Source organism: Rothia sp. HMSC068F09, from assembly GCF_001812775.1.
Classification (GTDB): Bacteria; Actinomycetota; Actinomycetes; order Actinomycetales; family Micrococcaceae; genus Rothia; species Rothia mucilaginosa_A.
Genome location: NZ_KV810426.1, coordinates 1 through 57671 on the forward strand (window position 1 = coordinate 1; position 57671 = coordinate 57671).

General features: G+C 60.9%; 45 protein-coding genes and 1 other RNA gene (1 of these 46 running past the window's edge). 36 read left to right on the plus strand and 10 right to left on the minus strand.

Annotated features, from left to right (window positions below; translation table 11 throughout):
- Positions 1-78: 78 nt before the first annotated feature.
- The 3 genes from HMPREF2874_RS04995 to HMPREF2874_RS05010 all read left to right on the plus strand — a co-directional run bounded on the left by HMPREF2874_RS04995 (position 79) and on the right by HMPREF2874_RS05010 (position 5604).
- Positions 79-672, plus strand: coding sequence for a protoglobin domain-containing protein (locus tag HMPREF2874_RS04995; RefSeq protein ID WP_005505324.1), 594 nt, complete (start codon positions 79-81; stop codon positions 670-672).
- 456 nt (positions 673-1128) lie between these two features.
- Positions 1129-1629: a site-specific integrase gene (locus HMPREF2874_RS05000; protein WP_256370628.1), complete on the plus strand. Its 501-nt coding sequence runs from the start codon at positions 1129-1131 to the stop codon at positions 1627-1629.
- Between the two features lie 1470 nt (positions 1630-3099).
- A complete protein-coding gene (locus HMPREF2874_RS05010) occupies positions 3100-5604 on the plus strand; it encodes an S-layer homology domain-containing protein (protein ID WP_070649157.1) in 2505 nt (834 codons plus the stop codon).
- A gap of 121 nt (positions 5605-5725) precedes the next feature.
- Here the strand turns inward: HMPREF2874_RS05010 and HMPREF2874_RS05015 are convergent, their stop codons facing one another.
- The 3 genes from HMPREF2874_RS05015 to HMPREF2874_RS05025 all read right to left on the minus strand — a co-directional run bounded on the left by HMPREF2874_RS05015 (position 5726) and on the right by HMPREF2874_RS05025 (position 11476).
- Positions 5726-6490, minus strand: coding sequence for a PspA/IM30 family protein (locus HMPREF2874_RS05015; protein WP_070649158.1), 765 nt, complete (start codon positions 6488-6490; stop codon positions 5726-5728).
- A gap of 265 nt (positions 6491-6755) precedes the next feature.
- Positions 6756-8822 carry a TPM domain-containing protein gene (locus HMPREF2874_RS05020; protein WP_070649159.1) on the minus strand — a complete coding sequence of 689 codons (2067 nt, stop codon included), beginning with the start codon at positions 8820-8822 and terminating at the stop codon, positions 6756-6758.
- A gap of 269 nt (positions 8823-9091) precedes the next feature.
- Positions 9092-11476 carry an atrophin-1 family protein gene (locus tag HMPREF2874_RS05025; RefSeq protein WP_070649308.1) on the minus strand — a complete coding sequence of 795 codons (2385 nt, stop codon included), beginning with the start codon at positions 11474-11476 and terminating at the stop codon, positions 9092-9094.
- Between the two features lie 767 nt (positions 11477-12243).
- Here HMPREF2874_RS05025 and HMPREF2874_RS05030 point away from each other — a divergent pair.
- Positions 12244-13551: a S1C family serine protease gene (locus tag HMPREF2874_RS05030; protein ID WP_070649160.1), complete on the plus strand. Its 1308-nt coding sequence runs from the start codon at positions 12244-12246 to the stop codon at positions 13549-13551.
- 155 nt (positions 13552-13706) lie between these two features.
- On the opposite strand, the gene HMPREF2874_RS05035 is transcribed toward HMPREF2874_RS05030, so the two are convergent.
- Both HMPREF2874_RS05035 and HMPREF2874_RS05040 read right to left on the minus strand, forming a co-directional pair.
- A complete protein-coding gene (locus HMPREF2874_RS05035; protein ID WP_070649161.1) occupies positions 13707-14354 on the minus strand; it encodes a uracil-DNA glycosylase family protein in 648 nt (215 codons plus the stop codon).
- Between the two features lies 1 nt (position 14355).
- On the minus strand, positions 14356-14823 hold the full coding sequence (locus tag HMPREF2874_RS05040) for a tRNA (cytidine(34)-2'-O)-methyltransferase (protein ID WP_049333350.1): 468 nt from the start codon (positions 14821-14823) through the stop codon (positions 14356-14358).
- A 227-nt stretch (positions 14824-15050) separates the two neighbouring features.
- Here HMPREF2874_RS05040 and HMPREF2874_RS05045 point away from each other — a divergent pair, with 227 nt between their 5' ends.
- From HMPREF2874_RS05045 to secA, 10 genes are all read left to right on the plus strand, one after another.
- Positions 15051-16298, plus strand: a complete 1248-nt coding sequence (locus HMPREF2874_RS05045; RefSeq protein WP_070649162.1) for a cysteine desulfurase family protein — start codon at positions 15051-15053, stop codon at positions 16296-16298.
- A 278-nt stretch (positions 16299-16576) separates the two neighbouring features.
- On the plus strand, positions 16577-17779 hold the full coding sequence (gene mnmA / locus HMPREF2874_RS05050; protein ID WP_070649163.1) for a tRNA 2-thiouridine(34) synthase MnmA: 1203 nt from the start codon (positions 16577-16579) through the stop codon (positions 17777-17779).
- An 88-nt stretch (positions 17780-17867) separates the two neighbouring features.
- Positions 17868-18269, plus strand: coding sequence for a chorismate mutase (locus HMPREF2874_RS05055; protein WP_070649164.1), 402 nt, complete (start codon positions 17868-17870; stop codon positions 18267-18269).
- Complete coding sequence (locus HMPREF2874_RS05060; protein WP_070649165.1) at positions 18259-19575, plus strand: methionine synthase; 1317 nt, start codon at positions 18259-18261, stop codon at positions 19573-19575. The genes HMPREF2874_RS05055 and HMPREF2874_RS05060 overlap by 11 nt, the downstream gene beginning before the upstream one ends.
- Before the next feature lie 55 nt (positions 19576-19630).
- Positions 19631-20332, plus strand: coding sequence for an MtrAB system response regulator MtrA (gene mtrA / locus HMPREF2874_RS05065; RefSeq protein ID WP_080974956.1), 702 nt, complete (start codon positions 19631-19633; stop codon positions 20330-20332).
- A gap of 48 nt (positions 20333-20380) precedes the next feature.
- Positions 20381-22144: an MtrAB system histidine kinase MtrB gene (gene mtrB, locus HMPREF2874_RS05070; RefSeq protein ID WP_070649166.1), complete on the plus strand. Its 1764-nt coding sequence runs from the start codon at positions 20381-20383 to the stop codon at positions 22142-22144.
- Between the two features lie 252 nt (positions 22145-22396).
- Complete coding sequence (locus HMPREF2874_RS05075; protein ID WP_070649167.1) at positions 22397-24115, plus strand: LpqB family beta-propeller domain-containing protein; 1719 nt, start codon at positions 22397-22399, stop codon at positions 24113-24115.
- A gap of 249 nt (positions 24116-24364) precedes the next feature.
- Positions 24365-25027: a ComF family protein gene (locus HMPREF2874_RS05080; protein WP_168165155.1), complete on the plus strand. Its 663-nt coding sequence runs from the start codon at positions 24365-24367 to the stop codon at positions 25025-25027.
- 210 nt (positions 25028-25237) lie between these two features.
- On the plus strand, positions 25238-25879 hold the full coding sequence (gene hpf, locus HMPREF2874_RS05085) for a ribosome hibernation-promoting factor, HPF/YfiA family (RefSeq protein WP_012903212.1): 642 nt from the start codon (positions 25238-25240) through the stop codon (positions 25877-25879).
- A gap of 352 nt (positions 25880-26231) precedes the next feature.
- Positions 26232-28847, plus strand: a complete 2616-nt coding sequence (gene secA / locus HMPREF2874_RS05090; protein WP_070649169.1) for a preprotein translocase subunit SecA — start codon at positions 26232-26234, stop codon at positions 28845-28847.
- Between the two features lie 133 nt (positions 28848-28980).
- Here the strand turns inward: secA and HMPREF2874_RS05095 are convergent, their stop codons facing one another.
- Positions 28981-29604, minus strand: coding sequence for an Rv3235 family protein (locus HMPREF2874_RS05095; protein WP_070649170.1), 624 nt, complete (start codon positions 29602-29604; stop codon positions 28981-28983).
- A 42-nt stretch (positions 29605-29646) separates the two neighbouring features.
- Positions 29647-30513: a LysM peptidoglycan-binding domain-containing protein gene (locus HMPREF2874_RS05100; protein ID WP_246823779.1), complete on the minus strand. Its 867-nt coding sequence runs from the start codon at positions 30511-30513 to the stop codon at positions 29647-29649.
- Positions 30514-30720: 207 nt separating this feature from the next.
- On the opposite strand from HMPREF2874_RS05100, the gene HMPREF2874_RS05105 reads away from it, so the two are divergent.
- Complete coding sequence (locus tag HMPREF2874_RS05105; protein ID WP_070649172.1) at positions 30721-31320, plus strand: histidine kinase; 600 nt, start codon at positions 30721-30723, stop codon at positions 31318-31320.
- 125 nt (positions 31321-31445) lie between these two features.
- On the opposite strand, the gene HMPREF2874_RS05110 is transcribed toward HMPREF2874_RS05105, so the two are convergent.
- Positions 31446-31679, minus strand: coding sequence for a helix-turn-helix domain-containing protein (locus HMPREF2874_RS05110; RefSeq protein WP_049333339.1), 234 nt, complete (start codon positions 31677-31679; stop codon positions 31446-31448).
- A 360-nt stretch (positions 31680-32039) separates the two neighbouring features.
- On the opposite strand from HMPREF2874_RS05110, the gene HMPREF2874_RS05115 reads away from it, so the two are divergent.
- The 3 genes from HMPREF2874_RS05115 to HMPREF2874_RS05125 all read left to right on the plus strand — a co-directional run bounded on the left by HMPREF2874_RS05115 (position 32040) and on the right by HMPREF2874_RS05125 (position 36337).
- Positions 32040-32741: an SAF domain-containing protein gene (locus HMPREF2874_RS05115; protein ID WP_070649173.1), complete on the plus strand. Its 702-nt coding sequence runs from the start codon at positions 32040-32042 to the stop codon at positions 32739-32741.
- A complete protein-coding gene (locus HMPREF2874_RS05120) occupies positions 32738-34384 on the plus strand; it encodes a CpaE/TadZ family protein (protein ID WP_070649174.1) in 1647 nt (548 codons plus the stop codon). The genes HMPREF2874_RS05115 and HMPREF2874_RS05120 overlap by 4 nt, the downstream gene beginning before the upstream one ends.
- A 378-nt stretch (positions 34385-34762) precedes the next feature.
- Entirely contained in the window at positions 34763-36337 is a 1575-nt protein-coding gene (locus HMPREF2874_RS05125; protein ID WP_070649175.1) for a sensor histidine kinase, read from the plus strand.
- Positions 36338-36483: 146 nt separating this feature from the next.
- Here the strand turns inward: HMPREF2874_RS05125 and HMPREF2874_RS05130 are convergent, their stop codons facing one another.
- The gene (locus tag HMPREF2874_RS05130) at positions 36484-36732 is read right to left on the minus strand and encodes a WhiB family transcriptional regulator (RefSeq protein WP_004005030.1); all 249 of its coding nucleotides are present in this window, start codon (positions 36730-36732) and stop codon (positions 36484-36486) included.
- Between the two features lie 496 nt (positions 36733-37228).
- On the opposite strand from HMPREF2874_RS05130, the gene HMPREF2874_RS05135 reads away from it, so the two are divergent.
- On the plus strand, positions 37229-37666 hold the full coding sequence (locus tag HMPREF2874_RS05135) for an alpha-N-acetylglucosamine transferase (protein ID WP_070649176.1): 438 nt from the start codon (positions 37229-37231) through the stop codon (positions 37664-37666).
- A gap of 18 nt (positions 37667-37684) precedes the next feature.
- On the opposite strand, the gene HMPREF2874_RS05140 is transcribed toward HMPREF2874_RS05135, so the two are convergent.
- Positions 37685-42010 carry an FtsK/SpoIIIE domain-containing protein gene (locus tag HMPREF2874_RS05140; RefSeq protein ID WP_246823780.1) on the minus strand — a complete coding sequence of 1442 codons (4326 nt, stop codon included), beginning with the start codon at positions 42008-42010 and terminating at the stop codon, positions 37685-37687.
- 608 nt (positions 42011-42618) lie between these two features.
- Between HMPREF2874_RS05140 and glf the strand changes: the two genes are divergently transcribed.
- From glf to HMPREF2874_RS05225, 17 genes are all read left to right on the plus strand, one after another.
- A complete protein-coding gene (gene glf / locus HMPREF2874_RS05145) occupies positions 42619-43806 on the plus strand; it encodes a UDP-galactopyranose mutase (protein WP_049333325.1) in 1188 nt (395 codons plus the stop codon).
- 2 nt (positions 43807-43808) lie between these two features.
- Complete coding sequence (locus tag HMPREF2874_RS05150; RefSeq protein ID WP_070649178.1) at positions 43809-45815, plus strand: glycosyltransferase; 2007 nt, start codon at positions 43809-43811, stop codon at positions 45813-45815.
- Positions 45812-46693, plus strand: coding sequence for an ABC transporter permease (locus HMPREF2874_RS05155; protein ID WP_049333323.1), 882 nt, complete (start codon positions 45812-45814; stop codon positions 46691-46693). Before HMPREF2874_RS05150 ends, HMPREF2874_RS05155 begins: the two co-directional genes overlap by 4 nt.
- 4 nt (positions 46694-46697) lie before the next feature.
- Positions 46698-47471 carry an ABC transporter ATP-binding protein gene (locus HMPREF2874_RS05160; RefSeq protein ID WP_005505398.1) on the plus strand — a complete coding sequence of 258 codons (774 nt, stop codon included), beginning with the start codon at positions 46698-46700 and terminating at the stop codon, positions 47469-47471.
- 464 nt (positions 47472-47935) lie between these two features.
- Positions 47936-49198 (plus strand): TadA family conjugal transfer-associated ATPase, encoded by a 1263-nt coding sequence (locus HMPREF2874_RS05165; RefSeq protein WP_070649179.1) that lies wholly within the window; start codon positions 47936-47938, stop codon positions 49196-49198.
- A complete protein-coding gene (locus HMPREF2874_RS05170) occupies positions 49198-50052 on the plus strand; it encodes a type II secretion system F family protein (protein WP_070649180.1) in 855 nt (284 codons plus the stop codon). The genes HMPREF2874_RS05165 and HMPREF2874_RS05170 overlap by 1 nt, the downstream gene beginning before the upstream one ends.
- On the plus strand, positions 50049-50981 hold the full coding sequence (locus tag HMPREF2874_RS05175; protein WP_070649181.1) for a type II secretion system F family protein: 933 nt from the start codon (positions 50049-50051) through the stop codon (positions 50979-50981). Before HMPREF2874_RS05170 ends, HMPREF2874_RS05175 begins: the two co-directional genes overlap by 4 nt.
- Positions 50982-51089: 108 nt before the next feature.
- Positions 51090-51317, plus strand: coding sequence for a hypothetical protein (locus HMPREF2874_RS05180; RefSeq protein ID WP_005505403.1), 228 nt, complete (start codon positions 51090-51092; stop codon positions 51315-51317).
- On the plus strand, positions 51317-51772 hold the full coding sequence (locus tag HMPREF2874_RS05185; protein ID WP_070649182.1) for a TadE family protein: 456 nt from the start codon (positions 51317-51319) through the stop codon (positions 51770-51772). The genes HMPREF2874_RS05180 and HMPREF2874_RS05185 overlap by 1 nt, the downstream gene beginning before the upstream one ends.
- Entirely contained in the window at positions 51765-52247 is a 483-nt protein-coding gene (locus HMPREF2874_RS05190) for a pilus assembly protein TadE (RefSeq protein WP_246823781.1), read from the plus strand. Before HMPREF2874_RS05185 ends, HMPREF2874_RS05190 begins: the two co-directional genes overlap by 8 nt.
- A 55-nt stretch (positions 52248-52302) precedes the next feature.
- A complete protein-coding gene (locus HMPREF2874_RS05195) occupies positions 52303-52743 on the plus strand; it encodes a pilus assembly protein TadG-related protein (protein WP_070649312.1) in 441 nt (146 codons plus the stop codon).
- A gap of 84 nt (positions 52744-52827) precedes the next feature.
- Positions 52828-53955, plus strand: a complete 1128-nt coding sequence (prfB, locus tag HMPREF2874_RS05200) for a peptide chain release factor 2 (protein WP_070649183.1) — start codon at positions 52828-52830, stop codon at positions 53953-53955.
- An 18-nt stretch (positions 53956-53973) separates the two neighbouring features.
- On the plus strand, positions 53974-54468 hold the full coding sequence (gene smpB, locus HMPREF2874_RS05205; RefSeq protein ID WP_005505423.1) for an SsrA-binding protein SmpB: 495 nt from the start codon (positions 53974-53976) through the stop codon (positions 54466-54468).
- Between the two features lie 146 nt (positions 54469-54614).
- The gene (locus HMPREF2874_RS05210; protein ID WP_070649184.1) at positions 54615-55076 is read left to right on the plus strand and encodes a DUF4190 domain-containing protein; all 462 of its coding nucleotides are present in this window, start codon (positions 54615-54617) and stop codon (positions 55074-55076) included.
- A 215-nt stretch (positions 55077-55291) separates the two neighbouring features.
- A complete protein-coding gene (locus tag HMPREF2874_RS05215; RefSeq protein ID WP_070649185.1) occupies positions 55292-56035 on the plus strand; it encodes a DUF4190 domain-containing protein in 744 nt (247 codons plus the stop codon).
- Between the two features lie 273 nt (positions 56036-56308).
- Positions 56309-56681: a transfer-messenger RNA gene (ssrA, locus tag HMPREF2874_RS05220) on the plus strand.
- A gap of 363 nt (positions 56682-57044) precedes the next feature.
- On the plus strand, positions 57045-57671 hold the 5' portion of the coding sequence (locus HMPREF2874_RS05225; RefSeq protein WP_070649186.1) for a hypothetical protein. 24 nt of this gene lie beyond the right edge of the window; only the first 627 of its 651 coding nucleotides appear in the window; the start codon lies at positions 57045-57047; its stop codon lies beyond the right edge, outside the window.

A 57671-nucleotide genomic window follows, 5' to 3' on the forward strand; every position in this document is an offset into this window, starting at 1 on the left:
ACGATTACACCACTCCACAGGACTTGACCTGAGCAAGAGCACGTTCTACAATTGACGCATAAGTTCAAGGGGGTTCGCATGACCGCTTACGACCACTCGTCGGGGTACACCTACGGCACCGATGCCGTCCCCACGTCTCCGCTCACACTCGAGGATCTACGCCAGATTGAGGCCGCCGCGCACGTCCAGCCCGGTGACGCAGAGCTGCTCGCGCGAGCAGAACCCATCCTGGCGCCGCATGCCATGGAAATGGTCGACACGTGGCGCGGGATTTTGGCTCAAAAGACCTACCTGGCAGCACATTCCGCGCATCCGGATGGACAGCCGAACCCCGAGTACGCGCAGGCGTCAAAGCCCCGATTCGCCCAGTGGATCATCGACATGTGCACGCGCGAGCGGGATCAGGCGTGGTTGGACTACCAGTACCTGATCGGAGCTCGACACATGACCGCGGCGAAGAACGCGGCGGATGGGGCGGACTCGACGCCATTCGTGCCTCTGCGCTACGTGCTCGCCTTCATCGCGCCGACTGTGGAGGTCGGGCACCGTCTCCTGGCGGAGGGCTTCGAGGGCGCAGAACTGGACGCTGTCCGTGACGCGTGGACTCGCGCTGTGACTGTCGCCGTGACAGTGTGGGCGTATGCCTACCGCGATCACCCCGAGCAATTCTGATCCGGCGCTCGCCACCTACGACTCCCCCATCGGCCGCCTCACGCTTGATAGCGGTGTATTCGTCTTTCGCACTCTCTGACTGCTCTCCCTGGAAGCCTCAGTGGCTTCCAGGGAGAGCTTTCTTTCTGGGTTATAGGACACTACGTGTTGCTGGTTGGGTGACTTTTCGGCTTTCTGGTGCGGGAAAGTCACTCTTTCAGTTGGTCGTGTTTGCCTCGTTCCTGTGAATACTGCATCGTGCTCTGTGTGTGGCTGCCCCATGATCCGTCACGGTAAGAAGTCAACAGGAGGTCCTTTGAAGATCGCGGTGGTAGAAGTCCGCTCATCATCAAGGACCTCGACCTCTACCCACAACCCCCGACCAATACCTGGTCACCCACACTAGTACCACCCAAACGAGGCAGGTACACGCTAGAGGACCGCGTTGCCGTCCACCGCTGCTGCATCGACCTAACCCTGCTCCAAATGGCCACAGGGCTGCGCGTAAGCGAAGCAAGAACTCTCATGTGGGACGACATCATCACCGACGACCAAAACCGCCCAGCGTGCATTATTCGGGCTGAAAACGCCAAGACAGGCACCACCCGCGTCGCGGCTCTCGTCGAGCCTGCGGTCTATGAGCACCTTACCCGTAGACGAGATGAAGTCGGTGGAGCCTACGTTGTGGGCGCACCGCTCAACCCAGACACCGAGTGGGACAGATACAACGCTCAGAAGGCTCTCAAGGCGTTCTACAAGGATCTGGCTCGCGACTGCGGAGTGCCTCTGCTGGAGACCCACCGCACCCACGTCTGGAGAACCACCCTCAACACCATGTACCGCACGGACGTAGACGCGCTACTGCGTGCTCGAACGCTCGGCCACTCGGTCGATGTGAACGCACAGGCATACTCAGACCTGTCAGACCTCACAACGCTGTACGAGGCAGCCCGAGCACGGCGTAGGGAGGAAAGGTAGTCCCTACCTTATTCCCTATCTTTCGTGAGGATATGCCGGTAACTTCAAGTATCTTTAGGGAAGGATAAGGGGACGGTTACCGCACAATATCAACGATTACTTGGCTGTATCTCACTGTTTCATTAAAAAGAGATGCAGACCCCGGAGGTCGCAGGTTCAAATCCTGTCCCCGCAACGGATAACTCCCGATAGCTTTTAGCTATCGGGAGTTTTTTTATTCCCCAAAACCCGTACCCCCCCCGCTGACCTATCTCCTTCTGCCGTCCTCCTGTCACTCTCCGACTCACCCTCCGACCGCCGGCCTGCCTTCTTTCGCCACCTTCCTGCACCTTTCCTATTGGCGACCTGTCTTCATTTGCCGCCTACCTTTCTTCTTCTTGTGCTACCTTTCTGCCGCCTGCTGGGCGGCTTTCTTTATATCCCCTGCCTTCTGTAATCTGCGGAGGGGGTCTTCTGAGCCTTGTTGGGGCGGTGCTTCGGGGAGACTGATAGGGGCTTGCCCGCTGCCCCTTCGGGGTGTTTGGGGTGGATCTTCCTGCCTCTTGAAACCTCCTCACGGAACCTCCTTATGGAATTTCATAGAACCGTCGTGAAAGTTACCCTGGACTGGTTTCGGAACGTCTCCCGATGTGTCTTTCGAGGTATTCCTCAGCGTGTCTATCGGGGCTTCAAGCGGATGTGCTCATGGGGGTGGCGGAGCCACTTCCGAGTGGTTATTGGGGGATGGTTATGCCTTCTTGAGACGCTGCTTTTGGGGGTTCTGAAATGGGGCTTGAAAGGGGTTCTGAAGGAGACTCTGGGGCGGGTCTCAAGGACCCAACGAGGGGTTCGAAGGGTGCCTGAGCGGGGGAGTGGCGAGGGGGATATTTTTGCCTCAAAGTGCATTCTCAAAGTGGAATATGCGAAAGATGCCTATATTCCGGGCTTGGAAATCACCCGTTCTGCCCCGGAATTCCGCGGTTTTTGGAAGAAAATGGTCTTCGAGTGCAACAATTCACTCTGAAAGTGATTGTAGTCACATATAAAACATTCAAGTTAATTGTAGGGTTTTTTGAAACTCTTTCAAAAAACGCTCAAAAACCCCGGAAAATCAAGGAAAAATAGCTCATTCAACCTCTAGTTGAGGGTGATTAAAGTTAAGCTAGAAGTTGAGAAAAAGCTCTTGTTAAGATTGAATCTTGTTCGATACCCAAAAATAGCCCCAAAAAACCGCTGGAAAAGGCTTTTTGACCTGGTAGCTTTGAGTACGTGGTCACCGCGGTCCGCCGCGTAGCTCTCCGGATCCACACCGCACCCCTCCATCACATGAGGACATCCCCGCAACACACACGGGGATGGTTGATGGAAGCGTCTCGTGCGGCGTCACATCCGCGGGCCGACCGCCTATAGGCTTCTCACCTATAGACCACCTATCACTCAACCACTCACGGGCGTTCACGCCCCAGAAACACCAACAACGAGGACAACCCCATGGCACTTCGCCCCCGCACTGTTAAGGCTGGCTCTCTCGCAGCCATCGCTGTACCCTCCGTGCTCGGTAGCACCCTGGTAGCACCCGCTTCCGCTTTTGCACCCGTCGTTCAGGACATCCCCGGCGCAGCTACCGCAACCCAGGCTCCGAAGTCTCTGTTCACCTCCACCGTGCAGCCGACCCTCTCTCAGGTTGCTGTGCAGATCCGTCTGCAGGCTGAACAGGCAAAGCAGACTCAGCAGGCTCCCGCAACGACTGCGGTTCAGCCCATCCAGAAGACCTACACTGCTCAGGCTGCTCAGCCCGCACAAGCAACCCAGCAGGCTGCTCCCTCAGCTACCTTCCAGTCTGCACAGGCGGCACAGGCTGCACAGCCTTCCGCTCAGCCGACCCTGGCGCAGGCTGCACAGCCTTCCGCTCAGCCCACCCTGGCTCAGGTCGCCCAGACTCCCGCAGCTACCCAGAACGCTGTAACCCCTGCCGCTCAGCCCGCGCAGACTGTACAGGCTACCCAGGCGGCATCCGGTGTGGCGGCAACCCGCACCAACCAGACTTTCCTGTCCTACACCTCCCCGGCTGGTACCACCTCGCAGTACCACGTCTACGCTGAGGGTGTGGACTTCTCCAAGCCCGTTGGCGTGGTCTTCTACTTCGACGGCGACTACTGGCGTAACGACCAGTCCAAGGTCTACGACCCCTCCGGTGAGCTGGCTCAGATGGCTGCATCCGCAGCGGCACAGAACATGCTGTTCGTGCCCGTCATCTCCCCGGACACCAACCGTTACGATGCTGGCGTGACCTGGTGGGAAAACATGGACCGTAACGGCGAGTTCTTCCGCTCCTTCGCTTCCTCCTTCATCGCGGCTAACGGCGTGGACTCCTCCAACGTGTGGACCATGGGCTACTCCGGTGGCGCTGAGTTCATCACCTACGAGCTGAACACTAAGCCCCAGACCTGGCGCAATGGCGGCGGCTCCATTATGGTCGCTGGCGGCGGCCTGGACGAGGGTACCCCCTCGGCTGCGCTGAAGTCCCAGCCCATGTTCTGGTACGCAAACTCGAACGACGGTACCGGTGAGACCTACCCGCAGACCTGGAGCGCACGAGGCGCCGTTGAGGGCGGCTACGACGCCTACCTGGCTGCTGGCTACACCAATGCTTCCGCGACCGTGCTGAATGGCTCGGGCCACTTCGACTACAACTTCTCGCAGATTCTGAGCAACTCGCTCACTAAGGGCAAGGTAACCGCCGCTCCCAAGGCTGAGCAGAAGACCGAACAGAAACAGCAGAACACTCAGCGTGCCCGCACCATGAGCTCCGCAACCTACCAGAGCTACACCTCCCCGGCGGGCACCACCTCCCAGTACCACGTGTACGCGAACAACCTGGACTACTCCAAGCCCGTTGGCGTGGTCTTCTACTTCGACGGTGACTACTGGCAGCGTGACGAGTCCAAGGTCTACACCCCCGACGAGGGCATGCTCGCGGCGATGGGCAAGATTGCTAACGCCCGCAACATGGTCTTCGTACCGATTATCTCCCCGGACACCAACGCATCCGGCAACGGCATCACCTGGTGGGAAGACATGGACGCTAATGGCGAGTTCTTCCGCTCCTTCGCGAAGTCCTTCGTTAGCCAGAACAACCTGGACGCTTCCCAGGTGTGGACCATGGGCTACTCCGGTGGCGCCGAGTTCATCACCTACGAGCTGACCGACCACAACACCGCATGGCGTAACGGCGGCGGCTCCATCATGGTTGCAGGCGGTGACTCGGACGGCTCCGTGGACGCTGACGCAACCACCAAGGCATCCCCGATGTACTGGTGGGTTGGCGCGAAGGACACCTCCGGTAACACCAACCCCGTCACCTGGAGCGCACGAGGCGCAGTCGAGTCCGGCTACAACGCATACCTGGGCGCTGGCTTCTCCGACGCCCGCGTGAAGCTGATTGACGGCTTCAGCCACCACGACTACGACCTGCCGCACATCCTGGCGTCCTCCCTGGACTTCGCCGGTAAGACCCCCGCGCTGGGCTACACCGACGTGTCCTCTTCAAACCCGAACTACAACGAGATCAGCTGGAACTCTGATCGCCGCATCATGCTCGGCTTCGCGGACGGCACCTTCCGCCCGAACGCATCGGTCAACCGTGCGCAGCTGGCAACCTACCTGTACCGCGTGGCTGGTCGCCCCGCCGTGAACGCACCGGCTGTTTCGCCGTTCAGCGATGTTCCGGCGAACCACCCCGCGTACAAGGAGATTTTCTGGCTGAGCCAGCAGGGCATCAACGGTAGCGACTTCCGCCCCCTGGAGGCCGTCACCGAGTCCACCATGGCTGAGTTCATGTACCGTGCAGCTGGCTCCCCGGCACAGGCTCAGGGCGGCTACGCGTCCCAGGCTCTGGCGTGGGCCGCCTCCAACGGTATCGGTACCGGCTCCACCTCTTCGGATGCGGTCACCCGCTCCGCGATGGCAGGCTACCTGTACATCTACGCGAACTAAAGCTCGCACCCCTTAACACATAAAGATCCGCCCCGTTCCTGAACTCATCAGGAACGGGGCGGATTCTTTATGGGTTTAGCTCAAGAAGCTATGCGCTAGACCAGGCATGAGAATCTCAGGCTTAGAGAGTCTGGGTGGGGAGTTCCACAGCCAGGGGAGTCGGAGCTGCCGGAGCGTTCTTTGCCTTCAGAGCGGCCAGGCGAGCGTCCAGCTCGGTCTCGCGCTCCATCTGGTCCAGGGTGTTGAACTGTGCATCCAGGGAGGAAGCTGCCAGCTCCTGCTGACCGATGACGCGTGCCTCTTCGCGGCGAACCTTCTCTTCGAAGCGGCTCATCTCGCTGGTCGGGTCCAGAACGTCGAACGCCTTCAGAGCGTCGTTCACCTGGGTCTGAGCTGCTGCAGTCTTCTGACGTGCGGTCAGCTCATCGCGCTTGTACTTGACCTCTTCAAGCTTGGAGCGCATCTTCTCCAGGCCGTCCTTGAGCTGGTTGACAACCTGAGTCTGGGAAGCCAGCTGAGGCTCAACAGCCTGTGCAGCCTTCTCAGCCAGCAGCTGCTTGTTCAGAGCAATCTTCGCGAGGTTATCGAACTTGTCAGCGTTGGCAACGTCGCCAGCTGCGCGGAACTCATCAGCCTTGTTAGAAGCTGCCAGAGCCTTGGTGCCCCACTCCTGAGCGGCCTTGACGTCCTCAGCGTGGTCCTTTTCGAGCAGTCGCAGGTTGCCGATGGTCTGTGCTACTGCAGCCTCCGCCTCGCGGATGTTGTTGGTGTAGTCACGAACCATCTGGTCCAGCATCTTCTCCGGGTCCTCAGCTGCATCAATCAGAGCGTTGATGTTTGCCTTAGTGAGCTGTGCAATACGGCCGAAGATGGTCTGCTTAGCCATAATCTCCTACTTTCTGTTCACGGGCTGCGGGGGAGCACTACGCTCCTCGTGAGCCGTGCCCGTATAACTAATTATGTGGCAGATTTCTGGGTGCATGCTGTGAAAATGATGCACGCCTGATTTCTGCAACCTAAACTTTTGGTAAATTACCTCAGGTGTTTTCCGACTGGGGAAGAAAGCGGTGAGGTAAGCTAGCCACCCCGCCGGTCAGACTGTAGAAAAACCTACAGAAACCGACCGACAGAATCGTTAGCATCGGAGGCGGTTAGAAGCTACCGCCGTCACCGCCGCCGCTACCCCAATCGCCGCCGCCGCTGAAGCCTCCGCCCCAGCTGCCGCCGCTACTACCGCCACCGCTGTGGCCGCCGCTGCTACCCCAGCTACTGGTGCCGGAGTTCATTGCGGTCATCAGAGCGCCCAGCAGCAGGCCCTTTGCCAGGTCACCGCCGAAGCTACCGCCGCCGCGGTCATTCTGGTTGTTGTAGTAGTTGCCGACCTCGCTCTGAGCGCGGTTCTGCGCGTCGGTCGCCTTCTGGATCGCCATGTTGGCTTCCTTCATGGCGTTCAGCGGATCCGAAGAAGCCAAGCGCTGAGCCTGACCCAGGTGACGCTCCGCCTCAGAAACAGCGGTCAGGGTCATCGGGCCCACCGCAGCACGGCGGTTATTAATGTAGCTACGCGCACCGTTCACCGCAGCGTAGGCAGAACGCATCGTACGATCCAGGTTCTGCGAAGCCGCACGAGAACGCTCGCGGGTAGCACGCATATTCGTCATTGCCTTATCCAGCTCGGCGGAAAGCTGACGCAGCTGGTTCGCCAGAGTCAGCGGGTCATTCGGGCGAGCCGAAGCGCTCTGGTTGACCTGGTTGAGCACCGCCTCCATACCGGCAGCGACCGCACCCAAATCATCGCGGCGCTGAGATGCAGCCAGGCTCTTCGCCTCAGCCACGTCACGCTGAATGCTCAGCAGGTCGGTGCTCAGACCCAGCTGAGCCTGCTCCAGCTCATGCGAGCGGGTATTCACTGCCGCACCCAGCGCCTGAATCTGCGAGGCGGCTTCCTCAGCGGTGCGCAGGTGAGCAACCGCCTCCGAACGAGCCATCGCAACGGTCGCCTGAGCCTTCTCAACCTCCGCAGCACACAGCACCATGTTCGATTCCAACAGGGTAGGAGTCTTCGAAATGGGCTCCAGCGCGCTGGGCAGGTAACGTTCCTTCAACGCGCGGTACTGGGCGGCAATCTCCTCCACCGAGGCACGCAGCTGCGGCAGACGCTGAGCCAGAGCCTCAATAGCCTGCGGTGCCTCCTGCTCCAGGTTGCGCAACTGAGCCAGCTTAGCGTCCTGCTCCTGAGCAATGCGGGTGACTTCCTGAGAGTTATCAATAATCTCAGTCAACCAGGCACGCTGCTCAGCCTCGGTATCCGGGATGCTATCGGTCAGGAGCTGCTGACGCTGGAAGGACTTACGCATCAGATCCTCAGCACGCGCAATCTCCTGGGCGAACTCAGCAACCTGCTGATCGCTGTACTGTGCGCGCGCAAAATCCAGTTCCTGCTTCGCGTGGCTCATCGTCGTATCAGCCTGCAGCAGGGCGCTACCGGCGCGAGTGCGCAGCTCCTCCAGCGGAACCTCCGGAATGGGGGAGTAGTTACGAGGCGCACCGTAGGAACGCTGAGGCTGCTGCTGAGCGTTCTTCTTCTTGCGGCGGCGGTACATCGCGTAACCGCCAGCACCCACGGTCGCCGCCGCACCCACACCGAGCACGCCGGATACAACACCCGAAGAGCTACCGCCCTTCTGAGCCTCGATACCCTCAACTGCGGCAAGAGCCGCACCCGAATAGTCGCTATTCTGCAGCTTCGGTTTGATGTAGTTCTGGTACACCTTCGTCTGCTGATCACTCGACAGGGTCTTCGTGCTACCCGCCAAGAAATACGCCTGGCGAGACTCGGTAGCAATCACCAGCACCACATCGGCAGAACCCCAATTGTTCTTCGTGGCAAGCGCCTTCGTCCAGCTCGAAGAAGTAGACGGGTTCTCAAACTTATCGATGACCACTACGTGCAAATCCACGTTGTGCTTCTTCGACAGAGCAGAAATCTTAGACTTCAGGGTAGCGGTATCACCCAAAGAGTTCGTGGAATCGTACACGGTGGTGCCCGTAATCTGCATCGGGTCAGCAGCCTGAGCAGACGTGCTCAAAAATGCAGAACCAGCCGGCAGAACCACCGGGGCACAAGAAAGACCTGCCGCCAGCACTGTGGCACCCAAGATAGTGCGCAGGCGAGGGCGTGCGGGACGAATCTGACGCGCAAAGGCGTGCTCGGTCATGGTCTTTCCTCCGTTGTCGTGAAGTATGAACGGACCTGCACTTCACGGCGTGCTTGTTCATCGCACACCTTAGTGCTGGTCACATTATTAGTGTAGCTGTGGCACAGCCACACAGACGCACAGATACGAGAATATTGCGCCGCTGTTTGCCGACCGTTTACCGACTTCCCAGGCTTTATACAGGAAAGCTGGTATACAGGAAAGCCGGTATATAAGAAAGCCAGGGTCTAGGCTCATGCTAGACCCCGGCTCACCGGCTATTCAGTTAGTTAGCGCCGGCGCGCAATCTTCAGATTGCTCATCAGGTGCTCCACTACCTCCGCGGCATCAACATCGTGGATACTCTGTGCTATGCCGTTCACCACCTGAACTCGTGAAGACGAGGCGAACATCCAGCCTAAGAACTGCACAGTATTCAGCAACCTAGAACTGCGATCTGCCTGTTCCCGCATCTGTGACCACAGGATGCGGGGGACCGGCACGTCACGACCCCTATACTCCCGGGAGCTAGCGTGAGCCTCCAGAAGCTCAGCGAGCGCCTCAATATTTTCGGTCAGCTCCTTCAAATCCTCATCCCCGGCAGAAGGGCCGACGTAATACCGATCAACCAGGCTCAAAGGCATGTAACCGCTACAGCTACTCACCCACGCCAGCTTCAAACGTAGATTCTGCAGGCGAAGCACCTGCCGTAGAAGCCGCGAATGAGTGCGCAATACCGACAGCGGCATGGAAGATAGCCTCTTCTCCTCCGAAAGCAGACCCTCGAAGGAGCCTTCCCCGGAAAACGCCTTATACGGATCCGAGACGCCCGCTAGAAGCACCGGTCCCTCGTAGTGAACGAACGCCAGAACCTCGGGAACACTCGAGAGGGAACGGATGCGCTCGCCAATGGTCGGAAGATCCTCCCCATCCGGGGCGTACTGTTCGCGGCTGAACATCAACGTCTGGATAGGCTGCTCGGCAAGGTCGGGCGAGTCATGAGCAAGCGCCCGCAAATCGGTCACGACCTCCGCCAGAACGCCGTCCTGCTCAACCTGCAGAAGCTCCTCCAGGAGCTCAATGACAGAGCGCGCCTGCAAGCTCAAGACCGCGGCGCAGAACTCCGCATCCTGAAGCTCAAGACGCACCTTCTCCAGGCGCTCTTCCAGCGTGGACTGCACGCCCTTGAGCTCAAACTCGCTCAGCTGTTCCGGGCGGAGCATACGGTGCGTACCGTCCTCGCCGGAACGGTAGAAAAGCTCGCTAAACTCCAACGTAGACTGAACGCCCTTCAACGCCCGCTCTCGCAACTCGGGCAGAACGTCAAAGGCAACTTCGGTCATCTCATTCCAGACCTTGACCTCATCGAGATTCGAGTCCTTACGAACAGTCTTCTTCCAGGTCTCGGCAAGCTGCATGGCGCGATCAAAATCGCTCAGCTCCACAAAAGCCGCCAGCTTCTGCGCGCTCTCACGTAGATAACGCACCGCGTAGAGACGGTCGCTCAAAGAGTCCGGGAGGGTATCCTCCAGCAGACGCCACCGGAAGGTGCGCTCAAAGCACTCCTCGGTCAGGCTAATGACGGTGGCGCTCAGGGAGAGCGCATGATCGCGAGCAAACGCGAAAGAGCCCGGGGTATCCGCCAGACGAGGCAGGGACGTATAAAACTCCAGCGCCCCGCTCAGCTTCAGCCGAGATACCCGGATGGTTTCTTCCAGCTCAGCGGCAAGTACCGTGCGGTCAGCCTGGGCAGTCTCCTTGAAACTGTGCAACGGAGAAACCTGCGCACGCTCCAGCGTCTGCAGGTTCATGACCGCACGCATGAGATAGTTCTCAAGAATATCAATCTGCTGCAGGCGCGGACGCTGATTCAGCGGAACATGATTCTCCTGCGTGCCCACCAGCAGATGCTGCGGCACACCGCTAATCGACGGCAGCGCAAAGACTTCATCCTCTGATGTACTGACAGAAAGCACCATGGGGTAGCGGCTGCGCTGCGCGTTCTCTAGAGGGGGAATGAGCTTGAAGTTGGTGCTCAAAGAGAAAGGGTCCGAAGGCGCCGGCTTGGGCTGGTCGGCCTCGTCCTTCTGCGTAGTTTCTTCCTGCTGAGCCGTTCCGTTCGGGGGAGTGGTCTCCTGCCGAGCGGCGCCCTCCTCCGACCGGGATTCTTCGCGCGCGCCGGACTCTCGAGCGCCCGCGGGGCTTTCCACCTGCAGGGGAGCAAGCGGGGAGGGCACCCCCTGCTTCGCTGCGGTGCTCTCAACACGGTTCTGCTGTGCGTCGTTAGCCGGGGCGGTACCCTGCGGGGCACTCGAGGGCTGCGGATTCGGCAGGTACTGCTGCGGATAGCTGACGGCACCCCGGACGGGCTGACCCTGCTGGTTCTGCGCCTGCGGAGGCTGAACATGCGGAGGGTACCCGTGCTGGGGTTGTCCCGGAGCATGGGGAGGTGCCTGCGGTGTGCTCGTCGGGTACGGGCTGTACGGAGGCGACACCCGCTGATTCTGCTGCGCGTCGTTTTTACCCCGCCGTTTCTGGGCACGGAGGCTAACCAGCAGAACGACAAGGGTGATAGCGAGTACGCCCCCGAGGAGGGTGTACAGGGGTGCAGGGCCCGCCACCGATAGCGAAGGTAGCGTGGCGAGAAGAGCGAACGCGGCGCAGGAAGTACTCATGTCTTTACGATAGCCCAGCATGCCCGGCCGTGCTCGGGAGCGTTTGAATCCGCCGCATACTAAGAGTCGATACCCGAGCCATCCGGCGGAGCGGGTGAGCCCGGGACGCGGAGCTAACGCAGGTACGAGCCCAAACAAAGATGCGGCCCCCACCCGTATTCGGGGTGGGGACCGCATCCTCATCACTCATCACTAACACATATGTCCCGGCTCGGCCTCACCCGAGCAGAAGGACACCTTTGGGGGATACACCCCATCCGTTACGGGTCTCTCAACTCCCGTACCGGAAAACTCGTTCGACGGGTAGGGTCTTATCCGTCGTCTTGGCCAACGCTATCTAGATATGGCCGCACTCTGGTGTAGCTCGTGGAGTCGTTCCTCCTGCTGGCGGCGGTACACCATGCCTGAGCAGCAGGCCACCACGCCGGCACCGATGCCGATTGAGCAAACCAATATGGCGCAAAAGATCATGGTTGCAATCACTGGAGTTCCTCCTTCGTTTATCATCTGCCCTCCACGCTACGGGTCTTCTCTGTGCTTCAGCTGTGCGTAGAGGCGGGCACCGCTGTGTAGATTGCCGTTCGCTAGATTCTCATTTGCGGGCACTTCGCGGGTAGCGCGGGGAAAAGCCGACACTCAGAAAATTCCCAGGGAACTCTACGCTGAGCGACAGTGAAAAAGCATCGAAGGGCACAAAAGACCCTCTACAGTAGATAGAGATAGTGCGCCCGAACGACGCACGGGTAGACTTCAAGGAGAACAAACCCATGACTCAGAACACCGGATGGTCTCAGGGCGGCAACGACGGTGCCTCCGACGCGACACGGCCTCTGCAGAGCGTAAACGGGCAACCCAATTACCAGGGTTATCAGCAGGCCGGGTACCAGGCCTCCCAAAACGGCTACTCGCAGGCGTACCCTCAGAACGGCTACGGGTATCGCGCGACCGCTACGGTAGCTTCCCCCGCCCCGGAGAAGAGCAAGCGTTACGGCGGCGGAGTTGTTCTCACTGCGGCCGTGCTCGCGGCCCTCGTGGGTGGCGGCGTGGGCGCCGGCGTCGGGTCCTTCACCGCCTCGGCCGGTTCCTCCTCTTCGAGCTCCTCTCGTGGATCGGTGAGCTCCAATATCAGCAACTCGTCGACTGTCACCGGCGTCGCCGAGACCGCGAAGAAGGTTCTTCCCTCGACTGTTAGCATCGTGGCATCTGACGGGTCGAGCACTGCCGGCGGCGGCAGCGGAGTCATTCTGGACAAGGAAGGACACATCCTGACGAACAACCACGTGGTGGTTTTCTCTAACAGAGAAGCCTCCGTCGTTGAGGTGCGTCTGAACGACGGTACGGTGCGCACCGCCAAGATCGTGGGGCGCGATGAAGCCTCCGACCTGGCCGTCCTGAAGATTAACTCCTCCGGTCTTGACCTGCAGCCCATCACCTGGGGAGATTCTTCGAAGCTGGTCTCGGGCGAGGTCGTGGTGGCCCTCGGCGCACCCTACAGCCGCACCGACACGGTCACCTCCGGTGTGGTGTCGAACGCGAACCGCGTGCAGCCTGCCGATGAGAAGGGCCAGAACTACATCCCCATGGTTCAGACTGACGCCCCCATCAACCACGGTAACTCCGGCGGCCCGCTCGTCAACCTCAAGGGAGAACTGGTCGGCATTAACGCGCAGGGCCAGGCCAGCCAGGACGGCGGTACCGCCGACGGCATGGCCTTCTCGATTACCTCGAACTACGCCAAGCGTATCTCCTCCGAAATCATCGCTAACGGCAAGGCCACCCACGGTTACCTGGGTGCGAACGTTAAGAACAGCCCCGCCGACACCGGTAGCGGCTCCTCGAAGCTGATTTCCGGCGGTGTGGAGATTAGCTCCGTGACCTCCGGCAGCCCCGCAGCCAAGGCAGATCTGCGTGCCGGCGACATTGTGGTGGAGGCGGACGGCCACCCCATCACGAAGAGCGACGAGCTCAACGGCACGGTGCGTGCGGCGGCGGCCGGCTCGAACATGACGCTCAAGGTTAAGCGCGGCGGAACGACCAAGGACATCACCGTGACCCTGGGCAGCGCCAGCTCGTAGCGCTAACCCGCCTCTGGCGCTCGCCTCTGCGACGGGGATGCGAGCCGACAGATACGGGCGGGTAGAAGAGCAAACAGAAACGAAGCTCCCGACCCTCGATGTGAGGGCCGGGAGCTTCGTCGTATTAGCGTTACGGGAACGGCCTTGCGGGAAGGCTAGGCGTTCTTGAGAATCTCTGCCACGCGCTTCTGCAGGGCAGGGATGACCTCCTGCTCGAACCAGGGGTTCTTCACCTGCCACCTAAAATTTAGGGGCGAAGGATGCACGAGCGGCAGGAACTTCGGAAGATAGGACTCCCACGCACGTACCGTCTCGGTCAGGTTACGTTCGGCCTTCGGGCCGCGCTTACCGTTCAGGTAGTACTTCTGGGAGTACGCGCCCACCAGCAGAATCAGCTGAACGTCCGGCATGAGATCCAGCAGCTGCGAATGCCACTTCGGCGCGAAATCCTTGCGCGGTGGGTTATCACCGTGGGCGCCCTTGCCGGGGTAGTAGAAGTCCATCGGCAGTAGCGAAACCAGCTCGGGGTCGTAGAACTGCTCATCGGTGACACCCATCCACTGTCGTAGCCTCTCGCCACTGAAATCATTCCACGGAATACGGCTCTCCTGCGCAGCCCTGCCGGGTGCCTGACCAATCACCACGATGCGTGCCCTAGGCGACGCCGAATAGACCGGCTCCCAGCCCCGCTCGGTGTACTCCTTATTCTCAGGATCCCGGCGAATCTGCTCGGCGAAGGGAGGGGTAGAACTCAGAATCTGCTGAACCATGTGCTCGGGCAAATCGTGGTGTGCGGTAGCCATGCTAGATGGCGCCTCCTTCAAATCCGTTCTGGCGCCAGGCCTCAAACACGGCAATCGATGCGGAGTTAGCCAGATTGAGGGAACGGCGGCCAGGCTTCATGGGAATCTTAACCCGTTCGGTAATGTGCTCGTCCCGCTGTACCTCGGCGGGCAGACCCACCGACTCGGGGCCGAACATGAGGACGTCTCCGGGACGGTACTCGATATCCGCGTAGGAGGTCGAGGCCGTGGTGGTGAACGCGAAGACGCGCTCCGGCTCGAGGGCTCGCCAGGCGTCCTCGAGGGTCTTATGGACGGTCACCACGGCCAGGTCGTGGTAATCCAGGCCCGCGCGGCGCAGGTGGGCGTTATCGAAGTTGAAACCCAGCGGCTCCACCAGATGCAATTCGGCACCGGTAATCGCGGCCAGTCGGATAGCGTTACCGGTATTACCCGGAATCTCGGGGGTATAGAAAAGAATCTTGAACACGTTCCTAAGTGTACCGCGCGGCCAGGTGGGCTCGGCGGGCGCCTCCGCCGCATGAGGAACCCATGACGAAAGCGAACGGGGCATCAGGTAGGGAGCGGACGAGACCGCCGCGAGCTGGGGGACGCGCTAGAATGGCCAGGTGGGCGTGTGCACCCGGCGCGTGCATCCGGTCAGCCGCGCCCCCGTTCATTCTCGCCCCTTTATTCGCGAGCAAGCAGGAGGAACACATGAGCGCAGAAACCAACCGCCAGAACGGCCGCGTCTACCTTGACCACGCCGCAACCACCGAGGTGCTTCCCTCCGCCATCGACGCGATGGTCGAACAGATGCGCGCGGGCGGCAACCCTTCCTCACTGCACGCCCTGGGCCGAGATGCCCGAGCCACCGTCGAGTACGCCCGCGAACGCATAGCCCGCGCCATTGGCGCCGACCCCGCCGAGGTTATTTTCACCTCGGGCGGCACCGAGGCGGACAACCTCGCCGTCAAGGGCATCTACTGGAAGCGTCGCGAGGAAGACGCTCGGCGTACCCGAATTCTCGTCTCCTCCATCGAACACCACGCCGTGGAAGACACCTGCGAGTGGCTTGAAAAGGCCGAGGGCGCACGGATTGAATGGATTCCCGTGGACGAACGCGGCCGCGTGAACCCGCAGACGGTCCGCGAGCTCATCGAGAAGAACCCCGAGGACGTCGCGCTCGTGACCGTCATGTGGGCCAATAACGAGGTGGGTACCGTGCAGCCCATCCCCGAGATTGCCGCTATCGCCGCCGAGTACGGGATTCCCATGCACTCGGACGCCGTGCAGGCCTTTGGCGCTGTGCCGATTGACTTCCATGCCAGCGGCACGACCACCCTCGCCATTTCCGGCCATAAGATTGGCGGCCCCATGGGCATCGGTGCGCTGGTCGCCACCCGCGCCGTGCAGATGACCCCCGTGCTCCACGGCGGCGGTCAGGAACGCTCCGTGCGTTCCGGCACCATCGACGCACCCGCCATCGCGGGCTTCGCCGAAGCCGCCGTGCACGCGGTTGAGCACCTGCCCCAGGAATCGGCCCGCATCGCCGCGCTACGCAACGAACTCGTGGCCGCCGTCAGCGCGCTCATTCCGCAGGCGCACCTGAGCGGCGAGGACCCGCTCACTGAGGAGTACCCCGGCCAGAAGCGCCTGCCCGGCAACGCGCACTTCACCTTCGAGAACGCAGAAGGCGACACCTTGCTCTTCCTGCTGGACATGCAGGGCATCAGCAGCTCCACCGGCTCGGCCTGCAACGCCGGGGTGACCCGCCCCTCCCACGTGCTCATGGCAATGGGCATGGACGAGGACACCGCCCGCAGCGCCCAGCGCTTCACCCTCGGCCACTCGAGCACCGGCGCCGATATTGCGCGCCTCATCGCGGCGCTACCCGCCGCCTACACCCAGGCCGCCAAGGCTGGGCTGTCGTCTCAGCTGCCGGACGCCTCCCGCTGGCACTAAGCATCCCCGCATAGAACGCCCCGGAACCGCCCAAAACACCCCGAAGCCCCGAACCTCACCCCTGGACCGGAGGTTCGCTGAGGGTGCACTGCCCGGTGCCGGGGCGTCGCCCTGCGTACAATAGGTAGCTACAGCCTCGGGCCCGTGCTTCTGCGCGCCCGCGCATCCGAGGCAGCCGATAGAGCATCGGCGTATAGACGACACCAACACAGGACCGGCCGAACACCCCGCCGCGCAACGCACGGAAAGGTTCGGCCACGGAAACGAGGAATAGCGTAGTGAAGATTCTGGCAGCTATGAGCGGCGGCGTTGACTCCGCCGTGGCCGCGGCCCGCGCCGTCGATGCGGGTCACGAGGTCGTGGGCGTGCACCTGGCCCTCTCGCGTATGCCCGGAACCCTGCGCACCGGCTCCCGCGGATGCTGCACCCTCGAAGACTCCATGGACGCCCGCCGCGTCTGCTCCCAGCTGGGTATTCCCTTCTTCGTCTGGGACTTCTCGGAACGCTTCAAGGAAGACGTCGTGGACGACTTCATCGCCGAATACGAGGCCGGGCGAACCCCCAACCCCTGCATGCGCTGCAACGAGAAGATCAAGTTCGCGGCCCTGCTCGAACGCGCCGTCGCCCTCGGCTTCGACGCCGTGGTGACCGGCCATTACGCCCGCGTCATCACGAACGAGGACGGTAACCGTGAGCTGCACCGTGCCGCCGACTGGGCCAAGGACCAGTCCTACGTGCTCGGCGTGCTTACCCACGAGCAGCTCAAGCACGCCTGGTTCCCCCTGGCCGATACCCCCTCGAAGGCGCAGGTGCGTGCCGAGGCCGCCGAGCGCGGCTTCTCCGTGGCGAAGAAGCCTGACTCCTACGACATCTGCTTCATCCCCGAGGGTGACACCCGCGCGTGGCTCGGCGAGCACATCCAGATGCGCCCGGGCCTCATCAAGGATACGAGCGGCCAGGTGCTTGGCGAGCACCCCGGCGCTCAGGCCTACACCGTCGGTCAGCGTAAGGGCCTGGCGCTGGGCCGCCCTGCCCCCGACGGCAAGCCCCGCTTCGTGCTGGAGGTGCGCCCCAAGGAGAACGAGGTGATTGTCGGATCCCGCGAGCTTCTGGCCGTGGACGAGATTCGCGGCATCCGCGCCACCTGGGCGGGAGTCCCGGTGGATCAGGCAGCCCGCTTCCTGCAGGAACCGGAGCAGCCAGGCGCTCGCAGCGAAGAGTTTGAGGTGACCGCGCAGGTGCGCGCCCATGCCGACCCGGTGCGCGCCAAGGCGTACCTGACCTGGGCCCCCGACCCCGAAGCTGAAGAAGAGAACGCGTTGCGCCTGGAGACCGTGGTGCGCCTGCTGGACCCGCTCTCGGGTGTCGCTCCCGGCCAGACCATGGTGCTCTACCAGGGCACCCGCGTGCTGGGCCAGTCCACGATTGCCCGCGCGTACTCCCTGAACCGCGAGGATATTCAGGAAGCCCTGGGCGCCTAAGGCACAGCAGTAAATACTCTCGCGGTTTGCCCCAACCACACCGCAGCCGCAACACGCAGAAGACCACAACCAATCTGAGGAGAAACCGATGACCGCCGAACACACGTCCTGCGAATTTGACCCTCACGCCACCTCCATGGGCGATGAGGTTGCGCCCGAGGTCTACGAGGAGCTTTTCGCGATGCGCCGCTCCATCGACAACTTCGATGCGGCCCTCGTGCACATTTTGGCGGAGCGTTTTCAGGCCACGAAGCGCGTGGGTATGCTCAAGGCTAAGCACAATTTGCCGGCGGGCGACCCCGGCCGCGAGGAAGCTCAGATTGCCCGTCTGCGCGCCATGGCGAAGGAGTCCAGCCTGGACCCCGAGTTCGCCGAGAAGTTCCTGAACTTCATCATTTCTGAGGTGATTCGTCACCACATTCGTATCGCGGCTGAGCAGCAGGACCCCGAGCAGGGCGAGAACCCCGCCTCGGCTGACCATGCAGAGTAGCCCTCGCCGGGGCGGGCGATGCCCCGCGCCGGAACCGACGCCTCAGCGTCTGCTGATGCCCGGCGAGTACCGTGCCCCCGAGGGCGACGAGCTGGACGAGCGGGAGCTCGCGGCCCTCGCCGCCGAGCGTCCTCTGGTGCGCGCCAGCGGCACCGGGCCCTTCCCCGGAACCTCCCTGGCGGAGGCGATGGCCCGCATCGAGGGGGAACTGGGAGCACCGCATCTGCCCTATCTGCCGCAGCTGCCGGCTGCCGGCTGGAAGGGGACCGCGACCGCGCGTACCCTGGCAATCTGCGAGGGAATCGCCTTTGATGGTGCATCCTTCGGCTGGCGCATGGTGCACAGCACCGGCCGCGGCGCACGCGAATCGGCCCTTGCCGAGGACCGGCTGCTCTCGGATATCAATCTTCTGGCTGACCGAGTGGGCTCACGCGCTTCGGGTCGCCGCACCTCAACGCAGACCGGGGGAGAGGGACCGACCCGCCCCGCCTACAAGATCCAGCTCACCGGTCCGTTGAGCCTCGCCGCGCAGGTGTACCTGCCCGGTGGCGAACGGGCGATGAGCGATGCCGGCGCGAGCCGCGATTTGCTGGATTCTTTCCTCGAGGGTATGGAACGCTGGTTTATTCTCCTGCGGGAGGCCCTGCAAGCCCCGACCGCGCCGCTGGCCGTGCAATTTGACGAGCCAGAATTTCAGCGCCTGCTGGAGGGCTCTATCCCCACCGTGAGCGGCTTCCGCACTCTGCCGGCAATTGAACCCCACGTCTATCGCGAGGCGTATCGGCGACTGACGGAGCGGTGCGCCGAACTGAACCTGCAGGTCATCCTGAATATCGACGGTACCGGGGTGAAGCCGTTGCGCGCGCCGAAGGTGAGCGTCAAACCCGCCCCGAGCCTGGACGCGCTCGAGATGTTCAAAACCATGCAGGCCGCAGCCAACCCCGCCCTGCCCTGCGCCCTGATGCTGCACCCCGACCGCTCCCGTCCGCGCGGGGCGGGAACGCTGCACGTGCCGCCCCTGAGCGATCCACGCTCTTGGGAACCTATCGCCCAGCTAGTGGATGCGGGGGCCCGCATCTGGCTGCCGGTCGTCACCGAGGAAATGGTGCCTCACCAGGCACGACGCCTTTTCAACCTGTGGCGCGAGGTGGGGTTGGAGGTCCGTCAGCTGAGTTCCGTGGGCCTCATGCCCGACGACGCTCGTCTGCCCGCCGAAGGCTACGCTTCGCTGAGCCTCATGGAGGCGACGGCTTCTCTGGCGCGAGTGGCAGAGTGTGCCCGAGCCCTGGGCGAGTGCGGGGTATGATTAGAGGAATGACATTTTAGTGTAAGTAATTTCGGCAATTCTTTAGGGAGGTACTGTGAGCGTAGGCGACGCACACACCATTCTGGTGGTTGATGATGATGACGCCCTGGCGGAGATGATTGGTCTTGTGCTCGCACAGGAGGGGTTCAACGCCGTTTTTTGCGAGAATGGTGCACGCGCTTTTGAAACCTTTATGCGCTCCACTCCCGACCTGGTTCTTCTGGACCTAATGCTTCCCGGAATGAACGGTATTGAGGTGTGTCAGCAGATTCGCCGTTCCTCGAACGTGCCGATCATCATGCTGACCGCCAAGAGCGATACCGAAGACGTGGTGAAGGGCCTGGAGGCCGGCGCCGACGACTACATTGCCAAGCCGTTTAAGCACGCCGAGCTGTTGGCTCGCATCCGCACCCGTCTGCGCCCGCGTGAGAGCCGCCAGCTGGTCGTGTCGATTGGCGATATCGTCATGGATATGGACGGCCGCACGGTGAAGTACCACGACACCGAGGTCCCGATGACTCCGCTGGAGTTCGATCTTTTGGCGGCCCTGGTGCGCCACCCCGGCCAGGCCCTGAGCCGTCAGGAGCTGCTGGACATGGTCTGGGGTTACACCGACGTGAGCGATTCTCTGGTGAATGTGCACGTCCAGCGCTTGCGTGCAAAGTTCGACGAGCTGGGCGCGGATCGCTTTATCCAGACAGTGCGCGGTGTCGGATACAAGATTCCGACCGAACTGGTTGGTTCCTCCGCAAACTAAGCGGGAACACACGACGACTCTCACCACAGTGGCGAAGGGATAACCTGATTGTCTGTTGCGAAGTCGCGCCGTAAGCACGGCGCTTTGGCGGCGGAGGCGGTTGCCTCCGCCTCTTCGCGTACCCGAACCCCTCGGGCGCGGGAGAATCGCAAGCCGCGCCGAAACATTCCGCAACGGATGCGCAGGCTCTGGCGTGAATCCCTTCAGTTCCGTGCATTGGCAACCGCCGGCGTGCTCATGTTCCTGAGCTTCTTGGCGGTGGGCTGGTCCCTGTCGAGCCAGATCGCAACGAGCCTGTTCGAGAACCAGAAGTCGCAGGCACTTCAGGAGTCGATCAGCGGTTTCCGTAACGTGCAGAGCGTGCTGAAGTCCTCCGAGATGCGAAGCGACAGCGAGATTCGTCGTAACGTGAGCCGTACCCTGACGGTCTTGGACGCTGGCGCATCCGGCAAACGTAGCTGGATCCTTGTGCCGCTGGAGGGGCAAGGCAAGCAGGGTTTTATCCCCGAGCAGAGTAGCGATAAGTCCCTGAACTCGTCGAGCATCCCCACGGATTTCAAGAACACCGTTCGCGATAGGGACGGCGTGTATTGGCAGACCTCCACTATTACAACGTTTGAGAATAACCGCGAACGCACCTACCCCGTGCTTATCGTGGGTACGCACGTTTCTATCGCGCAGAATCCTAGCTACGGTCTGTTCACCGTGTACGACATGACCGATTCGTCCGAGACGATTGCGCACATTAACTTCGTGCTGTTCGGCGGTTTCTGCGCCCTGCTGACCGTGGTGCTGTCCGTGGTGTGGTTCGTGACCCGCTTCGTGGTGCGCCCGATTACGCAGACCGCCATCACGGCGGAGCGTCTGGCCGCCGGTGATTTGGACCAGCGCGTGTCGGTTAAGGGCGAGGACCAGGCCGCGCGTTTGGGTATTTCCTTCAACCGCATGGCCGATTCTCTGCAGGAGAAGATTGTTCAGCTGGAGCGCCTGTCGACCCTGCAGCAGCGCTTCGTCTCGGACGTGTCGCACGAGTTGCGCACCCCGCTGTCCACGGTGCGTCTGGGCACCGAGCTGCTTTACGACTCGCGTGAGAACATGACCCCGATGCAGGTGCGAAGCGTGGAGCTTCTACACGGTCAGGTGGACCGCTTCCAGTCGATGCTGGCCGACCTGCTCGAGATTTCGCGCTTCGACGCCGGTAGTGCAATGCTGACGATTGATACCGAGGACTTCATTCAGGTGCTGTCGAATATTCTGCAGGAGGCTCTGCCGCACCTGGAGCGGACGAACACGAAGTTGAATGTGCACACGAACCACGAGAGCATCATGGTCGATATGGACCGTGTGCGTATTGAGCGTGTGCTGCGCAACCTGCTGTATAACGCGATTGAGCACGGTGAATCCCGACCGATTGATGTGTATGTCGATGCGAACGCCACGAACCTGGGTATCGCCGTGCGCGACCACGGTATCGGCCTGTCCGAGGACGAAGCTGTTCAGGTCTTCAACCGTTTCTGGCGTGCCGATACCTCGCGTAAGCGCACCCTGGGCGGTACCGGCTTGGGCCTGTCGATTGCGGCTGAGGATGTGCGCCTGCACGGAGGCACGCTTGAGGCATGGGGCGAGAAGGGCCGCGGCGCCTGCTTTACGATGAACCTTCCGCTGGTTCACGGCGCTCCGCTCGGGGAGTCCCCGGTTCTGGCGACCGGCGAACCGGAAGCGTCGACTAACCGTCCCGCGATTGCGCAGGATACCCTGCCCTCGATCGATCCGCGGCAGAAGAAGGACACCGCGGAGGGTGAGGAAGGGTAGCTTCCTAACCTTACCCAAACCGTCAAGGGCATGCCTTTTTTCGGGGGGAGTGTTCCCACCCCGACGAGGCGCGATGTTTTTCTGGCGATCAAAGGGAATCCATGGATGATTCGCACGCGCAATGTGCCCCGTCACATTGCGTGCACGAGGTACCTAGCCAGTACAATCGAGGAACGTATATTTTCACTCCGCTGTTACTTCTACGGGAGCGACGGCCATAACGTCACTGTTCTAGAGGAAGGTCTGACCCCTATGTCCCAGGGCGCTGTTTTCTCTCGGCGCGTTGCGCTCTCTGCGGGCGTCGCCTCGCTGGCGGCGCTCCTCAGCTCCTGTGCCGGTCTTCCCTCGAATGACCACGTGACGCAGCACAGTAGCACTCTGGGAGCGAAGGATTCGAAGACCTCCCCGGCGCGTGCGCCCGGCCCGTTGGCCGGTGCTACCCCCGAGGCCATTATCGAAGGCTTTGTCCGTGCTGGAGTCGACAGCATCGAGAACTACGCTGTGGCCCGCCAGTACCTGAGCTCCTCGTATAACCAGCATTGGAACCCCCTCGGCACGACTCGCGTGTACCGCAACACGATTCAAGCCCAGGCCGACGAGGGAATCTCTTCTTCTAACTCGGCGGAGAGCACCTACCATGTGCGCTTCCAGCAGACCGCTACGGTGAACAGCCAGGGCCTGACGAGCACCTTCCCCGAGGCGCAGACCGAGGCCCAGGACTTCAAGCTGGTCAAGGAAGACAACCAGTGGCGTATTAGCTCCTGCCCCGATGGGCTGTGGCTTGACGGCAGCGAATTTGAGCGGGTGTTTAGTCCCTACCGCCTGTATTTTTACGATCGAGCCTTCCGCTACGCCGTGCCCGATATCCGGTGGTTCCCGCACATCGAGAACTACTTTGAACTTTTGGTGCGCATGTTGATGTCCGGCCCTGCATCCTACCTGAAGGGTGTCGCCTTCTCCGCCCTGACCGACTCCATGACCTTGGACGAGGCACGCCTCGCCAATAACCAGGACGCCACGGTGCGCCTGACGGGTGAGCGTCTGGATGATTCTCGCCTGGCGCGTATCCGCGAGCAGATTGTTCACGGGCTCAGCAACTTCTCCGGTCTGGAGAAGACCGAGGTGTACTACAACGGCACCCTCATTCCCGAGCAGACTCCGAACGGGTACATGCCCGTACCGCTGACGCTTTCGGTCCCCGACCGTACCGTGGCCATCACCGCGAACGGGCAGATGGTGGCCCGCGATAACTACATGAGTGCCTCGGGCGAGCAGATGCTCCTGCGCGGTGTCAGCCAGCTGAGCGCCCCGGCGATGAGCTACTCGGGCGATATGTTTGCCTGCCTGGCGAACGATGCAGGCAGCCTGTACACGGTGTACCAGGGGACCGCCCGCCGAGTGTGGCAGGGAGCGAACCTGACCGCCCCGACCTTTGACGCGTACGGTTGGGTGTGGACCGCCGATGCCGAGGGCACGGTGCGCGCCTTCAAACCGAGCTCCGAGGACGCTCAGGAACGCGAGCGCGGGGTCGATATCGGTATGTCGTGGCCGCGCAACCTGAGCTTCACCAGCATCAACGTGTCACACGATAGCGCGCGCATTGCGATTGTAGCCTCCACGGAGGGCGCGTCGGCCGTGATTATTTCGGGTGTGGTGCGTGACGATACGGGTAAACCGCTCAACCTGACCGAGATGGTGCGTCTTAGCTCCTCGGTGGTGCCCCGTAGCGCGCGATGGGCAGGCGATCAGAACGTCGTAGTGGTGAACGTGAAGAACGGTGAATCCGAGGTAATCTCGCTGAGCGGTGAGGAGACGAAGCTGGATCGTCTGGACGGCGTGATGAGCGTGTCGACGGCCGATAATACCTCCAACATCATTGCCCACCGCTCCGATGGTTCCTGCTATGTGCTGGAGGAGCGCGGCTGGACCCGCTTGGATACCCTTCTGCACGAGATTAGCTACGCCGGTTAGGGCGCTTGCATGAATTCACAACAGCGTGGTTTGAATTCTGAGCGGGCCCCAGGCCGGAAGCCCGTGCGTGGTTCGGAGCACCCCGTGCGCTGGGTGGAGAGCGCGTGGGGATCACTCGGTGAGTTGCTCCTGCCGCGGTCGTGTTCCTGCTGTTCCGCGGTGTTGCCGTACGGTTCGGGGCCCGCGCTCTGCGGCGGGTGCCTGAACCGCTGGGAGCGCGCCTGCGCGAGGGTCGAGCGGGTGCATCCGGTGCAGGACGTCCCGGAAACCGTGGCGGCTTCGCGCTACGACGGGATTGTGCCCGGGGTTGTCCTGGGGATGAAGAACGCGGGGCGGACCGATCTTGTGCCGTTGATGGGGGAGGCCCTGGCCCGTTGCGTGTACGAGTTGTTGCGCGCGCACCGAGGGGAGCTCGTGCGGAATCCAGCACCCGGTGCCGCCAAAAGCGAGGTCCTGCTGATCCCCGCCCCATCCTCACCCGCGAGCGTGCGTCGACGAGGCTACGCCCCGGCCTCGCTCCTGGCCCGTGAGGCGTCCCAACGGTTGAAGGGGCGCCTTCCCGCCGGCCTGCAGGTGACGTCTCTGGACATCATGGGGTACGCCTCCAGCTCGCCCGGGGTTGCCGGGGGAAATCTTGGTAGCGTTGCGGGGGCCCTAGCCGGGCGTCTGGGCGGCGCCTCCGGGGGAGGAGAACAGAAGACCCTGACCGCGGTGGCTCGTTCCGAGCGGATGCACGGGGCCCTGCGCGTTCTGGAGCCGGCCCTGGTTGAGGGGCGGCTGTGCATCGTCTGCGATGATGTGGTGACGACCGGCGCAACGGCCGCGGAGATGGTCCGTGCTCTGCGTGAGGCAGGTTCCGTGGTGCTGGGCGTGTGTGCCGTAGCCTCCGTGCCGAAGAAGGCCTCGCTCTAGTACCTAATCCGTGAGATGCGCCTTTTCTGTGAATGGGTCTGCAGATTGTTCTGACTATTGATAAATAGAGAGTAATGTAGGCGAATATTTGTCACATATAGTGATGTATGGCATCCATTCGTATTAGAATATAGACAAGGGAACGGCATTGGAGTCGAACCCCCGTACCGGGTCCAACCGGACGCGGTATAAGCCCCCAACCTGGAGGGAATGATCGTGGAAGTCAACATCTACGGCCGCAATATCAAGGTCACCGAACGCCTGGAAGAGTACGTGAACGACAAGGTTCAGAAGTTCGCTCAGCTCGGCGATAACGTGAAGGACATTGACGTCAAGTTCAGCAAGGACGGTCACCTGGGTGGCGAGTCCATCCGCGTTGAGATTACCGTTGTTGGTACCGGCCCCGTCCTCCGTTCCGAAGCCCAGGGTCACGACAAGTTCGCGGTCTTCGATGAAACCTACGGCAAGCTCCTGGAGCGTCTGCGCCGTGCACGTGACCGCCGCAAGCTGCACAAGCGCGGTGGCAAGCACCCCGTCTCCGTGGCGGACGCTACCGGCTCGATTCCCGTGGTTACCGAAGCAATTACCGAGATTCTGCTGCCGGATGTTCCGGTTGAAGAAGCAGCATTCGACAACAGCGAGGTCACCCTCGCCGACGAAGCCGCATCTCCCATCGAGATTCGCCACAAGAGCTTCAAGGGCGAGCGTCTGACTCCTGCAGAAGCTGTTGACCGTATGGAACTGGTCGGCCACGACTTCTACCTGTACATTGACAGCGAGACCGGCGCACCGGCTGCGGCATACCGCCGTAAGGGCTGGAGCTACGGCATCATTACTCTGGACAACGAGTAAAAACTAACGTACCTGCTGGATGCTGAGGCGTAAGGCTCTTTAGGGGTCGTACTCAGCGAGTAGGCTCAAGACCCGGGCGGTCTGGGAATACACACCGTGTTTCTCCAGGCCCCCGGGTTTTTCTTTGCCCTCCACACATCTGTTCCTTTAGACGGATGGATCGGCTCTGCCTCAACCGGAGGGTGAAAGATTCGAGTGTCACCAAATGTCACCTCGTGGGCGCAGAGCGTAAAAAAGAGCTCGGACGGGCGAATTAGGCGGCTCTGCCATACAATATGTAGGAAGGCCTCACCGCGCGCACTTTCGCGCGCCCTTGGTGAGGGTACCGAAACAAGCAAGGAGTAGAAGCTCAGTGGCATCTTTCTTGGAGAAAATCCTCCGAACCGGCGATAAGAGGGTTCTGCGACAGCTCGAAGCGTACACTAAGGCGGTGAACTCGCTCGAGGACAGCTTCGCATCGATGACCGATGAGGAACTGCGAGCAGAGACCGACAAGTTCCGCGAGCGCGTCAAGGACGGCGAATCCCTCGACATTATGCTGCCGGAGGCCTTTGCGGTGGTCCGTGAAGCATCCAAGCGTACCCTGGGCAAGCGCCACTACGACGTGCAGCTCATGGGTGGTGCAGCGCTACACCTGGGCAACATTGCCGAAATGAAGACCGGTGAGGGTAAGACCCTCGTCGCGACCCTGCCCGCGTACCTGAACGCGCTGAGCGGCAAGGGCGTGCACATTGTGACCGTGAACGACTACCTGGCTGAGTACCAGGCGAACCTCATGGGTCGCGTGTTCCGCTTCCTCGGCATGGAGTGCGGCGTGATTCTGTCCTCCATGGAGCCGGACGAGCGTCGTAAGCAGTACGCCGCAGACATCACTTACGGTACGAACAACGAGTTCGGCTTCGACTACCTGCGTGACAACATGGCGTGGACCGTGGAGGAGCAGGTTCAGCGCGGCCACAACTTCGCCATTATCGATGAGGTGGACTCCATCCTGATTGATGAGGCGCGTACCCCTCTGATTATTTCCGGCCCCGCAGCCGGTGAGGCAAACCGCTGGTATGCAGAGTTCGCGCGCATTGCCGCAACCCTGCTCAAGCGCGGTGAAGACTACGAAGTAGACGAGAAGAAGCGCACCGTCGGCATCCTCGAATCCGGCATTGACAAGGTGGAAGACCACCTGGGTGTGAAGAACCTCTACGAATCCAAGAACACCCCGCTCATTGGCTTCCTGAACAACTCTATTAAGGCGAAGGAGCTGTTCACCAACAACAAGGACTACGTGGTCATTGACGGCGAAGTCCTGATTGTTGACGAGCACACCGGTCGTATTCTGCCGGGCCGCCGCTACAACGACGGCATCCACCAGGCGATTGAGGCGAAGGAAGGCGTCGAAATCAAGCCTGAGAACCAGACCATGGCGACCGTGACTCTGCAGAACTACTTCCGCATGTACGACAAGCTGTCCGGTATGACCGGTACCGCGGAAACCGAAGCGGCAGAGTTCATGAACACCTATGAGCTCGGCGTGGTGCCCATCCCCACCAACAAGGGTGTGCAGCGCATCGACAACCCCGATAAGGTGTACCGCGACGAAATCGCCAAGTTCAAGGCGGTCGTCAAGGACATTAAGGAACGCCACGAAAAGGGCCAGCCGATCCTGGTGGGTACCGCAAGCGTGGAGAACTCCGAATACCTTTCCCGCCAGCTGGCGAAGGCAGGCGTGCGCCACGAGGTGCTGAACGCAAAGAACAACGAGCGTGAGGCTGCTATTGTTGCGCAGGCGGGCCGTAAGGGCGCCGTCACCGTGGCAACCAACATGGCTGGTCGTGGTACCGACATTATGCTCGGCGGTAACCCCGAATTTGAGGCCGTCGAGAAGATGCGTGAGCTCGGCCTGGACCCGAACACCAACTCCGAGGCGTACGAGGCTCGCTGGCCCGAGGTCCTGAAGGCCTGCGAAGACGCCGCTATAGAAGAGCACGATGAAGTCACCAAGCTCGGTGGCCTGTACGTGCTCGGCACTGAGCGTCACGAGTCCCGCCGTATCGACAACCAGCTGCGCGGTCGTTCGGGCCGTCAGGGCGACCCGGGCGAGTCCCGCTTCTACCTGTCGCTGACCGACGAACTGATGCGCCTGTTCAACACCGGCATGGCAACCCGCCTCATGGCGGCAGCTCCCGAGGACTCCGCGCTGGACTCCAAGATCGTTAGCCGCGCTATCGCTACCGCACAGGCAAACGTTGAGGGCCGTAACGCCGAGCAGCGTAAGAACGTGCTCAAGTATGACGATGTGCTCAACCGCCAGCGCGAGGCCATCTACAAGGACCGTAGCCGTATTCTGCACGGTGATGACCTGAAGGAACAGATTTCCGGTTTCGTGGACGAGGTTCTGACCTCCATCATCGACGCACGCGTCTCCGAGGGGCACGCCGAGGACTGGGATTTCGAGGAGCTTTGGAGCGCCCTCAAGCAGGTTTACCCCATCTCCATTACCGTGGATGACCTAGCTGAGGACGCAGGCGATCGCACCAAGATTACCCGCGACCAGATCGTGAAGGAAGTCCTTGCGGACGCCCACGTCGTGTACGACGAGCGTGAGGAGAGCGTCGGCGAAGAGAGCATGCGTGAGATTGAACGCCGCGTGATGCTCTCGGTCATCGGTCAGCGCTGGCCCGAGCACCTGTACGAGATGGAGTACCTCAAGGAAGGTATCGGTCTGCGTGCAATGGCCCAGCGTGACCCGCTGGTTGAGTACCAGCGTGAGGGCTACGACATGTACCAGTCAATGCTCGACGCTGTTCGCGAGGAGACCGTGACCTACCTGTACAACCTGGACCTGTCCAAGCAGCGCACTCAGGCTTCCGCCGTGCGCCTGGCTGATCCCTCGCGTCCGAAGTTCCTGCAGTACTCGGCCCCCGACGAGGACGGCCACACTCAGGTGCACGTGGAGCGTTCTCAGAAGAAGTAGTCGCGGTATAAACCCCGAAACGTACGGAGAGGGTGCGAATCCATCATTGGGTTCGCACCCTCTCCGCGTGTTTATAGGTTTGTGGCAATCTGAGCTAACGGGGCTCGTCCTTCCTTGGGGGGGGCAGAGCCCGCTAATTTGCACCTGGCTGATTCTGTGGCTGCTCGATGGAAGTGATAAGCCAGGCGCCGTGCAGTTCCCGAACCTGCAGGGTAACCACCCTGATACCCTGACCGCATCGGAACAGAACAACCGCCTCGTAGAGCTTGGGGTTGACCCGCTGTGCGCGGACCCGAAGGAGCGCCGGAGGCATCGAGAGAGCCTGCTCCGTGGGAACTTGACGAGGATTCTTGGGAAAGCGCGGTAGCAGGCGGTGAAAGCAATCCGCTGAAACCCACTGGGCAAGCTGCTGGCGCGAGCGTCGGGCGGCCATGATTTCGAGATAGGCGATGGCCACGCCCACGCAACGCCCCTCAATTTGGCGGGAGATGGCGTCCGCGGGGCGCAGAGGACGACCAGCCCGAGGACGTGCCGTTCGGTGCAAGGAGCTCTGCTCGTAGCGAGGGAGAGGAACAATCGATACTGGGGAATCGAAGCCGCGGGCCTGCACAAGGGCCAGGGTGCCGGGGGCCTGCGCGAGCTTTTGCGAAGGCTCCGGAACGGAATCTGGGGTCGGTGTGCTCACCTTCGGGGGAGGGAACGTGCGGAGCGCCGGAGTGCGGCGGGGGAGCGGGGGAAGAAGAGGCGTGAAGCCCATGACGGGTTCCTTTCTGAAAATGATGTAGAGGAAAATAACCGGTTAGCGACGGAAAGTCTGTAGCGGCTGCTCGGGAATCTGGAGTATCTGCCCCTCGTACAGCAGATCGGCATTCCGTCCCAGAGCCTCTCGGTTGGCGCTGTAGATATCGAGGGTGTAATCGTAAATAACGGAGGCATCGGTGCCTTCGCCCAGCTGTTCGGCGGCGATAGACCAGAGAGTATCTCCGGCGCGTACCGTGTAGGCATAGGTACCGCGGGCTTCGTGCGAGGGCGCGAAGAATGGGCTGCGATCCTGGAGTGACCCGGTGGATTCGGTAGTGTTTGGGGCGAGGGGAATCTCTGCATTGGTGGTGTTTCCCGCATCGGTCGGTTCCGTCTGGTACGCGACCGATGAACCATCGGTACTGTACCCGCCTGAGCGCGCATCCGGGGCCATCAACGAGGTGGCCGGCACAGTCGGCGCGGGGGTTTGACTCGCCTCGGCGGCGTGTGCCGGGGCGAAGACCGCCCCAAGTCCGATGGCCGTGCCGCTCAGAGTCAGCACGATGCGACGCATGAAGAGCGGGCGGAAAATGCGCGGTGTTCTCGGCAAACGAGGTTCCGAGGGGTTAGTGACCCTGCGGGCGGTTCGGGCCTCGTGAAGGGCGCAGGCGAAGCTGACAATCCACCAGAGGGTGATGAGCACTGCCGATATCCCCGCGCAGAGGAGCACCGCATCGGTGAGCGGGTGGGCTGACGGGATGCGCGGCAGATGGATGCAGAGGGTAGCCAGCACAAGCGCCGAGAGTACCGGGGGAGCCGTGAACAGAAAGATGTCTTGGCGGCTGGCCCGTGCCTCGGGACGGAGCGCTTCGGAATGAGGCTCGTCGCTGCGTACACCGTGCGCGTATTGTGAAGTTTGGTCCACGATGACCTCCAAAGAGTACGTTTGGTAACCCTGTTTGTACTCCATTTATACCCTATAAGCCTATCTAGATATAGCAAAATACATTAAAATATATGTAAATTTTCGTTTTTTGCTTTATTGAGGGATGCTGGGGGTGATTCTTTGTCACATCGTGTCATTAGAGTCTGTTTTGGCCCGAGGGCCCCGAGTATCCGGTAGGGTCGAATCATGAGCATGGAAAAATTCCTCCGAGATATAGAAGCCCGACTGGCCTCCGAGCGAGCCTGGGAGCTCGAACAGGATGCCCGCCAGGTTGCACGCGTGCAATACTCCACCATCACCCTCGATGATCGCCTCCTGGCCCAAAGAGGTGGCCCCGTCCGGGTCTGCGCGACAGATATGCAGGTCTACGAGGGGAACCTCGATATGGTGGGGGAGGAATGGATTAACCTTGAATCCCACGGTGAGAGCATCCTCATTCCCCTGCGGGGCATGCTCTGGTGGGAGGGCGGCCGGGCGCCCGGCCGTGCAGAAATTCGCCCGGGAAGATATCGCATGAAGCTGCAGCTCGCCCTGCGAGCGTTGGGCGTGGCGCGCGAACCGGTCCGCCTCTCCCTCGAGGGCGGAACCGTTAGCTACGACGGGGTTATCGAGCGAGTAGGGGCAGATTTTTTGGAGCTCCGTCTTCTCAACGGGGGACAGTATCCTCGCATCTACGAACGGGGATCCTATTCGCGCGGGCCTCGTGAGGTGCGGACACCCGGCGCGGGTGTCAGAATTATTCCGCTGGCGCGTATAAGTGCCGTTATTGCACGTATTTCACGGTAGCTTTGCGGTGGTTCTGAAAGATAAAGATGGTCGTCCGGGGAATAGAACAAGGGCCCGTTCCCTCACGAGAGGGGACGGGCCCTTGCAGACACCTGGCAGAGTGTCTTGGATAAAACTAAGCTGTATTACTCGGCCTTCGCCTTGGCAGTCAGCTTACCGGAAGCAATAGCCTCCAGGGTCTGCTCGTGACGCTCGGTAATGTACTCCTCGAAACGAGAACGTTCGATGCGCCACTGATTGCGGCCGCCAATCTGGATTGCGGGCAACTCGCCGCTACGCACCAGAGCACGCACCTGCGAAAGCGAAACCTGCAGTTCCTCAGCGACATCGCTCAGGGTGAGGAAACGAGGTGCAGACATGAATCTATCCTTTCCATATGTGGAATCTTGGGCCCCAGTGTCACGGAATCGCGACACTACATTTAGAGTTCTCATCGAACATCCATTGAGTACCTTCAGTATATGACACTGGGGTAAAAATTGCTCGCAAAAGCCTTATACTGCCCGAAATATTATCGAATCGTGTCTGAGAATGAGGGTAGGTTTGCGAGCATTTCATAAAATGCGTTCTTGTTGAGTGAATACACTAAATGAAATATCCTGTTAGGGTTAGCCCCTATAGCGCTTATAGGAACATCTAACAACCCACTCGCTCATCGGTTAGTCGAATACAACGGCTCGGCAGCCCGCCGAACTTCCGTACCGAAAGGCACAACCCACATGCGTACACGACAGAACGCGACGAAGCGTTCTACCCTCACCGAACCGCACGCCAAACGCCTCAAAAGGCCCACCATTAAAGACTGGAGATTCATTCTGGGGATTCTCCTGGTCCTCGTCTCTATGACGGGCGTCCAGCTCTACGTGCAGGCGAACAACCACAAAACCGAGTACTACACCGCCAAGACAGAAATCCGCATGGGTGAGAAGATCACCGACGATAAGCTTGCCCGGGTGGAAGCCAATATTGACGCTGCTAGCGATAAGTACTTCACTCGAGCCGATACCGCCCTAATGCAGGGAAAAATTGCAACGCAGCGCATCCCCGCAGGAAACCTCATCAGTAGAGAAGCTATCGGCACCGAAACCCCCTCCGGGCGTCGGCTCGCCACCATCACCATCGATCGAACCGCAGCGGCCACGCTAAAGACGGGGGAACGCGTAGATGTGTGGACCTCCGGGCCCCGTAACCAGGACACCAAACGACAGGAACCCGCCGAGAGCAGCCCGTCTGGCGCTCACGCCATCGTGACCAACGCCGAGATTGCCTCCATCACGGTGGACGAGGGCGTGCTGGGCGCGAACGGTAAGGCCACTGTGCAATTGTGGGTGAAGGAAGAATCCGTCGCGGCGCTCGTACAGGAGAGCAATAGCGACTCGAAACTCAGCCTCATTCCCGGCACCTACGGGGAGGGCGAATGAATATCCCGGTCATCCTCTACGGTGATGACGGCACGCTCCTGAGCGGTATCGAAACTCAGCACGGTCGCATCTCGGTCGCCCGTACCGTTCAGGACTTCAGCGAGGCTCTCGGTATGGCCCACACCGGCATCGCCAGGGCACTACTCTGCGCTCGCGTTCCCTCAGAGTTGAGCGCCTCCACCGTTGACTCTCTCGCCCAATCCGAGGTTCTACTCGCCGTCATCGCGCCCGAGAACCTGCCGCTACCGGCCGAGGTCCACCGCATCCGCACCGAGGCTGCGCTGGAAGAAATCCTTGGCTCCATCGAACGGGCCGTGGATGCGGCCTTGGCTCGGCCTCGCGGTGCGTACGATGTGCAGCACACGGCACCCGGCGCGCTGCCCGGAAACACCCTGACGATGGACCCCTCCGGGTACGGTTACGACGCGGCGGGCCAGAACGCGGTGGGCTACGGCTACGATATCGGGACCGGACAAGCCGACTACTCCTTGCCGGGCCCCTCGGCCGGGGCGTACGGTTACGACCCCGCATACGGGGCTCAGTCTCCCGAATTTCCCGCGGATTCCTACGGCCGCAGTACCCCCGAGGGGGCCGCACCCTCCCCGTTCGACCCCGTGGCGCAGAACCCCGAGGCGCCGGCAATCCCGGGCGACGAAGAATCCGTGCTGACCCGGGCTGCCGCCATCGTCGATGGGCTCGCGCCCGGTAGCGAATACGCCCGCCGATTCGAGGAAGAAAACGGAGACAGTCAGCCCCGGCATCCGGACATCACCCAGACCCCCGAAGCCCCGGCCCGTTACCAGCCCGGGCACCGCATCGGCAAAATTCTGACCGTTTGGGGCACCCACGGCGCACCCGGCCGAAGCACCATCGCGTTCAACCTTGCGGCGCTGGCCGCGCAGAAGGGGCAGAGCGTATGCCTGATCGATGCGGATACCTACGCACCCAGCCTCGATGCGCTCATGGCGTTGGAAGACGCGGGATCGGGCTTGGCCATTATCTGCTCGGACGCTGACCGCGCGCAGCTCGACGAGAAGAAGGCCGGCGCAATCATGGAACGGGTTCCGCTCAAGCAGGGATTCTTCGATTTTCTGAGCGGGATTACCTCGTCCTCTCGCTGGCCGGAGGTGCGTGCCCGCGCCTTCAGCGAGGTGCTGGGCTGGCTCAAGCCCCGCTACGATATCGTCATCTGCGATGTGGCCGCGCCCATCGAGGTGGACGAGGAACTCACCTTTGACGGACCCGCGCCCCGCCGTAACGCCGCGACCCTCACCGCCCTGGCGGAGTCCGATCGCGTGATTGTCCTGGGGGAGGCTGACGTGGTGGGTCTGCCTCGCCTCATCAACCTGGCCCGCGAGGTGCAGGAGCGATCGGACCTCATGGCTCCCGGCACGAGCGTGCAGTACTGGCTCAACCGTTCCCGGCGTGAGGCGGCGGGCTTCAACCCCGAGGCAAAGATGCGCGATAACTGGTCCCGCTACCTCTCCGTTCCCCTGGACGGGGTGATTCCATACGAGCGGAAGATTATGGATCGCCTGCGCCGTAACGGGGAGGCCCTCCTGGAGGTCGCGCCTCGACACGCGATGGTGCAGGCCTTCGACGCGATGCTGGAGGGAATGTACGCGGTACGGCCCGTAGGCTGAGGCCCCTTCAATACGGTCTTATTGCTTCTAGCATCGGTAGGTTTTGGCCCCAAGAGATATACCCGGTGCCTCGCGACCGGTCGGCCCCATTCGGACGCGCCAGACGCGATGCATCGGGTATATTTTTGGTGGGGTACGTAGCGTGAGAACGATTCGCCCTGAGTAATGTAATATTCGGGGAAATTCTGAGGCTTAGGAGCGTCTAACGTCTCGCTCTTTTGCCCGTTTCTTTAAGCGTGGAGCGCCGTAGCGCTGATTTCAGGCGATCTCTCAGACAAGCTCGTTACACTGACCGAAATATTACCGCCCGAAATGGACTCGGGCGGGCAACCGCATAAAATGGTTGAAGATACCTGAACTTACGGGAAGCACACAAACATGTCTTTTGCAGAAGGAATTCTGAGCGCCTGCGACTTCGGCCCCGGCGATATTGAACGCGTTCACCTCATCATGGGGGAATGGCAGATTATCTCTGATATTGCCCAGAGCGACCTTGTCCTCTGGTTCCCCACCGACTACGTGGTTGCCGACGGCACCTCCCCGGATGCCGTTTCCGGTCCCCGCGAAACCAGTACCTTCGCAGCATTTGCACACGTGCGCCCCTCCAACGTCCGCACCCTCTTCCACCACGACATCATCGATCACGACATGGAAGACGGCATCCGCGATGAGGCCTACCGCGCCTGGACGACCCAGGAGATCAGTACCTACACCGACCCGGCCAGGGGAGAGGGCCTGGGATACCGCCCGGAGGTAAACATCACCTTCGTGCCGATTGTACGCAATAACCGCACTATTGCCCTGCTCACCAGCCATCGCGTTGCCACTCCCCACACCTATCCCAGCCTGAGCGAAGAGGTCTACGAGTTCGTCACCGACACCATGCTGACCATGCTGCACAGCGGCCTGTGGCCCGATCCTCTGGCCCAGGGTAGCCGCACGCAGGGCAATCCCCGCGCGATTGACGGCATTATCGTGCTCGACCCGACCGGTCGCGTGGTCGTTGCTTCCCCCAATGCCAACTCGATGTACACCCGTATGGGTATGACCGGTTACCTTGAGAAGCGTAACCTGGCAGACGTGACCCGTGCGATGCTTTCCTCCGGCGAGGAGGCGGACGAGACCCTGCAGCTGGTCCTGGCCGGCCGTAGCGACCTGCGTACCGAGCTGACCATCGCCCGAGCACGTGTGACGATGCGCGCCATCCCCCTGCTCAAGCAGAAGGGCGCGCACATCGAGCGCCTGGGCGCCCTGATTCTCTGCCGCGACGTCACCGAACTGCGCCGTCGCGAGCTGGAGCTCATGACCAAGGACGCAACCATCCGCGAGATTCACCACCGCGTGAAGAACAACCTGCAGACGGTGTCCGCTCTGCTGCGCTTGCAGTCCCGTCGCATGACCTCCGACGAAGCGCGCCAGGGCTTGGAACAGGCAATGCGTCGCGTTGCCACAATCGCCACCGTGCACGAGGCTCTCTCGCAGGGCCTGACCCAGAACGTCGACTTTGACGAGCTTATCGAGCGTCAGTTCCACCTGGCCGCCGAGCTGGCCTCTCCCGGCCAGCACGTGACGACCAAGCTACTGGGATCCTTTGGTGCCCTGCCAAGCCAGTTCGCGACCCCCTTGGCGCTGGTGATTAACGAGGTCGTCGCCAATGCCGTGGAGCACGGACTCGACGGAGAAACCGGAACCGTGACGCTCGAGGGTATTCGCGGCACCAATGACGAGGGCGAGGACACCCTGACCGTCATTATTACCGATGACGGCAAGGGCATGGGCGATAAGAAGATCGAGGAGTCTGGCCCGAACGCTTACCGCCCGGTCAGCGGCAAGGAAGGCCTGGGCATGCAGATTGTGCGCACCCTGGTAGCGAGCGAGCTCAACGGCTCCATCCGTTGGGAGGCTAACGAACCGACCGGTACTCGCGTGGTTATTACGGCGCTCCTCATCTAAAACGAAGAGAAAACCCGGCCGCAGGACCTTAACTTTGGGGTTCCACGGCCGGGTTTATTGTTGCCCTGGGTATAGCAAAAGCGTGGTGCAGTGACCGATAAGTCACTGCACCACGCTTTTTAATGCCCTATTGAATACTCCGGAAGTTAGGATGCACGGCGGGCACGAGCTGCGCGACGCTTCATGGCGCGACGCTCGTCTTCACTGGTGCCACCCCACACGCCGGAGTCCTGGCCGGTCTCGATGGCCCACTTCAGGCAGACGTCAATAACCTCGCAAGAGCGGCAGACGGTCTTAGCCTCTTCAATCTGCAACAGGGCGGGTCCGGTGTTTCCAACGGGGAAGAACAGCTCCGGGTCCTTGTCCAAACAAGCTGCACGACTACGCCAATCCACGGTGGACCTCCTTCTCTATGTGCAGTCCCGCCGAAGCGAGATGCTGTTTATTATTCCTGTGCGCGTGCCAAATAGGCCTACCGTTGGGGTGTGCGCCCCAAGTTAGGGTGAAATTTGACTTATCAACTTTCGCACGTCGGGGCTAATGTGACAAGTGCTTTACGCTAAAAACTTCAGTATTACGCTGAGGCATCTATCACTAAGGTGAACCTTTGTCTAATTGTCTGGTTGGAGAATCGCACGGTGGCACAACCTGGCGCTGAGTCGTCTCACAACCGGGGAGCCGCCCCGCGGAGGAGCGACACCTCGGGCATAATATAAAGCGGTACTTCACCCGATGAACCGCACCGATGACGAGGCGGCGAGCCTCCTGCACATATGCAGGCACCCCGCGTGCAAACAAATGCGCGGAGGAAGTGCCCAGCCGCTAAACTACAAGCGCATCAGGCTGAATGTCCCTCGGCCTGCCAACGACACTACCTGTGAGGAGCCCACCGTGAAGTCACGCCCGTTCAACGTCCTCTACGCATTCGTTCTGACCGAAACCTTCGCGGCATACATTCTGATTCGCGGTATCATCTACCCCTTCCTCCTATCTAATGGCGAGCCCGCCCAGGGCGTGGTCGGCGGTGTGCTTCAAATACTCATCGCCGCGGGCATGACCTTTTACGCCCTGCGGTTCTACCGTGGACGTTACGGCTCGCGCCTGCCCATGATCCTGATTACCCTCTGCGCCCTGTGGGTCACTGCAAGCACACTCATCATGAACGTGAGCGCCTTCGGTCTGAATATTGGCCAGTCCATGACGATTGCGGGCGTTATTGGCGCGGCGGTAGACTTCATCTTCGTCCTGATGCCCAGCAGCCGCCGCTACATCGAAGCCGTCACCGAGGAACGCGGTGAGGAAGCCAAGCGTATCGGCCGCCGCCGCTAGGCTATCGCCAGATTATCTCTATGCAATAGGGTGAGCGTCGAGGACCCTCGGTAGCGGAACCTGTATCGCTTCAACAGCGTTGCCATCCACCGCTACCGCGCGCCCGGCCGGTTGCTCGCCTCGCGTAAAACGATCCGCCGGAAGCGCCGTAACGGTGCAGATATCGGTATCCGCCAGGGTTGCGGGCGCGAGCAGAAGCGCACGTGAGCATCCCATAAGCGCCGAAAGCAGCGGGGAGGAGGCCCGCCTCGGCCAGGGTGTGTAGGTTACGAAGACCGCGCGGAAGGCCCCGCGCCGCTCCAGCAGAACGTTCTGCACTCCGGCCGAAAGGTACTGCAAATCATCGACGAGTAGCAGAGTCTGGGCGGGATGCTTCACTTCGCTCAGCAGGGAACGTACCGTTTCCTCCGTGAACGGCTTGGAACTATTGCCTCCCTCGATGCAGAGCGCCTCCAGATGCGGGTTGAGCTGGCGGACGCTCTCGAGTAGCGTGCTCTTACCCGTTGACCGGGCACCCGGGACGGGAATGATGCTTCCCCGCCCGGCGCTCAGCCACACGGGAAGACGGCGGCGGTTGAAACCCACGAGAAGCTGCTCACCCCGGGGGTTGCAGGTCTTTTGAGCTACGCGAATATACTCCTCCGCGGGCATGCGGAAATACTCCGGGAACTGGCGTAGCAGGGTGCCTGTCTGAGCGGATGCGCTCGCAGTTGAGCAGGCATACGCTTCAAAGTCTCGGAGGGATAGCGTGCACGGTGCCAGCACCGAGGCGGTAAGCGGCTGATCCCCGATAAACCCCTCGTTGATGCTCCCCTCGACACAGTAGTGACCCTGGGACGGGACCGGGTAGTCGCGGCTGGCCGAACGCATCAGGTCGGTATCGAGGAAGCGGCGGCTCAGCAGGGTGGAGTGCGCGACCGTGCCGAAGCGTCCCCTCGGGCTCAGTGCAGAGGTGAACAGCACCGAGTAGCCGCGCCGGTAGCCTTGCGAGAGTACATCGTAGAGTAGATGCTCCGTATCAGGATGGCGGATGAGCGCATCCAACCATCCGTCCAAGCCGTCCACGATGATGAGTGGGCGGTGTCCCTCACTTTCGGCGTGCAGGCGCTGTTCTCTCAGCTCCTCAAGGCAGAAACGCAGGTGCTGGTGCTCTTGCGGCCCCACGAGCACCTCAAGGAACGGAGCATAGGGCTCCAAGTCCCGCTGGAGGGAGCCATCGGAGGTCAGCAGAACCACCGGGACTTTGGCGGATATCGCCTGAGCGAGCAGGCCCAGAAGAAACGGTATGCGTTCCGCGCTCTGCCCCAGAAGCCCCAGCGTTTGTCCGCCGTTCCATCTGTACCGGCCACGAATACCGTAGCGGGCAATCTCCAGTTCTCCCAGCAGGTACCCGTTCCCTCGCTCCGTCTCCTCGGCCTGAAGTGACAGGGATAGAGATTCGGGAAGCTCCTCGGGGATGGGGCAGTACTCTTCCTGCTCATCCTTGCGGGGCTCGGTGCCGGGAGCACCGTGCAGATATGAGGCGCCGTGAGGCCCCGCTACGGTGCGGAAGGTTTCTCTAATAGACCGGGTGAGGCACTCATCCTCTCCGTAGCGTTCCCTCGGCGATTCCTCCGTAACGTTGATGCACCTCCAACCTTCGGGCTCGAGCGAGAAGACCTTCGGGGGGATCGCCTGCACCTCGGAGGGAACTCGGTCCGTGAGAGGAGCGCGGAACGAGAGGGAACGTCCATCCGGCAGACGAACGTACCCGGCTCCGGGCTGAGTAGCCGAGATATAGGCGGCCGCTTCGTGCTCCAACAGGTTGTAGGAATCTTGTGCGCTGGCCACGCGCAGGCAGATACTCGTGGCGATATTGGCACGGATATCCTGTGAAATCGTGCCCTGGGGACGCTGCGTAGCAAGAATCAGGTGCAGCCCCAGGGAACGGCCAATCGTTGCGATGCGCATGAGCTCCGTCATCGCATCGGGCATGGAATCAATCAGCATACGGAACTCATCAACGACGATGAGCAGCTCGGGGTAACGGGGGAGTACACCTTGCGCCCGGCAACCCGCCAAATAGTCGCGGTAAGAATTGACCCCGGCAGCCTGTAAATCGGTTTCCCTTCGACGGACGTCTGCCCTCAAGAACTCTAGGGCGCGCTCAACCGCGGAAACATCAAAATTGCTCAAGATGCTCAGAGTATGGGGCAGCTCGGCGAGGGGGCCCAGGCCCGCGGAACCCTTAAAATCCACCAGAATCAACCCGAAACGCTCGGGCGGGTAGGCCAGGGCGGCGCTCAGCACCAGGGAACGTAGCAGCTGGGATTTGCCGGCACCGGTGGTGCCGCCCAGCAGCCAGTGAGGCCCGTGTTCCGAAAGACCGAGCGAAAGTGAGCCCGCTTGCGAAACCCCCAGGTAGCAGCGGACGTCTTCGGCGTAAAACCCCTTCGACCACCGTTCCTTGAGCCCCTCGGCAGATAGGTCAACCCCGCCTTCGCCTCTTTCGTTTTTCGCCTCCGATAGGGAGGAGAACCGATGCGCGGATTGGTGCACCTGCGCGTCGCTGATCTTGCCCGTCCTCGGCCCATCCTCAACTAGATAGAGATGCTCTAGAGCTCGGATAAATGCCTCAACGCTCAGCCCATCGGCGTGCAGGCATAGGTCATCGAGGAGGAGGGGGTGCACCTGTACTACTCCTTCGCTGGGCTGCTCCGGAGGCTTCGAGTAGTGCCGTGCCGCATAGCGGATGGAATGACGGTGGCTGCCCTCGCTGACGCACTCGAGCCACCCCGCGGCGAAGAGAGACTCGCAGACGGTACGATCGGATGTCGACCGCGTACCATCCTTCGGATCGGCGATGATGCACAGAGCCACCGATGCGCCCCTCGGCTCTCTGGGAGCCCGCGAGCCATTCCGTGTTGCAGCCTCGACGGACGCCGCCTCAGCCTGGAGCGTGCGCACGAGCGGAGCGTAAATGTCGCACGCATCCTCCGACATGATCAACAGGGGAGGGGTCTGCGCAGAAAGTTCGTCGTGCAGGGCATCGTGAAGAGCCTGCCTTTCCTCGGTGGCGGTCTCGGAGCACTGAGAGTACACGCTAACCCGGGGCGCCACGGCGAGAGTTTGCAGGAGCGCGTTGATTCGCTCCTGTTCGGCGCTCGCAGGAGGGCCGAGCAGGATTGAGATACTTCCCGGATAACCGGCGACCAGCTGAACGAGATAGGCGCGCAGGTGCCCCTCGTCGAGCGAAAGACGGTGCCCGAGCGCACCGGCGGGTAAGGGAACGTAGTGGGGTGCCCTCTGGAGCCTGGGCAGTGAGGCGAGCGTAAGGTTACGCCCACGCAGATAGGGTAGCCGGGGGCCGCATCCGAGCACGATGCCGGGGTGAGCGGGGAACGCGGAAGGGGCGGGGGAGGAAGCGGCGAACGCCAGATCCGCGGCGGTGGGTAGGTTCAAGGCCCGTTGTTCTTCTCCTTCGGCCGCCGTGCGGGTCATTGCGCGGCCCGCACGGTTTTCGGCCCTGCTCCCAAAAAAGTGCAGGAGCATGAGCAGGGAAGAGGCCACCGACATGAGAAGCAGAAACCACAGCCCGGTCAGCAGCGCAATGGCCAGGCCCACGAGAACCGGCAGGCAAACGCTGAGTAGAATCTGCTTGAGCTTTCGAGGCTGGGCCGGGTTGACCGTGACGGGTTCAAACGGATTGCCGTTGGGAGAGTCCACTGGGGAACCCTGAAGCTTGTCGGCACCGCCCTTGGAAACGGAAGACTCCGCACGGTTGGAAGGAATCGGGCCTGAAACGCCGGGGTCTCGAAGAACGCAAAGGGACGATCCCAGAAGGAAGGGCTCGTTCCAGACAACCGGCCGTGCCCCATCGTCCCGAGTTCTCCGGATTTTACGCGCGGGAGTATTCACCGGGCGCCACAGCACACCCGAGCTATCAGCGTGGAAGGTTCCGTGAACCCCTCGTAGGAAGGGGTCTTGCAGATGCACGTGCCCGGCTTTTCCCCGTCGTCCGCGCGGGGACCTGCCCAGCGTGGTGTCCCCGCGGAGAATCGGGAAGGACTTGCCGGCGTCCGGGCCGCGCAGAACGCAGAGAAGACTGATGGCCCGCCCGCTGTTGCCCGCACCGGTGGTATTTTCTTCTTCGCCGGAGCGTTCGCCCCATGTAGGCAGGCTCAGATGCTTCTTACCGCTTGCGATTTGTTCTCGTAGAGCGGCGGCCAAATCGTGCTCCAGGCGTTTTTCTGCCCGGGCCAGCGTAATGCTTTCGGCCCTACCCGGTTCGCCTTCGACCCGCACGACGCGGGGGTAGGGGCGTTCTGCGGAGGTCTTAGCGCGGTCAAGAAAATAGAGAGTCATGCCTATAGGTAAACCCATAGTGAACTAATGCTCAATATATGCCATTTAAGATGACATAAATATTCGAATAATGCGTTTCTGCTATCTAAATATCTTAAATTCTGTGGATAACTGCATATTTGCTCGAAAGGCTACCCGGGGTGATTTTCGCGATCGACCCCGGTGTGCGGCTTGTGCGCATACGGTCGGCGGGTGCGCAAACTATTCCTTGAATGGTCTCTTCTGGGTATTGGGCCCGCCCGCCCCTCAAGTGAATATTTACGCGTAAATAATTTCCCGCCCTGTTTCGTGCGGCTCCCGAAGCTCTTATCCTGAATGGCACATAAAAATCTTCGGATGCGTGCTAATCCCGTTCATGGCCATCCGGAACCCAACGACCAATAGCGCAAAAACTAGTTCCCAAAAGTACCGAAAATCATGTCATAAGTATGCGGACCAGTTGATAAGCGGGTATCTTAGAGTATGACTATATCCATCGTGGGAGGGGCAAGGTGTGCCCCGCCCACGCGGATCGTGCCCTCCCCGAACCAGCGGGGAAATGCCCGGTCTGGAAGGCGAAAACCAGCCCCGATAGGGGCCGGGGCGCCGTGATAATACAGGAGAAAACATTGACTGCTGACCTCGTAGTTGTCGGATCGGGCCTCTTCGGCCTGACCATCGCAGAACAGGCCGCCACCGAGCTGGGCCTGAAAGTCGCTCTGCTGGACCGTCGCTCCCACATTGGCGGTAACGCATACAGCGAGAAGGAGAAGCAGACCGGCATTGAGGTGCACCGCTACGGCGCTCACCTGTTCCACACCTCCAACGAGCGTGTGTGGGAGTACGTGAACCGCTTCACCGACTTCACGAACTACGTGCACCGCGTGTACACCCGCCACAACGGCATCGTGTACCCCATGCCGATTAACCTCGGTACCATCAACCAGTTCTTCAATGCTGCCTACTCGCCCGCAGAGGCAAAGGCGCTGATTGCTGAGCAGGCTGGCGAGCTGGCCGGTACCGACCCGCAGAACCTCAACGACAAGGGCATCTCCCTGATTGGTCGCCCCCTGTACGAGGCCTTCATTAAGCACTACACCGCAAAGCAGTGGCAGACCCCGCCGGAGGAGCTGCCCGCATCCATCATTTCCCGTCTGCCGGTGCGTTACACCTACGACAACCGCTACTTCAATGACAAGTACGAGGGTCTGCCGGTCGACGGCTACGCCGCTTGGTTGGAGCGCATGGCCGCACACCCGAACATCGAGGTTCACCTGAACACCGATTTCTTCGAGCCCGGCCACGAGTACTCCCGCGAGAACGTACTCGGCCAGATTCCCGTGGTTTACACCGGCCCGGTGGACCGCTACTTCGACTACGCCGAGGGTGATCTGTCTTGGCGCACCATCGACCTGGAAGAAGAAGTCCTGCCGATCGAGGACTTCCAGGGCTGCTCCGTGATGAACTACCCCGATGCTGACGTCCCCTTCACCCGTATCCACGAGTTCCGTCACTTCCACCCGGAGCGTGACTACACCAAGGACGCAACCGTCATTATGCGTGAGTTCTCCCGCTTCGCTAACAAGGGCGACGAGCCCTACTACCCGGTGAACACCGCCGTGGATCGCGAGAAGCTGCTGGCTTACCGCGACCTGGCTAAGGGTGAGGATAACGTGCTGTTCGGTGGCCGCCTGGGCACCTACAAGTACCTGGACATGCACATGGCCATCGCCTCGGCACTGTCGATGTTTGACAACAAGATCCGCCCGCACTTCACCGACGGCGCCAAGATTGAATCTGGCGGTGTGGACGCATAGTTATGGCTACTCAGATTTTGAAGACCCTGCAGCGGGTCATTTTCCCGAGCGCGGTTGAGACCGACGTCGTGCCCCTCTACGTGGATGCAGGCGTTGCAACCGGCGTTCAGCTGCCCACCCGTATCGACGGCGACGCCTCGACCTCCATTGCGGAGGCGATGAACACCTCCGGCCAGTCTGTGTCGAGCGCCAGCGCAAACCGTGATGCCGCTAATAACCTGAACAGCCGCCGTTCCATTACCGTGAGCGCGGGTCAGAGCCTGTCTTTCGGTACCTACTTCAACGCCTTCCCCGCTTCGTACTGGCGCCGTTGGACTGACCTGAAGAAGGTCACCCTGAGCGTTCAGACTCGCGGCGAGGGCATGGTCATTGTGTACAAGTCCAATGGCCGTGGCGTGATTCAGCGTGTGGACGCCAAGCTGCTCTCCGGCGAGGAGACCAACACCTTCACCCTGCCCCTGGCACCGTTTGGTGACGGCGGCTGGTACTGGTTCGACCTGGCGGGTACTACTGACCTTGAGCTGGTTGAGGCGAATTGGTTGGGTGATATTGAGTCCCGCGTCGACGTGAAGGCCGGCCAGGCAACCGTGCAGATTACCACCATGAACAAGGTGGAGTACTGCATCAATAACATTCGTGCGCTGGGCGAGAGCCCCGAGATTTTCGATGCCGTGCACGAGTTCCTGATTGTCGACCAGGGCACCCAGAAGGTTCAGGACCACGAGGACTTCGAAGAGGTCGTCAAGCCTCTGGCGGGCAAGTTCCGCATCATTAATCAGGGCAACCTGGGTGGTTCCGGCGGCTTCTCGCGCGGCATGTTCGAGGCCGTGAACAACGGCTCCGACTACGTGCTGCTGCTGGATGACGACGTTATCGTTGAGCCCGAGTCGATTCTGCGCATGGTGACCTTCGCAAACTACTGCAAGGAGCCCACCATCGTGGGCGCGCACATGTTTGACATGTTCGACCGCTCGGTCCTGCACGCGTTCGGTGAGGTCGTGGATCCGTGGCGTAACTTCTACGCTAAGCCGCACGAAGACATGGCGATGGGCCACAACCTGGGCCACCACAACCTGCGTAACACCCCGTGGCTGCACCGCCGCGTGGATGTGGACTACAACGGCTGGTGGATGTGCCTCATCCCGACCGCGGTCATCAAGGAGATCGGCCTGTCCCTGCCGCTGTTCCTGAAGTGGGACGACGCTGAGTACGGCCTGCGCGCTAAGGCCGCGGGCTTCGCGACCGTGTCCTTCCCCGGCGCCGGCGTGTGGCACGTGTCCTGGACCGATAAGGACGATTCCGTCGGCTGGCAGGCTTACTACCACGAGCGTAACCGTCTCATCACGGCCCTGTTGCACTCTCCCTTCGACAAGGGTGGCCGCGTGCTGCTGGATTCGCTGTTCCTTGACGTCAAGCACACCCTGTCGATGCAGTACTACACCGAGGCCGGCCGTCTGCTGGCTCTCGAGGACCTGCTGTCGGGCCCCGATCACCTGCACCCCTCGCTCTCGAAGCGTCTGCCGGTGATTCGCGCGATGGCTAAGGAGTACCCGGAGTCTCAGGTGAAGCCGAACGTGGATGACTTCCCGGCTATCCAGTCGAAGAAGCCGCCGTTCCGCGGTCGCCGCTCCTTCGCATCCCCCGGCTACAAGAAGCTTGCTTCGTGGACCGCGAAGACCGTGGGTCGCCAGCTCTTCAAGCCCGTGAGCGAAGAAGCGAAGGCGCATCCGCAGATTCAGCTGAACTACGGTGAAACTAACTGGTGGACCCTGTCGAAGTTCGACTCGGCTCTGGCCACGAACGCTGAGGGTACCGGTCTCTTCTGGTACCGTCGTGACCCCGAGCAGCTGAAGTCGAAGCTGATTCACGCCGCGAAGTTGCACGCTCAGCTGGTGACCGGCTGGGAGAAGCTGCGCGACCTGTACCGTTCGAAGGCCGCAGAGGTTGCCTCCTACGATGCGTGGGCTAAGACCTTTGCTGAGCATACGGATTCTGAGCTGACCCGATGAGCGATTTGAAGTCTGTTCCCCTGAAGGCGCCCGGTCGCGGCCGCGGCATTCTGGATGCGATGAAGAATCGCTACCTGCTTCGACTGCTGGTCGATAAGGAAATCCAGGTCCGCTACCGCGGCTCGGTGCTGGGTATTTTGTGGTCGTACATTAAGCCGGGCGTGCAGTTCCTGGTGTTCTACATTGCCATGGGTCTTTTCCTTGGCCTGGAACGCGGTATGCACAACTATGCGGTGTACCTATTCTCGGGCATGATTGCCATTAACTTCTTCTCGGAGGGGTTCGGCAATGGTGCTCGCGCCATGGTGGTTAACAGCGCTCTGATTCGCAAGATTTACCTGCCGCGTGAGTTGTTCTCGCTGTCGACGGTGTGGGTGGCTTTGGTGCATTTTGTGCCGCAGATTGTGGTCATGCTCCTGGCGTGTTTTGCGGTGGGTTGGCATCCGTCCGCGTTGGCTTTCGGGTCGATTCTGGCGGGCATGCTCATCGTGATGCTGCTGTCCTATGGTCTGGGTCTGATTTTCGGTGTGGCTAACGTGTTCTTCCGAGATTCGGAGAACATTGTGGACATGCTGCTGATGGTGGCTACCTGGTTCTCGCCGGTGCTGTACTCCTGGACCATGGTGCGTGACACTCTCTACCCGTGGGTGTTCAACGTGTTCATGATTAACCCGCTGACCGTTGCGGTGGAGCTGTTCCACTATGGCTTCTGGCATCCGACGCTCCGTCCTGAGGATTTGGCGCTTCCTGCTTCGCAGGTGGTTCCGCATCTCTTCAGCTTCTGGACTCCGATTGCCATTGGTATTTCTCTGCTGACCGTTTTGATTGGTGATTTGCTCTTCCGTAAGTTTGAGGGCAACTTCGCCCAGGAGCTCTGATTCTGTGGATATTAAGAAGCTTGAGTTCCCGCCGGTGAGCCCGGACGCTCCCGTGGTGATTCACGTGGAGAATTTGGTGAAGCGCTTCGTTCTGCGCCACACCCGTTCGATGAAGGAAGCTTTTGTGTGGCTGATTAAGGGCCGCAAGGGTGATCTTTCGGAGAAGTTCAATGCACTCAACGGCGTGAGCCTGGATATTCGTCAGGGCGAGCGTGTGGCTCTTCTGGGTCTGAACGGCTCGGGTAAGTCCACGCTGCTGAAGATGATTTCTGGCGTGATGCGCGCCGACGAGGGTGAGGTTCTTACTCGCGGCAATATTGCGGGTCTGATTGAGGTGGGCGCTGGTTTCCACCCGGATCTGACCGGCCGCGATAACGTGTACCTCAACGGCGCGATTTTGGGTATGACCAAGGATGAGATTGAGGCTTCCTTCGATTCGATTGTGGATTTCGCTGAGATTCACGACTTTATCGATACCGAGGTGAAGTTCTACTCTTCGGGTATGTACCTGCGTCTGGCGTTCTCGGTTGCGGTTCATACGAACCCGGATATCTTCCTGGTGGATGAGATTCTTGCGGTGGGCGATGAGCCGTTCCAGAAGAAGTGTATTGCGAAGATTCAGGAGCTGTGCTCTGCCGGTAAGACTCTTGCCGTGGTGAGCCATGACCTGGATTTGGTGTCTAAGATTTGTGACCGCGGCGTGGTGCTGGAGCACGGTAACCTTCGATTCGACGGTCCGATTAAGGAGGCTGTGAAGGTAATTCGCGGCGGTGACTAAACGCTAAGCGTCATGGTGAAGGGGCGTGTATTCCCGTGAGGGGAGTGCACGCCCCTTTGCCGTGCCCTGTCACTGCGCTCTTTCGTTGCGGGGTTATCGGCTCGTGAGGGACAGCGCGGATGGTCCTGGCCAAATCCGCGGTGTGGATAAAACACCAAATGTTACGCACGTATTCGTGGTAGGAAGATGGGCTTGGCGCTAGATGCTGCAAGCTACCTCCCAAGGGCGGAGAAGAATACTTGTGGCGATTGACTAGGGCGTTTGTACTGATCCGGGTATTCCCCGCGTAGAAATGGCACATATCACGATAGAAAATATCGAAAAACTACACCTGTAAATATTAAGTAGCGAAATATATAGTTTTGATAAATTTGATGCCCTGTGGCTAGGATGATGGAAGTAATAGGTTACAGTCGCAAAGTTGCATGTAACGCCACCACACACCGTAGCATCGGATTATTTCAATGGAGAACACCGTTCCGAATACCAAAATGGAACACCTGGCTCTACTTGAGGAGAACATCCGCGAGGCCATGCGCCGTCGCAACCTGGACCCTCGAGAGGACCGGGATGCCGTACGCGCGCTCATCGGTGAATGTTTGGACGAATATGAGCAGAAGCGCACCCGCGTCTCCCTGCCCGATGTGGGGGAGCGGAGCGTCGTCATCCAGCGGCTCCACGATGAAATCTGCGGTTTCGGGGTCATCCAGCCCTTCCTCGATGATGAGAGCGTTGAGGAGATCTGGATCAACTCGCCCGATGAAATCTTCATCGCGCGCAACGGCGAAAGCGAGCTCACCGGCCTGCATCTGAGCCCCCGGGCCATCAACAGCCTGCTGGAGCGCATGCTCAAGCCCTCGGGCCGTCGCCTGGACCTTTCCTCCCCGTTTGTTGATGCATCCCTGCCGGATGGCTCCCGATTGCACGCTGTAATCCCGGATATCACCCGCAGGCACACGAGCATCAACATCCGTAAGTTTGTGGTGCGGGCCCGCCGCCTGCCCGATCTGGTCCGCATGAACTCCCTGAGCGCCGGCGCTGCCTCACTACTGCACGCCGCGGTGGAGAGCGGCATGAATATCCTCGTCTCGGGTGCAACCCAGTCGGGCAAGACCACAATGCTCAATTGCCTCTCTGCCTCGATTCCGCCGCGGGAACGCGTGGTCACCTGCGAAGAAATTTTTGAGCTGTCCGTGCCGCTGCGAGACGTGGTGGGCATGCAATGCCGTCAGCCGAACCTTGAGGGTACCGGTGCCATCGAGTTGCGCCGCCTGGTCAAGGAGGCCCTGCGTATGCGCCCGGACCGCATCCTCATTGGCGAGGTGCGCGAGGCAGAGTCCCTGGACATGCTGATTGCGCTCAACGCGGGTCTGCCCGGCATGTGCACGATTCACGCGAACTCGGCACGCGACGCCGTGACAAAGATTTGCACCCTGCCGCTACTGGCGGGTGAGAATATCTCCTCCTCATTCGTGGTGCCCACCGTGGCCTCGTGCTTTGACATCGTGGTTCACTGCGGCCGCGATACCCGCGGGCAGCGCCGGGTCGAGGAGATTAGCATGCTCGGCGGTCGTGTCGAGGACGGGGTGATTGAGATGTCGCCGCTATTTGTGCGACGTGATGGTCGCATGGTCTGCGTGGCCCTGGAACTGCCGAACGCCGAACGCTGGGTACGTGCGGGGCATCGTCCCGAACAGGTGCTGGCCCTCGCGAAAGCGGGGCAGTGATGCCGCTTTTCCTCAGCCTAATTCTGGGCATCGGCGTGTGCCTGGTGTACCTCTCCTGTTTTCCGGAGGGGCAGAAACCCGTTCGCGAGGCCGCCGACCCCGCGCTGGTCGTGGCGTTGCGCAAGGCCGGGATGCACACGCTGACCCCTCGAACCTTCACCTGGGTGAGCCTTGCGAGCGCCGTCGCCCTGTCCCTGCTGCTTCTGCTGGTCAGCCAGTTGGTGGCCCTGGGCGTGCTCGGGTTTATCGCCGGGCTGGTGGCCCCTCGCGTGGTGGTGAATCATCGCGCCCGTGCCGCGGATGCACGCATCTGGCAGCTGTGGCCGGATGCCGTCGACCACCTGCGTTCGGCGATTCGTGCGGGCCTTTCCCTGCCGGAGGCACTGATTCAGCTCTCCTACCGCGGCCCGGAGGAGCTTCGCGGGGCCTTCGCTCGTTTTTCGCGTGACTACCGCGCCTCGGGCGAGTTCGTGCCCTCGCTGAACCGTCTGAAGGAGTACCTCTCGGACCCGGTTGCGGACACCATCATCGAGGCCCTCAAGATTGCCCGCGAGGTGGGAGGCTCTGACCTGGGCAAGCTGCTGGGTACGCTCAGCGATTTTCTGCGCGATAACGCCCGCACCCGCTCGGAGCTTCTGGCCCGCCAATCCTGGACCGTGAATGCGGCCCGGCTCTCGTGCGTGGCCCCCTGGTTCGTGCTCTGCCTGATGGCTACGCAGCCGGCGGCGCGCATGGTGTACAATTCCTTTGCCGGGGCCGTGCTTATGATGGCCGGGGCGACGGTTTCGCTGGCCGCCTATCGTCTGATGCTTCGCATCGGTGAGCTTCCGCGCGAACGGAGGGTCTTCGGATGAACCTTCCCATTGTGTTTGCCCTGTTGCTGGCGGCCGGCCTGGGCCTGATTCTTTCGTCGGTTCTGAATACTCGAAGCGTTTCCTTCGCCGATCGCGTGGCATCGCAGCTTCGCGGTGAGACCCTGCGTGAGTCGCTGTTGAAGGAGCAGGAGCGCCGTGAGCCGAGCCTGCTGGAGGCGATTTCGGCGTTCTGTGCGCCGCTTCTGCGTTCGCTGTCTTCGTCGTTGAGCGGCTCGTCGCTGAGTGATAGTTCGGTGCAGGAGCGTCTGCGTCGTGCTGGTTCTTCGCAGAGTGTGAGCGCGTTTCGTGCTGAGCAGTTGCTGTGGGCTCTTGCCGGTGTGACCGTCATGAGCGCCTTGACCGTCATTGGCGTGCTGCAGGAGCGTTTCTCACTCCCGGTGGCGGTTGCGCTGGTGCTGGTGAGCGGTTTGAGCGGCTTTCTGGCACGTGACTGGTGGCTGGGTGAGGCGGTGACTAAGCGTGAGAAGCAGTTGGTTGCTGAGTTCCCGGCGCTGGCGGAGATGATGGCGCTGTCGGTGACGGCGGGCGAGTCGGCGCTGGCGGCTTTGGAACGTATCTGTTTGACCTCTCGCGGTGAGTTGGCTCGTGAGTTTTCTGAGATTTTGGCACAGACCCGCACCGGCGTTTCGCTGCTGAGTGCGCTGCAGGAGTTTGCGGAGCGTACTCGCGTTCCGGCGTTGAGCCGCTTCGTTGAGGGTATTGCTGTTGCGATTGAGCGCGGTACCCCTCTGGCTGATGTGTTGCGTGCGCAGGCTCAGGATGTGCGCGATAACGCTAAGCGTGAGCTGATGGAAACAGCCGGTAAGAAGGAGATTGCGATGCTCGCCCCGGTGGTGTTTTTCATCCTGCCGCTGACCGTAATTTTTGCGGTCTTCCCGGGCCTGTCGCTCATGCGTTTGAACTTTTAGATTTTGCGGCGGGTACACACCGTACCGGCTGCACCGTGGTGGGCTGGGCTGATTGCCCGGCGCGCCGCACCAACCACACACTACACCCTTTGATAGAAGGAGAAAATCATGTTCCGTCGTTTCCGCACCACCCTCACCGTGCTGATTGCCCTGGCTATCGCATCCGTGCTGGCTCTGCGCCTGAAGAACAAGCAGGATGATCCCGAGCGCGGCGACGTGCCCGGCTGGGTCATGATTACCATGATGAGCGCCGTGCTGGTTGCCGCTATCTTGGCGATTGCTCAGCCCGCTCTGACCAAGATGTTCAACGACGCGATTGCTCTGGTTCACCAGTAATGCGCAATTTTCGCTTCGCTTCTGAGCTGACTGCCGCTGAGCTATCCTCCGCGGAATATTCTGTGGAGGAGAGCGAGCGCGGTGACGCCAGCACGGAATTCGTCATGGTCGGTGCGCTGTTGGTGTTGCTGACCATGGCGATTCTGCAGGTTTCTTTCGCCCTGTATGCACGAACCATGTTGGTGGATGCTGCGGCGGCTGGGGCACGGTACGGTACGATGCGTGACCGCACTCCGCAGGAGGGCATGGAGCGTACCCGTCAGATGATTGAGGGGACTCTTCCATCCTCGTATGCTGAGAATATTTCGTACCGTCAGAGTAGTGATTCTACGGGTGTGCGCACTTTGGAGGTGACGGTGAAGTCGCCGCTGCCGGTGCTGGGGCCGTGGGGCTTCCCCGAATCTATCGTGGTGAGCGGTCACGCAATCTACGCGGAGGACCACTCGGGTGACTAGGTTGGATACGCTCTTGAACGCCATGAGGAGGGGGCTCCCCGGGGAGCACGACGCGCCGGATGCCTCCCAGGAGGGGAGCGCCATCGTTGAGTTCCTAGGCCTGGGCATTACGCTGCTCATCCCCGTGCTCTACGCGGTGCTCACCATCTTCAGCCTGCAGTCCTCGGTCATGGCGGCCCATGCCGCGAGCGCCCAGGTCGTGCTCTACGTACAGGAACAGCCCGAAGGATCCGTTGTGGATCAGGGGCTTGCTCAGCGGTTGGGTGCCCACGCGGCGCAGGACTACGGAGTTGACCCTGCCGATGTGCGAGTGGCCCTGAGCTGCTCTTCGGGGGAGTGCACCTCCGGTAGCCGTGCTTATGCGGCGGTAACCGTGCAGGCGCGGTTGCCGCTGATGCCTTCCGTGCTGGGCGGAGGCGTGATTCCGGTGACCTCCCACGCGACGAGTTGGGGGTCCGGTAATGCGACGTCTTAACGCTCTGCCAGGCTGGGGTCCAGTCACCCTCGCAGGTTTCCTGGCACATTTCCCGGTGAAGAAAAACCGTGCGCATGCGGACGGGCCCGAGGAGGGGAGTATCGCCCCGCTCATCGTCGGCATGCTGGCGTTGCTGTTGCTCATCGGCTCGGTGACCGTGGCCATTACCGGCGCCTACCTGCAGACTCAACACCTGCAGGACCTAGCGGATGCTCAGGCGAACTCGGTGACGCACCAAATGAACGCCGCGGGGGAGGGGAGCGACGCTGCGGCCCGGACTCATGCGAGTTCCTATCTCTCTTCGGTGCAGATGGGGCGTGATTTGCAAGGATTGCAGATAAGAAACGTCTACATGGATTCCAGCCGCAGCGTGCACGTTGAGCTGACGGCGCGCATCCATCCGCCCCTTATCTCTGTGATTGTGCCCGATGGCATCGAGGTGAGCGCGCACGGTTCATCGCGTCTGAAGGATGGGCAGGGGCCTTCTGCCGGATAAACCTTTCCGGAAACCCCGGCGATTGCCGAGAGAATCTGCGTAACGGCGGGACTTTCTGAGCGTTTCGCGATAGTCTTAAAAGCTATGGCATCCTTCGATTTTTCCGCTGAGATTAAAGAGCTTCGCGCTATCTTTGCCTCGATTGCCGCAGTGAGCGACATCGAGGGGATTGAGCGCGCCATTGAGGAGCTGTCCGAACAGGCCGCCGCCCCCGACCTCTGGGATGATGTTGAGCATGCCCAGAAGGTGACGAGTGCCCTCTCATACAAGCAGGCGGAGCTGAATCGTCTGCGCTCGCTGTCCTCTCGCATTGACGATGTTGAGGTGATGGTGGAGCTTGCCGAGGCCGAGGATGCTGAGACCGCCGCCGAACTACTGGCCGATGCTCAGGAGGAGTGCGGCCAGATTCGCGCCAAGCTGGAAGAGCTGGAGGTTCTGGTCCTCCTCTCCGGTGAGTACGATCAGCGCGAGGCCGTGGTGACCATTCGTGCGGGTGCCGGTGGTGTGGACGCCGCCGATTTCGCGGAGATGCTTCTGCGCATGTACCTGCGTTGGGCCGAGAAGAACGGCTACCCGACGAAGGTGCTGGACACCTCCTACGCCGAGGAGGCGGGCCTGAAGTCGGTGACCTTTGAGGTAAACGCGCCGTACGCTTTTGGCCGCCTGTCGGTTGAGGCCGGTACGCACCGTCTGGTGCGCATCTCGCCCTTTGATAATCAGGGCCGCCGCCAGACCTCTTTCGCGGCGGTTGAGGTGATTCCTCTGATTGAGCAGACGGACGCTATTGAGATTCCCGAGTCTGAGATTAAGGTGGATGTGTTCCGCTCCTCGGGTCCGGGCGGCCAGTCGGTGAACACCACTGACTCTGCGGTGCGCCTGACCCACCTGCCGACCGGCATTGTGGTCTCGATGCAGAATGAGAAGTCGCAGCTGCAGAACCGTGCGGCGGCCCTGCGCGTGCTGCAGTCCCGCCTGCTGTTGCTGCGTAAGGAGCAGGAGGACGCAAAGAAGAAGGAGCTTGCCGGCGATATCAAGGCGAGCTGGGGCGATCAGATGCGCTCCTACGTGCTGCACCCGTACCAGATGGTGAAGGATCTGCGCACCGGATACGAGGAAGGTAATACCTCGAACGTGCTGGATGGCGGTTTGAACGCTTTTATTGATGCTGGGATTCGCTGGCGTGCTTCGGGGCGCGCGGCTGAAGACAGCTAAGACGTGAAGGATTGAGTAATGGCTCAGAAAAAGAAGAAAGACGCGAAGAAAGACCCAAATAACGCGATTATTGCCCAGAACAAGAAGGCTCGCCACAACTACAACATCGTGGATACCTATGAGGCGGGCATCGTTCTGCTGGGCACTGAAGTGAAGTCTCTGCGTGATGGTGGGGCGTCCATTGTGGACGGTTTCTGCCAGGTGACCGATAACGAGATGTGGCTCGAGGGTATTCATATTGCGGAGTACGGTTACGGCACGTGGACGAACCACGCGGCTCGCCGTCGCCGCAAGCTGCTGCTGCACCGTTCGGAGATTAACAAGCTGGCGCAGAAGCTGAAGGAGACCGGTTACACGGTGGTTCCGTTGAAGCTGTACTTCTCGAACGGTCGCGCGAAGGTTGAGATTGCCCTGGCGACCGGTAAGCGTGAGTACGATAAACGCCAGGCTCTGCGCGAGCGCCAGGATGACCTGGAAGCGCGCCGCGCGATGCGCTACCGCAACCTCGGCTAGGGACTGGCGCATCGCTCTTCTCCCTCGGGAAGGGTAGGTGCCCCTACCTATAATGGTAGGTGGATAGTGCGCCGGCCGGATGCTGCCTACAATTTCATGCTCCGTCGTGCGCCGCCACAAGCTATATCTATGCGAAGGAGACCGATATGTCTGAGTCCTCGAACGTTCAGCCGTTGCCCGAAGACGCCGCTTCCGCGCCGGTGCAGGATGCTGCGGAGCGCACCTCGCACTCTGCTGCGGAACAGAAGCCGGGCTCGGGGCTGGCTATCGCCTCCTTGGTATGCGGCATTTTGGGTATTCTGACCGGTATTTTTATCTACGGTGTTGCTCTCGGCCTGGCCGGTATCGTGCTGGGCATTGTTGCGCTGGTTCAGGTGCGTCGAGGCGCTGCTTCCGGTAAGGGCCTGGCGATTGGCGGTATCGTGACCGGTGTCGTGAGCTTCGTGGTGGCCGCGGTGACCATCGCGGTCATCGTGCTGAACGCCATGATGGGTCAGGAGTGCATCAACAACGGTCACGAGACGTCCGATGGCGGTTACGTGTGCACCCTGGGCGGTCACGAGCAGACCCTGAGCCCCTCGGAGTACAAGACCCTGAGCCGTTTCTAGGGCAGACGGTGCTGCCTCCTTACGGGGGCAGCACGCGCACTGGCTCCGAAACATATTGGCTGGATGGAGGGCGTGGCGGCTCTCCTGATGAAAAAATTGCGTGATATGTGGTCAAAGAGCGGCTTGTTTATATAATTGTGGGTAAGGCTTGGCGCTACGTAGCGCGTTGAGCGAGATGAAACTGTTCACTGCAACTGTGAAAGAAAGAATGACAGATGTCTGAGAATAACTACGGAAACCCCCAGGGGAACGCGCAGAACCCCTATGCTGCTCAGCAGCCTGCTTCTTCCCAGCAGAACGACGCGTACGGCCAGTCCTCCTACAATCAGTCCTCGTACGGTCAGGATTCGTCCGCTCAGGGTTCCTACGGCCAGAACTCGTATGGCCAGAACCCCTACAACCAGTCCTCGTACGGTCAGGAGAGCCAGAACCAGTTCGGCCAGTACGGCCAGGACTCCTCGGCTCAGCAGTCTTCCCAGTACGGCCAGGGTTACCCTCAGCAGGGCCAGCCGGGTGAGTACAACAACTACCAGTACCAGCAGAACTCCTACCAGCAGCCCGGCCAGGATCTCTACAACTACGGCCAGCAGGGCAACTACCCCTACCAGGCATCGAAGAAGACCCCGGCTCTGGCTATCACCTCGATGATTCTCGGTATTGTTGGTCTTCTGACCGGCTTCTTCGCAATCGGCCTGCTCTTTGGCATCGCTGCCGTTGTTCTGGGTATCATCTCGCTGAAGCAGACCAAGGCTGCCGGCGCGGGTCAGGGCTTCGCAATTACCGGTATCATTACCGGTGCTCTGGCCTTTATCTTCGGCCTCATTATGGTCTTTGTCTATATCTTTGCCTTCCAGACCATGCAGAAGTGCGCCGAGGTTGGTACTAGCGACGGTCACGGCCACGTGGTCTGCCAGATCGGTGACGATCCGGACGACCTGATGACCGTCCCGGCACGTTAATAAACTTTAGAACGCCACCTGACGAGCGCGTTAGGGGAGGGGCGGAGCACTCAGAGTTTCTGAGGCTCCGCCCCTCCTTTCGCTTTCTGAGAATCTCTATGTTGGGGACAGGCACTCGGCGCGTGCACGTCGTCGGGGGAAGCATCGAGGGACTTGCGCCCGTTCGGGTGCCTCAGATATACTGAATCTCTACCGTGTTTGAATGGCACCACAGCGTCTAGGTACGCTGAGGAAAACTTTCAGAAGACGGTGGGCTTTTTGATAAAAGCATAGGGGGATGATCGGTTTCGACGATGTGAGTTGAGATGGGTGAAGCGTGCCGAGGATGCAGGGTTATCTCGTTAACGCCCTCTGCAAAAAATTAAGTGCAGAATCTAAGCGCACTGACTTCGCACTCGCTGCCTAAGCGCGAGTTGCCGTCTGTCGGCCTGAGCATGCCTTTGGCTCAGTTACCGGCATCGACTTAAAAGGCCACTGCTGCTAGCCCTTGTTGCGGGGGTTAGCGGGACTTTTACGTGACTAGGTTCGTCGGTATATGTGTTTATGCAAGTACCGGAGCCGAAAAGTAGCGTTCGCATAAACTGCGCACGGAGAAGCCCCGTTGACGCCACATCGGACCGGGGTTCGATTCCCCGCATCTCCACGATCTCCCAACCGTCCGCTATCCCGTATGGGGTGCGGCGGTGATTATCGGTTCCAATCCAGAGGAAGAACCGCGGTAGGTTTCTACCACCCGGCAGGACGCCCCACGGCGTCACCTGCCGGGTATTTTTATACCCGCTGCGGGGCGAACGTGCGACCGTATCGTAACGAGAACGTCACGTAAGAAGACGTAGAGAGAACTCATGACGTAGTATCAAAGTGTAGATATTGTTCCGACGCCGCGACGCTTGAGCTTTCGTAGCCGTATGATGAACGATAGAGAGCCAATGGATACCCACGTTGCCGGGGGCTCTCGGAGCGTACCGTCACGCACCGGAGCTCGGCGACACCCGAATAAGGACACACCATGGATAACCAGAACCCCACCCCCGCTTCCGGCGGCGCCCAGGGCGGATTCGCCACGGCATCGAACAATAGCGCTCCCTACGGCGCTTCGCAGGCTCAGCCTGGAGGACCCGGCGCAGCTCCCTCCTTCCAGCCCGCCTACGGTGCTCCGAACGGTCAGCCCGGTGCACCCGCGGGAGTGGCTATCGCACCCGCCGCGTACCCCGAGCGTGACGATACCTACCATCGTATCCCGGCCGAGTACACCGTCCCCGAAGAACACCGCCGCCCCTACGGCGACGCCACCAGCGATTTCCGCGGCCCCGGCTACTACTACTCCATCGGCGCCTTCTGCTCCGGCCTGGGAGCCCTGGCGCTCACCATCTACGCCTGGATGGTTGTGGGCCTGCGTGCCCTCGAGATGAGTGAGATGAGTAGCCGCGGCTACCGTTCCAGCTCGCTAGCCTACGACTCGACCTCGGTCGTCGGTCTATTCCTGACGGGCCTGATTCCCGCCGGTATTGCTATCTGGCTGGCCATCTATTCCGCGCAGGTCAATAGCGGCCACGTCACCAAGTACACCTCGAAGATGAACACCTTCAATATCTTCGCCTATGTCCTTGCAGGCCTGAGCATTCTGGCCTTGCTG

Bases quoted from the DNA above. Each gene is read 5' to 3' on its own strand.
- HMPREF2874_RS04995 (WP_005505324.1), top strand. From the start codon at position 79: ATGACCGCTTACGACCACTCGTCGGGGTACACCTACGGCACCGATGCC.
- HMPREF2874_RS05010 (WP_070649157.1), top strand. From the start codon at position 3,100: ATGGCACTTCGCCCCCGCACTGTTAAGGCTGGCTCTCTCGCAGCCATC.
- HMPREF2874_RS05015 (WP_070649158.1), bottom strand. From the start codon at position 6,490: ATGGCTAAGCAGACCATCTTCGGCCGTATTGCACAGCTCACTAAGGCA.
- HMPREF2874_RS05020 (WP_070649159.1), bottom strand. From the start codon at position 8,822: ATGACCGAGCACGCCTTTGCGCGTCAGATTCGTCCCGCACGCCCTCGC.
- HMPREF2874_RS05025 (WP_070649308.1), bottom strand. From the start codon at position 11,476: ATGAGTACTTCCTGCGCCGCGTTCGCTCTTCTCGCCACGCTACCTTCG.
- HMPREF2874_RS05030 (WP_070649160.1), top strand. From the start codon at position 12,244: ATGACTCAGAACACCGGATGGTCTCAGGGCGGCAACGACGGTGCCTCC.
- HMPREF2874_RS05035 (WP_070649161.1), bottom strand. From the start codon at position 14,354: ATGGCTACCGCACACCACGATTTGCCCGAGCACATGGTTCAGCAGATT.
- HMPREF2874_RS05045 (WP_070649162.1), top strand. From the start codon at position 15,051: ATGAGCGCAGAAACCAACCGCCAGAACGGCCGCGTCTACCTTGACCAC.
- HMPREF2874_RS05055 (WP_070649164.1), top strand. From the start codon at position 17,868: ATGACCGCCGAACACACGTCCTGCGAATTTGACCCTCACGCCACCTCC.
- HMPREF2874_RS05060 (WP_070649165.1), top strand. From the start codon at position 18,259: ATGCAGAGTAGCCCTCGCCGGGGCGGGCGATGCCCCGCGCCGGAACCG.
- HMPREF2874_RS05075 (WP_070649167.1), top strand. From the start codon at position 22,397: ATGTCCCAGGGCGCTGTTTTCTCTCGGCGCGTTGCGCTCTCTGCGGGC.
- hpf (WP_012903212.1), top strand. From the start codon at position 25,238: ATGATCGTGGAAGTCAACATCTACGGCCGCAATATCAAGGTCACCGAA.
- HMPREF2874_RS05095 (WP_070649170.1), bottom strand. From the start codon at position 29,604: ATGGGCTTCACGCCTCTTCTTCCCCCGCTCCCCCGCCGCACTCCGGCG.
- HMPREF2874_RS05105 (WP_070649172.1), top strand. From the start codon at position 30,721: ATGAGCATGGAAAAATTCCTCCGAGATATAGAAGCCCGACTGGCCTCC.
- HMPREF2874_RS05110 (WP_049333339.1), bottom strand. From the start codon at position 31,679: ATGTCTGCACCTCGTTTCCTCACCCTGAGCGATGTCGCTGAGGAACTG.
- HMPREF2874_RS05115 (WP_070649173.1), top strand. From the start codon at position 32,040: ATGCGTACACGACAGAACGCGACGAAGCGTTCTACCCTCACCGAACCG.
- HMPREF2874_RS05120 (WP_070649174.1), top strand. From the start codon at position 32,738: ATGAATATCCCGGTCATCCTCTACGGTGATGACGGCACGCTCCTGAGC.
- HMPREF2874_RS05125 (WP_070649175.1), top strand. From the start codon at position 34,763: ATGTCTTTTGCAGAAGGAATTCTGAGCGCCTGCGACTTCGGCCCCGGC.
- HMPREF2874_RS05140 (WP_246823780.1), bottom strand. From the start codon at position 42,010: ATGACTCTCTATTTTCTTGACCGCGCTAAGACCTCCGCAGAACGCCCC.
- HMPREF2874_RS05150 (WP_070649178.1), top strand. From the start codon at position 43,809: ATGGCTACTCAGATTTTGAAGACCCTGCAGCGGGTCATTTTCCCGAGC.
- HMPREF2874_RS05155 (WP_049333323.1), top strand. From the start codon at position 45,812: ATGAGCGATTTGAAGTCTGTTCCCCTGAAGGCGCCCGGTCGCGGCCGC.
- HMPREF2874_RS05165 (WP_070649179.1), top strand. From the start codon at position 47,936: ATGGAGAACACCGTTCCGAATACCAAAATGGAACACCTGGCTCTACTT.
- HMPREF2874_RS05170 (WP_070649180.1), top strand. From the start codon at position 49,198: ATGCCGCTTTTCCTCAGCCTAATTCTGGGCATCGGCGTGTGCCTGGTG.
- HMPREF2874_RS05175 (WP_070649181.1), top strand. From the start codon at position 50,049: ATGAACCTTCCCATTGTGTTTGCCCTGTTGCTGGCGGCCGGCCTGGGC.
- HMPREF2874_RS05180 (WP_005505403.1), top strand. From the start codon at position 51,090: ATGTTCCGTCGTTTCCGCACCACCCTCACCGTGCTGATTGCCCTGGCT.
- HMPREF2874_RS05185 (WP_070649182.1), top strand. From the start codon at position 51,317: ATGCGCAATTTTCGCTTCGCTTCTGAGCTGACTGCCGCTGAGCTATCC.
- prfB (WP_070649183.1), top strand. From the start codon at position 52,828: ATGGCATCCTTCGATTTTTCCGCTGAGATTAAAGAGCTTCGCGCTATC.
- smpB (WP_005505423.1), top strand. From the start codon at position 53,974: ATGGCTCAGAAAAAGAAGAAAGACGCGAAGAAAGACCCAAATAACGCG.
- HMPREF2874_RS05210 (WP_070649184.1), top strand. From the start codon at position 54,615: ATGTCTGAGTCCTCGAACGTTCAGCCGTTGCCCGAAGACGCCGCTTCC.
- HMPREF2874_RS05215 (WP_070649185.1), top strand. From the start codon at position 55,292: ATGTCTGAGAATAACTACGGAAACCCCCAGGGGAACGCGCAGAACCCC.